The 54,009-nt window shown below is 65.1% G+C and carries 58 protein-coding genes and 1 tRNA gene (1 of these 59 cut by a window edge); 32 read left to right on the top strand and 27 right to left on the bottom strand.

From position 1 onward, the window contains the following. Positions 1–1,001, top strand: the 3' portion of a protein-coding gene (locus ACFDR6_RS15120) for a carboxylesterase family protein (RefSeq protein WP_375858753.1). The gene continues 70 nt to the left of window position 1, outside the view; only the last 1,001 of its 1,071 coding nucleotides appear in the window; the start codon falls outside the window, past its left edge; the stop codon is at positions 999–1,001. Between the two features lie 80 nt (positions 1,002–1,081). Then, the gene (locus ACFDR6_RS15115; protein ID WP_212079760.1) at positions 1,082–1,288 is read left to right on the top strand and encodes a hypothetical protein; all 207 of its coding nucleotides are present in this window, start codon (positions 1,082–1,084) and stop codon (positions 1,286–1,288) included. A 77-nt stretch (positions 1,289–1,365) separates the two neighbouring features. On the opposite strand, the gene ACFDR6_RS15110 is transcribed toward ACFDR6_RS15115, so the two are convergent. From ACFDR6_RS15110 to ACFDR6_RS15100, 3 genes are all read right to left on the bottom strand, one after another. Next, positions 1,366–2,025, bottom strand: coding sequence for a DsbA family protein (locus tag ACFDR6_RS15110; RefSeq protein ID WP_375858752.1), 660 nt, complete (start codon positions 2,023–2,025; stop codon positions 1,366–1,368). Between the two features lie 98 nt (positions 2,026–2,123). Then, on the bottom strand, positions 2,124–2,567 hold the full coding sequence (locus ACFDR6_RS15105; RefSeq protein ID WP_212079758.1) for a PaaI family thioesterase: 444 nt from the start codon (positions 2,565–2,567) through the stop codon (positions 2,124–2,126). A 3-nt stretch (positions 2,568–2,570) separates the two neighbouring features. After that, complete coding sequence (locus ACFDR6_RS15100) at positions 2,571–2,726, bottom strand: hypothetical protein (RefSeq protein ID WP_317242165.1); 156 nt, start codon at positions 2,724–2,726, stop codon at positions 2,571–2,573. A 114-nt stretch (positions 2,727–2,840) separates the two neighbouring features. Between ACFDR6_RS15100 and ACFDR6_RS15095 the strand changes: the two genes are divergently transcribed. Continuing rightward, on the top strand, positions 2,841–3,389 hold the full coding sequence (locus tag ACFDR6_RS15095) for a TetR/AcrR family transcriptional regulator (RefSeq protein ID WP_375858751.1): 549 nt from the start codon (positions 2,841–2,843) through the stop codon (positions 3,387–3,389). A 67-nt stretch (positions 3,390–3,456) separates the two neighbouring features. On the opposite strand, the gene ACFDR6_RS15090 is transcribed toward ACFDR6_RS15095, so the two are convergent. After that, on the bottom strand, positions 3,457–3,948 hold the full coding sequence (locus ACFDR6_RS15090; RefSeq protein ID WP_212079755.1) for a hypothetical protein: 492 nt from the start codon (positions 3,946–3,948) through the stop codon (positions 3,457–3,459). A 201-nt stretch (positions 3,949–4,149) separates the two neighbouring features. Here ACFDR6_RS15090 and ACFDR6_RS15085 point away from each other — a divergent pair, with 201 nt between their 5' ends. Together ACFDR6_RS15085 and ACFDR6_RS15080 are read left to right on the top strand one after the other, a co-directional pair. After that, positions 4,150–4,458, top strand: a complete 309-nt coding sequence (locus ACFDR6_RS15085) for a PsiF family protein (RefSeq protein WP_317242163.1) — start codon at positions 4,150–4,152, stop codon at positions 4,456–4,458. Between the two features lie 99 nt (positions 4,459–4,557). Continuing rightward, positions 4,558–5,646: an AbrB family transcriptional regulator gene (locus ACFDR6_RS15080; RefSeq protein WP_375858750.1), complete on the top strand. Its 1,089-nt coding sequence runs from the start codon at positions 4,558–4,560 to the stop codon at positions 5,644–5,646. A gap of 63 nt (positions 5,647–5,709) precedes the next feature. On the opposite strand, the gene ACFDR6_RS15075 is transcribed toward ACFDR6_RS15080, so the two are convergent. Further along, positions 5,710–6,252, bottom strand: coding sequence for a disulfide bond formation protein B (locus ACFDR6_RS15075; RefSeq protein WP_212079752.1), 543 nt, complete (start codon positions 6,250–6,252; stop codon positions 5,710–5,712). Between the two features lie 157 nt (positions 6,253–6,409). On the opposite strand from ACFDR6_RS15075, the gene ACFDR6_RS15070 reads away from it, so the two are divergent. After that, positions 6,410–6,494: transfer RNA gene (locus ACFDR6_RS15070), tRNA-Leu, on the top strand. Positions 6,495–7,168: 674 nt separating this feature from the next. Here ACFDR6_RS15070 and ACFDR6_RS15065 read toward each other — a convergent pair. Together ACFDR6_RS15065 and ACFDR6_RS15060 are read right to left on the bottom strand one after the other, a co-directional pair. Beyond that, positions 7,169–8,095, bottom strand: coding sequence for an arginase family protein (locus ACFDR6_RS15065; protein WP_375859119.1), 927 nt, complete (start codon positions 8,093–8,095; stop codon positions 7,169–7,171). Between the two features lie 19 nt (positions 8,096–8,114). Then, on the bottom strand, positions 8,115–8,639 hold the full coding sequence (locus ACFDR6_RS15060) for a VOC family protein (protein WP_375858749.1): 525 nt from the start codon (positions 8,637–8,639) through the stop codon (positions 8,115–8,117). On the opposite strand from ACFDR6_RS15060, the gene ACFDR6_RS15055 reads away from it, so the two are divergent. From ACFDR6_RS15055 to ACFDR6_RS15035, 5 genes are all read left to right on the top strand, one after another. Further along, entirely contained in the window at positions 8,638–9,504 is an 867-nt protein-coding gene (locus tag ACFDR6_RS15055; RefSeq protein ID WP_375858748.1) for an alpha/beta fold hydrolase, read from the top strand. The two genes, ACFDR6_RS15060 and ACFDR6_RS15055, sit on opposite strands and share 2 nt — an antisense overlap. A 129-nt stretch (positions 9,505–9,633) precedes the next feature. Next, positions 9,634–9,867: a hypothetical protein gene (locus ACFDR6_RS15050; protein ID WP_375858747.1), complete on the top strand. Its 234-nt coding sequence runs from the start codon at positions 9,634–9,636 to the stop codon at positions 9,865–9,867. Positions 9,868–10,251: 384 nt separating this feature from the next. Further along, complete coding sequence (locus tag ACFDR6_RS15045; RefSeq protein ID WP_375858746.1) at positions 10,252–10,734, top strand: SgcJ/EcaC family oxidoreductase; 483 nt, start codon at positions 10,252–10,254, stop codon at positions 10,732–10,734. Positions 10,735–11,043: 309 nt separating this feature from the next. Beyond that, positions 11,044–11,727: a response regulator gene (locus ACFDR6_RS15040; RefSeq protein WP_212080762.1), complete on the top strand. Its 684-nt coding sequence runs from the start codon at positions 11,044–11,046 to the stop codon at positions 11,725–11,727. Next, entirely contained in the window at positions 11,724–13,670 is a 1,947-nt protein-coding gene (locus ACFDR6_RS15035; protein ID WP_375858745.1) for a sensor histidine kinase, read from the top strand. The genes ACFDR6_RS15040 and ACFDR6_RS15035 overlap by 4 nt, the downstream gene beginning before the upstream one ends. Before the next feature lie 135 nt (positions 13,671–13,805). Here ACFDR6_RS15035 and ACFDR6_RS15030 read toward each other — a convergent pair whose 3' ends face one another. Further along, on the bottom strand, positions 13,806–14,087 hold the full coding sequence (locus ACFDR6_RS15030; protein ID WP_212079746.1) for a hypothetical protein: 282 nt from the start codon (positions 14,085–14,087) through the stop codon (positions 13,806–13,808). A 236-nt stretch (positions 14,088–14,323) separates the two neighbouring features. Here ACFDR6_RS15030 and ACFDR6_RS15025 point away from each other — a divergent pair, with 236 nt between their 5' ends. Next, entirely contained in the window at positions 14,324–14,548 is a 225-nt protein-coding gene (locus tag ACFDR6_RS15025) for a cysteine rich repeat-containing protein (RefSeq protein WP_375858744.1), read from the top strand. Between the two features lie 175 nt (positions 14,549–14,723). Here ACFDR6_RS15025 and mddA read toward each other — a convergent pair whose 3' ends face one another. Continuing rightward, positions 14,724–15,509, bottom strand: a complete 786-nt coding sequence (mddA, locus tag ACFDR6_RS15020) for a methanethiol S-methyltransferase (RefSeq protein ID WP_375858743.1) — start codon at positions 15,507–15,509, stop codon at positions 14,724–14,726. Between the two features lie 435 nt (positions 15,510–15,944). Continuing rightward, complete coding sequence (irr, locus tag ACFDR6_RS15015; RefSeq protein ID WP_375858742.1) at positions 15,945–16,448, bottom strand: Fur family transcriptional regulator Irr; 504 nt, start codon at positions 16,446–16,448, stop codon at positions 15,945–15,947. Between the two features lie 179 nt (positions 16,449–16,627). On the opposite strand from irr, the gene ACFDR6_RS15010 reads away from it, so the two are divergent. Further along, a complete protein-coding gene (locus ACFDR6_RS15010; protein ID WP_212079743.1) occupies positions 16,628–16,939 on the top strand; it encodes a hypothetical protein in 312 nt (103 codons plus the stop codon). Positions 16,940–16,942: 3 nt separating this feature from the next. On the opposite strand, the gene ACFDR6_RS15005 is transcribed toward ACFDR6_RS15010, so the two are convergent. The 3 genes from ACFDR6_RS15005 to ACFDR6_RS14995 form a co-directional block, all read right to left on the bottom strand. Then, on the bottom strand, positions 16,943–17,512 hold the full coding sequence (locus ACFDR6_RS15005; RefSeq protein ID WP_375858741.1) for a DUF2147 domain-containing protein: 570 nt from the start codon (positions 17,510–17,512) through the stop codon (positions 16,943–16,945). Between the two features lie 33 nt (positions 17,513–17,545). Then, complete coding sequence (locus ACFDR6_RS15000; protein ID WP_375858740.1) at positions 17,546–18,208, bottom strand: DUF3313 domain-containing protein; 663 nt, start codon at positions 18,206–18,208, stop codon at positions 17,546–17,548. A gap of 250 nt (positions 18,209–18,458) precedes the next feature. Beyond that, the gene (locus ACFDR6_RS14995) at positions 18,459–19,097 is read right to left on the bottom strand and encodes a TetR/AcrR family transcriptional regulator (protein WP_375858739.1); all 639 of its coding nucleotides are present in this window, start codon (positions 19,095–19,097) and stop codon (positions 18,459–18,461) included. 216 nt (positions 19,098–19,313) lie between these two features. On the opposite strand from ACFDR6_RS14995, the gene ACFDR6_RS14990 reads away from it, so the two are divergent. The 6 genes from ACFDR6_RS14990 to ACFDR6_RS14965 all read left to right on the top strand — a co-directional run bounded on the left by ACFDR6_RS14990 (position 19,314) and on the right by ACFDR6_RS14965 (position 25,281). Further along, entirely contained in the window at positions 19,314–20,864 is a 1,551-nt protein-coding gene (locus ACFDR6_RS14990) for an ABC transporter substrate-binding protein (protein WP_212079739.1), read from the top strand. A 270-nt stretch (positions 20,865–21,134) separates the two neighbouring features. Further along, positions 21,135–22,106, top strand: coding sequence for an ABC transporter permease (locus ACFDR6_RS14985; protein ID WP_212079738.1), 972 nt, complete (start codon positions 21,135–21,137; stop codon positions 22,104–22,106). Then, positions 22,103–22,942, top strand: coding sequence for an ABC transporter permease (locus ACFDR6_RS14980; protein ID WP_317242151.1), 840 nt, complete (start codon positions 22,103–22,105; stop codon positions 22,940–22,942). The genes ACFDR6_RS14985 and ACFDR6_RS14980 overlap by 4 nt, the downstream gene beginning before the upstream one ends. A 2-nt stretch (positions 22,943–22,944) precedes the next feature. Further along, the gene (locus tag ACFDR6_RS14975) at positions 22,945–24,564 is read left to right on the top strand and encodes an ABC transporter ATP-binding protein (RefSeq protein WP_375858738.1); all 1,620 of its coding nucleotides are present in this window, start codon (positions 22,945–22,947) and stop codon (positions 24,562–24,564) included. Between the two features lie 337 nt (positions 24,565–24,901). Then, the gene (locus ACFDR6_RS14970) at positions 24,902–25,075 is read left to right on the top strand and encodes a hypothetical protein (RefSeq protein WP_212079735.1); all 174 of its coding nucleotides are present in this window, start codon (positions 24,902–24,904) and stop codon (positions 25,073–25,075) included. After that, positions 25,072–25,281, top strand: a complete 210-nt coding sequence (locus ACFDR6_RS14965) for a hypothetical protein (protein WP_212079734.1) — start codon at positions 25,072–25,074, stop codon at positions 25,279–25,281. The genes ACFDR6_RS14970 and ACFDR6_RS14965 overlap by 4 nt, the downstream gene beginning before the upstream one ends. Positions 25,282–25,380: 99 nt before the next feature. Here ACFDR6_RS14965 and ACFDR6_RS14960 read toward each other — a convergent pair whose 3' ends face one another. Together ACFDR6_RS14960 and ACFDR6_RS14955 are read right to left on the bottom strand one after the other, a co-directional pair. Then, the gene (locus ACFDR6_RS14960; RefSeq protein WP_375858737.1) at positions 25,381–25,665 is read right to left on the bottom strand and encodes a hypothetical protein; all 285 of its coding nucleotides are present in this window, start codon (positions 25,663–25,665) and stop codon (positions 25,381–25,383) included. Positions 25,666–25,786: 121 nt separating this feature from the next. After that, entirely contained in the window at positions 25,787–26,128 is a 342-nt protein-coding gene (locus ACFDR6_RS14955; protein ID WP_375858736.1) for a hypothetical protein, read from the bottom strand. A gap of 120 nt (positions 26,129–26,248) precedes the next feature. Here ACFDR6_RS14955 and ACFDR6_RS14950 point away from each other — a divergent pair, with 120 nt between their 5' ends. The 6 genes from ACFDR6_RS14950 to ACFDR6_RS14925 all read left to right on the top strand — a co-directional run bounded on the left by ACFDR6_RS14950 (position 26,249) and on the right by ACFDR6_RS14925 (position 36,307). Then, positions 26,249–26,569, top strand: a complete 321-nt coding sequence (locus ACFDR6_RS14950; protein WP_212079731.1) for a helix-turn-helix domain-containing protein — start codon at positions 26,249–26,251, stop codon at positions 26,567–26,569. Between the two features lie 225 nt (positions 26,570–26,794). Continuing rightward, positions 26,795–27,520: an outer membrane protein gene (locus ACFDR6_RS14945; RefSeq protein ID WP_212079730.1), complete on the top strand. Its 726-nt coding sequence runs from the start codon at positions 26,795–26,797 to the stop codon at positions 27,518–27,520. A gap of 163 nt (positions 27,521–27,683) precedes the next feature. After that, the gene (locus ACFDR6_RS14940; protein ID WP_212079729.1) at positions 27,684–29,837 is read left to right on the top strand and encodes a methyl-accepting chemotaxis protein; all 2,154 of its coding nucleotides are present in this window, start codon (positions 27,684–27,686) and stop codon (positions 29,835–29,837) included. 230 nt (positions 29,838–30,067) lie between these two features. Beyond that, positions 30,068–31,129, top strand: a complete 1,062-nt coding sequence (locus ACFDR6_RS14935; protein WP_375858735.1) for an MBL fold metallo-hydrolase — start codon at positions 30,068–30,070, stop codon at positions 31,127–31,129. Between the two features lie 251 nt (positions 31,130–31,380). Beyond that, positions 31,381–32,610: a 5-aminolevulinate synthase gene (gene hemA / locus ACFDR6_RS14930; protein ID WP_212080760.1), complete on the top strand. Its 1,230-nt coding sequence runs from the start codon at positions 31,381–31,383 to the stop codon at positions 32,608–32,610. Between the two features lie 187 nt (positions 32,611–32,797). Next, positions 32,798–36,307: a PAS domain-containing hybrid sensor histidine kinase/response regulator gene (locus ACFDR6_RS14925; protein ID WP_212079727.1), complete on the top strand. Its 3,510-nt coding sequence runs from the start codon at positions 32,798–32,800 to the stop codon at positions 36,305–36,307. A 10-nt stretch (positions 36,308–36,317) separates the two neighbouring features. On the opposite strand, the gene ACFDR6_RS14920 is transcribed toward ACFDR6_RS14925, so the two are convergent. The 4 genes from ACFDR6_RS14920 to ACFDR6_RS14905 form a co-directional block, all read right to left on the bottom strand. Next, positions 36,318–37,139 carry an SDR family NAD(P)-dependent oxidoreductase gene (locus ACFDR6_RS14920; RefSeq protein ID WP_375858734.1) on the bottom strand — a complete coding sequence of 274 codons (822 nt, stop codon included), beginning with the start codon at positions 37,137–37,139 and terminating at the stop codon, positions 36,318–36,320. Positions 37,140–37,157: 18 nt separating this feature from the next. Next, a complete protein-coding gene (locus tag ACFDR6_RS14915) occupies positions 37,158–37,721 on the bottom strand; it encodes a cytochrome P460 family protein (protein ID WP_375858733.1) in 564 nt (187 codons plus the stop codon). 72 nt (positions 37,722–37,793) lie between these two features. Continuing rightward, complete coding sequence (locus ACFDR6_RS14910) at positions 37,794–38,822, bottom strand: alpha/beta fold hydrolase (RefSeq protein ID WP_375858732.1); 1,029 nt, start codon at positions 38,820–38,822, stop codon at positions 37,794–37,796. Positions 38,823–38,857: 35 nt separating this feature from the next. Further along, a complete protein-coding gene (locus tag ACFDR6_RS14905; protein WP_212079723.1) occupies positions 38,858–39,277 on the bottom strand; it encodes an organic hydroperoxide resistance protein in 420 nt (139 codons plus the stop codon). A gap of 199 nt (positions 39,278–39,476) precedes the next feature. On the opposite strand from ACFDR6_RS14905, the gene ACFDR6_RS14900 reads away from it, so the two are divergent. After that, entirely contained in the window at positions 39,477–42,320 is a 2,844-nt protein-coding gene (locus ACFDR6_RS14900; protein WP_375858731.1) for an ATP-binding protein, read from the top strand. 7 nt (positions 42,321–42,327) lie between these two features. Here ACFDR6_RS14900 and ACFDR6_RS14895 read toward each other — a convergent pair whose 3' ends face one another. Next, positions 42,328–42,999 carry a response regulator gene (locus ACFDR6_RS14895; RefSeq protein WP_212079721.1) on the bottom strand — a complete coding sequence of 224 codons (672 nt, stop codon included), beginning with the start codon at positions 42,997–42,999 and terminating at the stop codon, positions 42,328–42,330. A 337-nt stretch (positions 43,000–43,336) separates the two neighbouring features. On the opposite strand from ACFDR6_RS14895, the gene ACFDR6_RS14890 reads away from it, so the two are divergent. Continuing rightward, positions 43,337–44,962 carry an MFS transporter gene (locus ACFDR6_RS14890; RefSeq protein WP_212079720.1) on the top strand — a complete coding sequence of 542 codons (1,626 nt, stop codon included), beginning with the start codon at positions 43,337–43,339 and terminating at the stop codon, positions 44,960–44,962. A 125-nt stretch (positions 44,963–45,087) separates the two neighbouring features. Here the strand turns inward: ACFDR6_RS14890 and ACFDR6_RS14885 are convergent, their stop codons facing one another. The 3 genes from ACFDR6_RS14885 to ACFDR6_RS14875 form a co-directional block, all read right to left on the bottom strand. Continuing rightward, positions 45,088–45,561 (bottom strand): secondary thiamine-phosphate synthase enzyme YjbQ, encoded by a 474-nt coding sequence (locus ACFDR6_RS14885; protein WP_375858730.1) that lies wholly within the window; start codon positions 45,559–45,561, stop codon positions 45,088–45,090. A 126-nt stretch (positions 45,562–45,687) separates the two neighbouring features. After that, positions 45,688–46,239, bottom strand: a complete 552-nt coding sequence (locus ACFDR6_RS14880) for a hypothetical protein (protein WP_375858729.1) — start codon at positions 46,237–46,239, stop codon at positions 45,688–45,690. Between the two features lie 42 nt (positions 46,240–46,281). Then, positions 46,282–46,524: a hypothetical protein gene (locus ACFDR6_RS14875; RefSeq protein ID WP_317242142.1), complete on the bottom strand. Its 243-nt coding sequence runs from the start codon at positions 46,522–46,524 to the stop codon at positions 46,282–46,284. 75 nt (positions 46,525–46,599) lie between these two features. Between ACFDR6_RS14875 and ACFDR6_RS14870 the strand changes: the two genes are divergently transcribed. The 5 genes from ACFDR6_RS14870 (at position 46,600) to ACFDR6_RS14850 (ending at position 49,243) form a co-directional block, all read left to right on the top strand. Further along, positions 46,600–46,998, top strand: a complete 399-nt coding sequence (locus ACFDR6_RS14870) for an AtpZ/AtpI family protein (protein ID WP_375858728.1) — start codon at positions 46,600–46,602, stop codon at positions 46,996–46,998. Between the two features lie 87 nt (positions 46,999–47,085). Further along, positions 47,086–47,835, top strand: coding sequence for a F0F1 ATP synthase subunit A (locus ACFDR6_RS14865; protein ID WP_212079715.1), 750 nt, complete (start codon positions 47,086–47,088; stop codon positions 47,833–47,835). A gap of 53 nt (positions 47,836–47,888) precedes the next feature. After that, complete coding sequence (locus ACFDR6_RS14860; RefSeq protein WP_007599451.1) at positions 47,889–48,119, top strand: F0F1 ATP synthase subunit C; 231 nt, start codon at positions 47,889–47,891, stop codon at positions 48,117–48,119. A gap of 66 nt (positions 48,120–48,185) precedes the next feature. Continuing rightward, the gene (locus ACFDR6_RS14855) at positions 48,186–48,752 is read left to right on the top strand and encodes a F0F1 ATP synthase subunit B family protein (RefSeq protein WP_212079714.1); all 567 of its coding nucleotides are present in this window, start codon (positions 48,186–48,188) and stop codon (positions 48,750–48,752) included. 5 nt (positions 48,753–48,757) lie between these two features. Next, positions 48,758–49,243 (top strand): F0F1 ATP synthase subunit B family protein, encoded by a 486-nt coding sequence (locus ACFDR6_RS14850; RefSeq protein WP_212079713.1) that lies wholly within the window; start codon positions 48,758–48,760, stop codon positions 49,241–49,243. A 176-nt stretch (positions 49,244–49,419) separates the two neighbouring features. Here ACFDR6_RS14850 and ACFDR6_RS14845 read toward each other — a convergent pair whose 3' ends face one another. The 4 genes from ACFDR6_RS14845 to thrC all read right to left on the bottom strand — a co-directional run bounded on the left by ACFDR6_RS14845 (position 49,420) and on the right by thrC (position 53,537). Beyond that, positions 49,420–50,070, bottom strand: a complete 651-nt coding sequence (locus ACFDR6_RS14845; protein WP_212079712.1) for a hypothetical protein — start codon at positions 50,068–50,070, stop codon at positions 49,420–49,422. Positions 50,071–50,203: 133 nt separating this feature from the next. Beyond that, the gene (locus ACFDR6_RS14840) at positions 50,204–50,791 is read right to left on the bottom strand and encodes a GNAT family N-acetyltransferase (protein WP_212079711.1); all 588 of its coding nucleotides are present in this window, start codon (positions 50,789–50,791) and stop codon (positions 50,204–50,206) included. 41 nt (positions 50,792–50,832) lie between these two features. After that, entirely contained in the window at positions 50,833–52,122 is a 1,290-nt protein-coding gene (locus ACFDR6_RS14835) for a M16 family metallopeptidase (protein ID WP_317242140.1), read from the bottom strand. Continuing rightward, the gene (thrC, locus tag ACFDR6_RS14830) at positions 52,119–53,537 is read right to left on the bottom strand and encodes a threonine synthase (protein WP_212079709.1); all 1,419 of its coding nucleotides are present in this window, start codon (positions 53,535–53,537) and stop codon (positions 52,119–52,121) included. The genes ACFDR6_RS14835 and thrC overlap by 4 nt, the downstream gene beginning before the upstream one ends. Between the last annotated feature and the right edge of the window lie 472 nt (positions 53,538–54,009).

Below are 54,009 nucleotides of genomic sequence, written 5' to 3'. Positions count from 1 at the left end.
GATTTTTCCAAAGGCAATTGCATCCGCCGGCCTTTGCCTCCGTCATGAACGCAATCGGCGCGCCGGACGAGGCACTGCGAGCCGCACGCACTGCGATCGGAGATTGGCCGGAGCAGTTCGCCGGCCTGCGCGAGCGACTGGATCGGGCCTGCGATGAGACGCTCGCCGCCTTTGCCGGCATCCGCGAGGTCGAGCGCGGCAATGGCGATCTCGTCGCGGTCTTCCGCGCGCTGCGCCACCTGCCGCGCGCACAGGAGGCGCTCTATCCGCTGGCGCCGCAGTTTCCGCCGGTGAGCAGCTTCTTTCTCAACCTTGCCAATCGCGAAAATGCGGACCTGTTGTCGCGGCTGGAAGTCGGTGCAGGCGAGCAGGCAGGCATCTTCCACGATCACAACGAGCCCGGCAGCCGCGGCGGCTTCTCGGTCTATGTGCCCGAATACTACACGCCAGGTCGCGCCATGCCGCTGGTGATGGCGCTGCATGGCGGCAGCGGCAACGGACGCGGCTTTCTGTGGAGCTGGCTGCGCGATGCCCGCAGCCTCGGCGCGATCCTGGTGGCGCCGACCGCGACCGGCCCGACCTGGGCGCTGATGGGTGATGATGCCGACACGCCCAATCTCATGCGTATCCTCGAGACCGTGCGCAGCCGCTGGGCCGTCGACGCCTCGCGCATGTTGCTGACCGGCATGAGCGACGGCGGCACCTTCTGTTACGTCAGCGGGCTCGACGGCGCCTCGCCCTTCACCCATCTCGCGCCGGTGTCCGCAACCTTCCATCCGCTGATGGCGGAGATGGCCGACGCCACGCGCCTGCAGGGGCTGCCTGTCTTCATCACCCACGGCAAGCTGGACTGGATGTTTCCCGTGCAGACCGCGCGCCAGACGCAGGCGGCGCTCGCAGCGGCCGGCGTTAATGTCAGCTATCGCGAGATCGACGACCTCAGCCACACCTATCCGCGGGAGATCAATGCGGAGCTGATGCAGTGGCTGAATGCGGGATGAACAACTCCTCCTTATCGGCGCCGCACTGCCGGGGAACCATCATATCGCGCCGACGTTATTGCCGGTCACCGGAGGTTACCATGCGGACTTTTTTCGGAATGATCCTAGGCGCGCTGCTGCTTGCGGGCGGCGTCTACGTCTATGATTCCATGCAGACGTCATCGGTCGCCAAGGGCGAGGTGGCGGCCGCCAACCGCACCATCGTGAACTGGGACGTGGCAAAGGCGGATTGGGATGCGCTGCGCGATCGCGCGCACAAGGACTGGGTCCGGATCTCGTCGAAGTAACGAGGCCGTATCATGAATGAGGCGCCGTCGCGGATCCGCGGCGGCGCCTTTGCGTTGGCTACGACCAACGCTGCGCGTCAGTTCATCTTGGCCTTGCGGGCATCGGCGATGACCTGCTCGAACTCGGTCATGCTGAGCACGCCGGGGACGCGGTACTTGCCGACGATGAAGGATGGGGTGCCGCTGAAACCGAAGGCTTCGGCCTGTTCGTTGTTGCGCTTGAGCAGGGCGTCGATGTCGCTGCCACGGCCGGCAAGATCGCGTTTCAGGCGATCCATGTCGACGCCGGCGGCCGCGAGGAGCTCGTTGATGCGCGGCTCGGTCAGGCGTGAGCTGACGCCTATCAAGGCGTCATGGGCCGGGTGGTACTTGTCCTGGAATTTCGCAGCGAGCGCGCTCCTCGCGGCCGTGACCGAGACCGGCCCGAGGATCGGCCAGTCTTTCATCACCAACCGCACCTTGCCGTCGTCCTGGACGACCTGGCGCAGCTCGGGCTCGAGCTTGCGGCAATAGGGGCAATTGTAGTCGGACCATTCGACGATGGTGATGTTACCATTCGGATTGCCGGCGACCGGCGTATCAGGGTCGCGCAGCACCTTGGCTTCGGTCAGCACCTCGTCATTTTCGGCGGCTGCCCGTGCCGAGGTGATGCGGCCTACCGCCAGGACGGCCGCCCCGATCAGTGTCAGCGCCGCGCGCCGCGTCGGCACCAGGCCCTTATTCCCAGATTCAGCCATATCTCGTCCCGTTTCGGTCCCATCTTTCGCAAATACGGTTCGGGACCGGGAGTTGTTACCGTTCATATAGAGTGTCGCGGGCACGATGTCATCGCGTGCTAGGCGCGGGGCACCATCGCCATCAGCGTCCCGGTCATGGTGGCGATCAGCGCGGTCTTGCCCTCGTGCTCGGCAAAGGCCTTGGCCTCGCAGAAGGTCAGCGTGCGGCCGGGCTTGACCACCTCGGCCTTGAAGACGAAGCGTTCGCCGCGGGCGGGCGCAAGCAGCGTGGTCTTGAACTCGACGGTGAGGATATCCGCCTCTGATGGCATCAGGGTGAATGCGGCAACACCGCAGGCATTATCCAGGCCTGCCGTGATGATGCCGGCATGGACGAACCCGTTCTGTTGCGTGAAGGCCGGCGAATGCAGCATTGCCAATTCGACCTCGCCCGGCGCAAGGCGGACGATCACGATGCCGAGCGTGCGCATCGCCGGTTGACCGTCGAACAAGGCAATGGCAGCCGCGCGATACCCCGGATTCTTCGGCTCGAACGCGGCCATGGCCTACACCCCAACCACTTCGGCAAGGTGCCGCAACGCAATTTCGCGGATGGCATCGACGAACGGTGTGGAGCTGCGCTGGCTGCGATCCATGTGCAAGCCGGCAATATCGCTTTGCCACGGATAGACCGTGCCGCGATAGGGCGCCTCTCGCTCCATCGCAATTCCTCCCGCTCTGTTCTGCCCTTTGGCGGCTTCTTGATACGGTAGCGTATCAGGGCGCCGCCGCGCTAGCAATACGGCACCGTATCAAGAATTGGCGAGGCTTCCTTCATGAGCGACGGCAAGGGCGATGTCTGGGTCGAGGCGGGGTTTGCCGAGCTCGCCCGCTCGGGGGTCGAGGGTGTCAGGGTCGAGGTGCTCGCCAAGAGGCTTGGCGTCACCAAGGGCGGCTTCTACCGCCGCTTCGCCGACCGCGCCGCGCTGCTCGATGCCATGCTGCAACGCTGGCGCGAGGGGCGCGCAGCCTCGATTGCACAACAGACTCGCCTCGACGGCCAGGAGCCCCGCGAACGGCTGAAGGCGGTAATCCAGCTCTATTCGGAGCGGCTCAACCCGGAAGCCATGGCGATCGAGCTCGCGATCCGGCAATGGGCTCGTTCGGACGAGAACGCTGCGGCCGCGGTGGCAGGCGTGGATGCCGCGCGGCTCAAGCACGTCGCCGAACTCTATCGCGCGACCGGGCTTGCAGCCGAGGAGGCCGAGGCGCAGGCCTTCCTGTTCTACTGCTTCATCTTCGGCCAGAGCCTCTTGTTCGTCGAGCGCGGCCCGCGAAAGCGGGCGCAACTGGTGGCGAAGTCGGCTGAAAAGCTGCTCGACTAGGCGATTGGCTTGCGAGAAATGGCCGGAGCTCGACTCCGGCCATCGCATTGTCGCGTTGGACCCCAGCTCAGGCGGCGCCCTTCAGCTTCTTGGTGCATTCGCTGTAATAGCCGCCGCCCTTCTGGATCCACTTCAAGCCGCCATTGGCGTTGGTGGTCTTGTTGGCGTTGTACTGGTCGACGCAGGTGTGCAGGCGGGCCTTGCCGGCGGTCTCCTTGGCATATTTCGGATCGACCGCGTTCGGATAGATCGCCGGACCAGCCGGCAGCGCCGGTGCGGCGGCGGGCGCGGCCTCCTTCTTCGCCTGCTTCGGCTCGGCGGGAGCCGCGGGCGCGGCCGGAGCCGCCGCGGCAGGCGCAGCCGCAGGCGTTGCGTCGGCACCGCACTGAGCTTTGCGGAAATCATTCCACTTCATGGTGCCGAGCGAGCCGTCCTTCTTGGCCGCCTGATATTTCGCGCTGCATTCCTGCGATGTCAGCGCCTGCGCCGGCGCGCTCGCCATGAATGCGACAACGCCCGACGCTGCGATCACACACAACAGTTTCGATTGAACGGTCATCCCTGGTTCTCCTCCTTGGCCTTCCTCGACGGAAGTGAAACGAACATTGCTATCCTAGCGTGCCGGCCGCTTGCGACAAGGATGCGATGCATTAGGCCGGCAAAATATAGTGATCGAGTTGTTCTCATCATTCATGTCGCGTTCAGCAACGCGAGCCGACGTTCGCAGCCCTTCGTAATTCTCGCAAGCAGAGTGCAACACATGACCTTCACGTCCCGCCTCGCCGCCGTCGCTCTCGCCTCCCTCCTCGCCAGCGGCGCCGCCTTCGCGCAGACCGCCGCGCCGGCAACCAAGCCCGATGCAGCCGCCATTGCCGACAGGAAGGCGCCGAAGGAACGCTCGGCGGAATCGCTCGAATGCTCCAGGCAGGCGGACGCCAAGGGATTGAAGGGCAAGGAGCGCAAGAAATTCCGCCGCGAGTGCAAGAAGCAGGCGAGGGCCGGCACCGCGGCGCCTGCCGCGCCCGCCGCCCCTGCCGCGCCTGCCGCGCCTGCCGCCGACAAGAAGTAAGTCACGCGCGATCCTCCACGAACATCAGGGCGAGGCGCGCGCATTGCGGCATGACGAGCCTGCAATTGTGCGCCTCTCGCCGATTTGCAATAAGGCGGCGTGAAGCAGATCACCGCCTCCCTGCCGTTCAAATGGCCGAGCCGCGCCAGTATCTTGAGCGCGGCGGAGACGCTCGTCATCGGCACCGCCGGCGGCCTGGTGTTTCTGTTTGCCGGCCTTCCCGGCGGGCTGATCTCGGGTTCGATGATCGCGGTCGCCATCGCCGCAATCGCCGGCCGCCAATTGTCGCTGCCACCGCTGCTGACCCAGACCGTGCTGGTGCTGCTCGGCATTTCGCTGGGCTCGGTGGTCTCGCGCCATCTGCTTCAGCAGGTCGGCGCCTATCCCCTCACCATCGGCCTGCTTGCGCTCGCAACCTTCTGCTCGACCTTCGGCTCGAGCTATTACCTCCAACGTATCCATGGCTGGGACCGCACCTCGGCCTTCCTTGCCGGCAGCCCCGGCGCGCTGTCGCAGATCACGATCCTGGCGGTCGAGCGCGGCGCCGACCTGCCGGGCATCGCGGTGGTGCAGACCATGCGCGTCATCATCCTCACCGCGGCACTGCCGGTGGTGCTCGCGCTCGCAGGCGTGGCCCCCTCTGCCGCGCCGTCGCCGATGGCGACGACGATTGCCTCGCCGCTCGACATCGTGGAGCTGGTCGCGGCCTCGCTGGCCCTGGCGCTTCTGCTGCGGCTGATCAGGTTTCCGGCGAGCTGGATGTTCGGCGCCATGATCGCCTCCAGCGTGCTGCATGGCGCCGGCTGGATCGAGGGTGGCCTGCCGGACTGGGGCCGCGGCGCGGCTCTGGTCGGGATCGGCGCGCTGATCGGCAGCCGTTTCGCGCGGATGCGGATCAAGACGCTCGCCGGCCACATCAACGCGGCGCTGGGCTCGTTTACCGTGGCGATCGCCGTCTCCGCCATTTTCGTCGGCATCGTCGCACTCACCACGCAGGTCAAATTCTCCGACGTCGTCGTCGCCTTCGCGCCCGGGGCGATGGACGCCATGCTGGCCCTGGCGCTGACGTTGCACATCGACCCGATCTTCGTCGGCGCCCATCATCTGTCGCGCTTCGTGTTCGTGACGATCGCGACGCCGGGGATCGTGCATCTGTTCGGACGCACCCAGGACGACGTGGACGATTAGCAGAGCGCCACTCTCGTCGGGCGCGCGAAGAGCGCGCCTTTGACCCTAGGGCACCTACGGCAGCTAGGCACGCTTCGCCGTCGCCACGAATCCCCATGCGGCGATCGCGGCCATCGCGAGCGAGATCAGCACGTTGAAGCCGGCGAGCGAGAGGCCGAGGAAGCGCCACTGCACCTCGTCGCAGCGCACCACCTTCACGGTGTCGAGCCTCGAAAAAAGATCGCCGGCATTGCCGAGGTTGACGACGGGACCGGAGCAATCGGTCGGCCCCTTCCAGAACCCCCATTCGACGCCGGAATGGTAGGCGCCGAGACCGGCATTGGCGAGCGTCGCCAGCGCGAGGATGGCGAGCCCCGCCAGCAGCAACGGCCGCGGCGCGCCGCTTCGCGCCGCAATCGCCGTGAGCGCACCGAGCGGAATCGCGAGATAATAGGCGTAGCGCTGCTCGAGGCAGAGCGGACAGGGCAAGATCTCCAGCACGAGCTGGAAGAACCAGGCGCCCGCGATGGTCGCGGCCGCGATCAGCGTGACGAGCAGCGAGGCCGCCAGCGCGGCGCCGCCGGCGGCCGGCTTGAACGCAGGTATCGCGGCACTCTGGATCGTCACGGCAGCCTCTTTCCGGTGGGTCGCGCCCCCAAGCCTCTAACTCCGGTCCATGCGGCTGTCGAGAACGCTGGGCATCACTTTGGCGCGGGTTGACCCCGCTTTGTCCATGGCTATAGTCCGCCGGCTTCGCGACGCTCCCTTCAAGGGCCGACCGAGGGCCCCTGTGGCGGAACTGGTAGACGCGCTCGACTCAAAATCGAGTTCCGCAAGGAGTGCTGGTTCGATTCCGGCCAGGGGCACCACGCTTCGCCCTTTGGGTTTCGCGTGGCGCGGCCATGCCAGACCGAAGACACCCCGCTACGAAGACACGCCCCTACAGCCTCGCGGCGCATGACGCCCGAGTCCTGTGCTTCTCTTGACGCCCCTTCCTTGGAAAGGGCGCAGGGAAGGCCGGGCGCCGGCTGGCACCCGCGGTCCGCTGTGCGCAAATTGCGCGAAGATAGATGCACAGCGGCATACAGGGCAGCCTGGACATCCCGGCCTTTCCCTGCGCAGTGGTTTGACGGCTTATGGCGTGCTCTCCCCGGGGAGCGATGCACTATTGCCCCCGTCGCCTTGCGGATGACTGATGCGCACGCCCGGTCGGGCAGCGACATCACCGCAAGCCTTGACGCACAGACCCCGGGCGTCAGGACGACACGCTTTTGCCGTACGCGGACCGCACCGGTCGTGTGCGCGCTGCTCAACCGCTCACGGGCAAAGCCCGCCCTGCGATTGCTGGCGCGCCGATGCGCTCCACGTCCACCGCCACCCCGCCCGCGTATCGTGACGATCGCGAAACGCCCCTTATCCATGGGCCGGGATGGCGACGCATATACGATATTTCCGAATTTCGGTCAACCAGAATCTTTTGGACCAACCTCCGGTCCCGCGTGGCCGGCCCGGCAGACATCCCACGCTGTCGTTCGGAGTCCGCTCAGCTGCGCCGGCGAGCGCTGGTTGGTCGCCGTGTCGGTGCTGCTGTTCCGAGCGTGGCTGCGAGCAAATCGGCGAGGCCGCGCCCGGCGCTGCCGTCTGCATCCAGGTGCGGATTGTAGATGGTGATCTCGAGGCCGACCGCCTTGCCGCTCGCCAGGGCAACGCGGAGCGCGGTCGACAACTCGTGCCACGACAACCCGCCCGGCACGCGAAAATCGACAGCCGGCATGACGGCGTCGTCGAGACAGTCGGCGTCGAGATGGATGAAGAAGCCGTCCAGTTCGGCTCGCGTCAGGTGATCGACCGCCTCGCACGCAGCGGCCGCGATACCCCTTGCGCGCACTGCGGGGAGGTCCAGCGCCTTGAGCACTTCGGGAAGCGGCTGACTTCCGTACTCCTCCTGATCCCGGTGATCGCGATACGCGAACGCGACAGCATCTTCAGGGCGGACCAGAGGGCCGCGACCCTCGATGTCGGTCAGGAGCGGCGGACTGTGGCCAGTCACGAGGGCAAGGTCCATCGAAGCGCCCTCACCATTGGGCTCCGCCTCGGGCTGGAAGAAATCGGCGTGGCCGTCGATAAAGAACAGGCCGTAGCGGCCGCGCCGTCGTAACGCGAGCATCGCGCCCAACAGGATCGTGCAATCGCCGCCCAGCACCACCGGAAACTCGCCCATGTCGAGCACCGCTTCCACCGCATCGGCGAGCTCGGGTGACCATGCTGCAATGGCCCTGGCGTTCAATATGCCGGTCTCGGGATCGGGCGCCGGGTCCTTCGGCGGCACCGCCAGCCGCGCGGCGCGTCGCGCGCCGATGCGCTCCGCAAGCCCAAGGTCCAGGAGTTGCTCGGGCAAGCGCTCCACACCGTCGGTCGCCAGGCCCAGCGTGGAAGGAGCTTCGATGATGGCGTAGGGAATGGTCGACAGGGGCGCCTCCCGCTCGCAACTATTTCGCTGAATAGGTCACGGCCTCGATCTTGTGACCGTCCGGATCGCGGACGAACGCCCCATAGTAGTTGGGATCGTAATTCGGCCGCAGCCCCGGAGCGCCATCGTCGCTGCCGCCGTGCTTCAGTGCTGCTGCGTAAAATCGATCGACCATCGAACGGTTCTCGACGGCGAAGGCGATATGCGAGCCGTTGCCGACGGTCGCAGGCTGTCCGTCGATCGGTACTTGAACGCTGAAGTGAAACGTGCCGCTTCCATACCCCAGTCCACCCTCGTCCTCGGCCATCGGAACAATGCCGAGGATGGGCAAGACGGCATCGTAGAAGCGCTTCGAGCGTTCGACATCATTCGTGCCGACCGAGACATGGTGAATCAAGACCACCTCCCCGTTCCAATGTCGTTCGTAACGGTCGCTTGCGATCGTTGTTCCGTCCGAACCCGCGTGTTCTACCCGGCGCGAACAGATGGAATGCCGGGGAACCCCTTCCGCAAAGGGCGCTTTATGTACAAAGGAAGCGAACATGGACACACGCGTCAGACATCGCAGGGTTCAGATCGGATCGGTGGACACTTTTTACCGCGAAGCAGGACCAGAACGCGCGCCCGTCGTTCTCCTGCCGCACGGCTATCCCTGCTCATCCTACGAATTCCGCAATCTGATGCCGAGACTGGCCGACAAATGGCGACTGATCGCTCCTGACTATCCCGCGTTCGGCTATAGCGGGACACCCGATGACTTCGACTATGGCTTCGACGGCTATGCCAGCTGGCTCGACCAGTTCGTGACGGAGCTGAAGATCGAGCGCTTCGTGATCTACCTTCATGATTTCGGCTCACCGGTCGGAGCCAGGTTGGCGATCATGCGGCCCGAGAGGGTGGTGGCCCAGATCATTCAGAACGGTGACATCCCTTACGAAGATGCGCTGGGCCCGAAATATGCCGACATCGAGAAGTCCTGGTCGCTGCCCGATGAGGAATTGCGTGCCGCGATGCGGGCGGCTGTCACTGAGGAAAATTTCCGCGACGAATTCCTCAACGACGTCCGTTCAGATCTGGCGGGCCTCATCGCACCGGACCTCTGGCAATTGCACTGGTCGTTGATGACCGAGCGGCGAAAGAACGCCGCGGCCGACGTTCTGTTCGACCTCAAGGCGAACCGCCAATGGTTTCCCGAGCACCGCCGCTATCTTCAGCAGCACAAGCCGCCGACATTGATCGTGTGGGGGCCGCAAGATCATTACATGCCCGAACAGTCTGCGCGAGCCTATCTGCGTGACCTGCCGGATGCCGAGCTGCACCTCCTGGATGGCGGCCATTGGCTGCTTGAAACCAACCTCGATGAGGTCGTCTCGCTGACGCGGTCATTCCTGGAACGGATCGGATCCTGACGGGCAACGGCAGCCATGCCGCTCGCCGGCACCCGCGGCCAACTTCCTTCATCCCGCATGGCGTTCGACTTCGCCCGGATATTCCCTATATCGTGCGGCAATGATTGTTGGTGCAGCGGGACAGCTTCGATGGCCAGGAGACGCACGACGGAAGCCGACACCGACGACCTTCCCCGCTATTTCGTCTGGGTGCGGGGCCTCGAAGGCCCCGAGCCGCAGAAATGGACGGCGATGGATTTCGGCGTCGGCGATTGGAAGCGGCCGCTCGTGCTGGCCTATCTGGAGCTGCCGCAAGACGAACGGCGTCTGCCGCTGTCGGTGCTGGCCCGGCGCTATCCGCCGCCGCGGGGTGATCTTTCCTGAGCCGGGCTGGGGTGCGCGCTCCTAACGTCGAGTCCGCAAAGCAAAGCGGAAGTTACCCCGCGTGATCGTGATCGGCGACTTATGACCCCAAGCGGACATGTTGAGTGCAATTTTTGACTTGAAGCGGACATTTTGGTTGGCCAACTTGGCCTGAAGACCTTGCCCCCCAGTCCGACCTTCGTACAGAATGGGGGAGAGGATTGCGTTTCGCCACAGCGGCAGATAGGTGGTGCTCGGTTCAGATAGCTAGATACCGAACACTACGACAGCTACGACGACCGACCGCAATCCTGATTTTTCGCCAGAGCAATTTCGTATTTGAAGTGACAACGTCATTGCGACGCTCTTGACGGCTCTGCTCCTCCCGGCGCTGAGGTGTTGATCATGTTGAAAAATCGCCTTGTTCTGATCTTGGTGACTACTGTGATTTCGCATTCCGCAAACGCACAAAATGGTGCTGGGGAAGCGGCTATACGCGCCATTGTTGCAGAGCAAGTGTCCGCATGGAACGACGGCGATGGATCCCGCTTTTGCCAATCGGCGGCACTGGACATCTCGGCGTTCAATACATCGGGAACTGATATGTCTGGCAAAGAGGTTTTCTGCCAACGACAGGTTCAAATCTTGGCGGGCATCTTCAAAGGAACGACAAAAAAACAAGACATTCGACGGCTTCGTTTCATCACGGGCGACGTAGCCATCGTGGATATCGATAACGAGATACACGGCCTCAAGGACACACCCAGCGGCGCTGCTCTATCAGGTGATGGCGTAAGCAGAACGCAGCTTATGGAAGTTTTTGTGCGGCGAGATGGTCACTGGTTAATGGAAGCGTTTTACAACATCGATGTTAAGCCTCCGAAGTAGAGGCAGAGATCGAAGGCTACATAGGGCGGATAGCGCTGGGACATTGGCGACTCAAGTCCGCTTCTGGCCCAACTCGGACGTTCGATGAGCTGCCACAACGGCCCGGTATCTGGGGCAGAGCAGACCTCATAAGCCGCGAGTGCAGCGCGAACGACGAGGACGCGCGCTCGCCCAGGCGCAACCAACCCTCCACGCCTGACCCCGGACTGAGTTATCGCCGCCCCCATGATTATGGGTGTCCCCTCATCCCCGGTCCGGCTAAACTTGCTCTTGCACCGCGGGGGACACGCGGGTCGCGGGGCCATGATCATGACCGAACAGGGCGAGACGGGTGACACCATCACCATCCTCCTCGTCGAGGACGACGCGCCGACCTGCTGGCGGCTGCAGGATGCGCTGGTGAAGGCCGGCTACGAGGTGCGCAGCGCCGGCACGCTTGGTGAAGCCCGGTCTGCGCTTGCCGGCGGCGCGCCGCGCGTGCTGCTGACCGATCTGCGGCTGCCCGACGGCCACGGCATCGAGCTGATTCGCGAAACGCGACAGCGCTTTCCCGACACCGAGATCATGGTGATCTCGGCGCTGGGGGACGAGGAGAGCGTGATCTCCGCGATCACGGTCGGCGCCACCGGTTATCTGCTCAAGGACGCCTTCCCAACCGACATCGCCACCACCGTGCGCGATCTCGTCGCCGGCCATTCGCCGATCTCGGCCTCGATCGCGCGCTTCATCGTGCGCAGGACGCAAGGTGCGGCGCAGAGCTCGGCAGAGCCGCCGCCCGGCCCCGCGCTGAACACGGCGAGGCTGACGCCGCGCGAGATCGACATCCTCTGGGGCATCGCCAAAGGCTTCAGCTATGCCGAGATCGCCAGCCATCTCGGCCTGTCCAAGCAGACCGTGCCCGGCCACATCAAGAACATCTATCGCAAGCTCGAGGTGCACACGCGCAGCGAAGCGGTGTTCGAGGCGGTGCAGCAAGGCCTGATCAAGCTGTGAGCGAGATCGCGGCCAAGGCGTCCTCGAAGGCACCTGCAAAGGCACCCACGCGACCGCGGCGCCGACTGATCACCTCGCGCCTCGTGCCCTATCTGCTGCTGCAGGCCCTGATCGTGATCGCCACCGTTCTGGGGCTGCGGCTGCTGCAGCCGAGCGATCCCGACGATTTCGCGCTAAGCGGGTTTTCGCTGCGGGAAGAGGGCGTGACGCTGCCCGTGACGCTGCCGCATTTCACGGCGTCGCGCCATTCGCTGGCCGATCCGCCGCTCTACACCGGCGCCTTCACGTTCCGTAGCGGCGACGCGGCGTCGGGATGGTCGGTGTACCTGCCGCGCTTCAGCAACGCGGTGGAGGTCGCCGTCGGCGGCGTCGTCGTGCTCGACTCCCGGCGCGATGCCAATGCCAACCGGCCCGACCGCAACACGCCGCAGATCGCAGCGATCCCCGCATCGCTGTTGCGCGAGGGCAGCAACGAGATCACGGTGCGGCTGTTCGTATGGGGACCGCTCAAGGGCTTTCTCGACACGGTCTATGTCGGACCGGACGCGGCCTTGCGCCCGGCCTATGAGACGCGCACGCTGCTGTTCGTCACGCTCCCTGTGGTGTTCTCGGCCTGGCAGTCGATCCTGGCCGTCATCCTCGCGATCATGTGGCTGATGCGGCGCCATGAGCCGGTCTACGGCGTGCTGGCTGCCGCGATGGTGCTCGGCGTGGTGCAGGCCTTCGCGCCGCCGCCGGTGCCGCCGGCCGCCGTGTCCCGGCTGGCCGCAGTGCTACTGGCGTCCGCGCCGACCGAGAGCGCGCTGATCGTCATGTTCGCCGTGCTGTTCTTCGGCTGGCGCTGGCCGCGCTACGCCATGCTGCTGTTCGTGCCTGGAATCGTCGTGTTCGTGGTCGGGCTGATCGGGGGCCCGCCGCTGCCGCGCATCCTCTTTCTGGTGCTCGGCATCCCCACCGTCGGGCTCTGCCTGGTCCTGATGGCCTGCGTCACGGCAACCGCGGTGGTGCGGCGGCAGGACGCGGCGAGCTTCACGATCGGCTGTGCCGTGACCATCGTGCTGGTCTGCTGGATCCAGGACATGCTCACCGTGCTCGAGATCGTGAGCAACGATCGCATCTTCGTCTCGCGCCTGTCCTATTCGGCGATGCTGGTCGCGATCGGCGCCGGGTTGACCTGGCGCTTTGCCCGCGCGTTGAACCAGGTCGACAGCTTTGCCGGCCAGCTCGTGACGCGGGTGCGCGAGGCCGAAGAGCGGCTGAAGGCGAGCTTTGCCCGCGAGGAGGAGCGCGCGCGCGCCGCCGCACTCGCCAACGAGCGCACGCGCCTGATGCGCGACCTGCATGACGGCCTCGGCGGCCAGCTCGTCAGCATCGTCGCGCTGTCCGAGCGCGGCCATGAGGGCGCGACCATCACCGACGCCGCCCGTGCCGCGCTGAAGGATCTGCGTCTCGTCATCGATTCCATGGACGACATCGGCGGCGACCTGATGCTCGCCCTCGGCTCCTGGCGCGAACGCGCGAGCGCGCAATTGCGGCCGCACGACATCACGCTCGACTGGCGCGTGGCGACGCCGCAGGGCCTGCCGCTGCATCCCGAGCTCAGGCCCTGGCATGTCATCCAGATCGTGCGCATCCTCGACGAGGCCGTGACCAATGCGGTGAAGCACGCAGAGGCTCGCCGCATCGCGGTCACCATCGACACGCTCGACGGGGACCAGGGGCCATACGGCGTGATCAGCGTGACCGACGACGGCCATGGTTTCGCGCCGGGCGGCCATGGCGAGGCCGCCAGCGCGGGCCAAACCGCGCGCGGCTTGCGCAACATGAGAAGCCGCGCCGCGCGCTGCGGTGCGGTGCTCGATCTGAGCTCCGATGCGTCCGGCACGCGCGTGCGGCTGCAATTGCCGCAGCGCTTTCCCGACAGCGACGCGGCCGCGGGCTGAAAGGCCCCCTCTCCGAACGTGTGGGGCACGCGGAGAGAGGGAACGGGCCGGATGATTTGCCTGCGGAGGACGGGGGGCGTTCGTCCGCAAGGCCCTGGCCCGAAGCGATGCAATCAATTCAATCGAATGGAAACATCAGCGCACGCCGACGCGATTGACCGGGCCGCCGCGGTTCATCGGCGTTCCCGCCCGCACGCCGACACCGGGCGCACCGACGCCGGGGGTTGCGACCGCGGCCCTCGCGACCGGGGCTCCGACCACCACCGCAGTCGGCCGCACCACGCAGCCCTTGGGCACGCCGACGGTCTTGCAATAGACCACCGCCTGCGCCGGGCTCGTGCCCAGCGACACCATCGCCGCGCCGGCCAGCGCCATGGCCGTCAACCCCGCGCTCAGCGTTCCAGCTTTCTTCGACATCCTTCGCTCTCCTGCTTCCGTTCGGCGTTCCGATGCAATCACCGGATTTCGCAGCCGAGGTGCAGCCTGAATGGCAAAAGTCGGCGCGCGGATACATGCCATGAAGATGGGGGATGCCGTGACCGCACGGCGGCGCCGATGCCATGAACATGGCATGGACCCGTGAGCGGCCTTCGCGGAATGGTCCGGGCCGATTGATCCCGGTCGGGACCAACGCCGATCCAAAGAGGTGCTTCATGAAGATTTCAGTTCTTGCCGCGCTGCTGCTGACTGCCGCCGTCCTGCCCGCTGCCGCGCAATCCGGTCCATCGGTCCAGGAGCAAATGGCCTGCCGCGGTGATGCCGGAAAGTTCTGCGCCGAACATGTCGGCAAGCCGCCGCAGATGAACGCCTGTCTGCGCGAGAACAAGTCGAAGCTCTCGGACTCCTGCCGCAAGGTCGTCGAATCGCGCGGCGGCTGATCCGTTGTTCTGCCTTGAAGAAAGGAGAGGGCGGCGTATTGCCGCCCTCTCGATATGATGCAGAAGCCGCGCTTTGGAGAGCGCCGAGCGCACGCCTCGTCCTTCGCGACGGCGCTAACGCCTGAATAAGGCTGATCTTCGTCGGCCCGTTGAAGCTGCTGCCGCTAGGCCGAGATTAGACTGACCTGCGCCAGGGAATGAGCATGGAGACCCGTTGCTTGTACTGCCGGTACTCGTCACCGAAGAGAGCGACGAGGTCGCGCTCCTCCAGCGCGATGCCGACGAAGATGTAGAGCGTGGTGACGGCCGCGAACAGCAGATGACCCGCGGTCATGGTCGGCGCCGCCCAGAACGCGATGATGAATCCGAGATAGATCGGATGGCGCACGAACTTGTAGAGCAGCGGCGTCTTGAAGCGCGGCGGCGTCATCTCCTTCCCGGCCAGGTGGTTGGTCACCTGATGCAATCCGAACAATTCGAAATGATTGATGATGAAGGTCGAGGTGAACACCACCACCCAGCCGGCGAAGGACAGCGTGACCAGTGTCACCGCAAGATCCGGATTCTCGACGTTCCATACCACCGACGGCAAGGGACGCCACTGCCAGAACAGGAGCAGCAATGACAGGCTCGCCGCCAGCACATAGGTGCTTCGCTCGACCGGCTTGGGGACGAACTGCGTCCACCACGCCTTGAACCGCTGGCGCGCCATCACGCTGTGCTGAATGGCGAACAGCGACATCAAGAGCAGATTGACGATGACGGCTTCAACCGGCGGAGTCTGCGTTCCTGTGTCGATGGTCTTGGGTACCATCACCCCCATGACGAAGCCGATGGCATAGAGAATGGTGACGAAGAACACGAGATAAGCCGCAATTCCGTACAGAAAGGCGGCGACCTTGAAAATACGTGAGCCCGCAATCGCTGGGCCGATCGAATGAATCTGATCAATCTGAGACATGGAAAACTCCGTTGTGCCAAAGCGCCGGCACTTCGTTGGTCACCACACCATGCATCCCGGACGGGCCCGGAGCTTTCGCGAACGATTGATTTTCGCCTGAGGCGACTTTGATTTTTGCTTGAGACGACGAAAACGTGCGTTTTCGCGTTGAAAACGACGTGCGCGACGGCGTTTCTGCGGGAACTCACCTGCGGCAGGGCCGCCGTGCCGCTTGCGGCAGCAAGTGTTCGATCGCCTGCTCTATCTCGTCGCGCAACGCGCGCGTGTGGTCAGCAAGGGTGACCTGATCGGCCGGATCTGGAGCAATCGAGTCGTCTCGAATTCCGCGCTGAACAGCGGGATCAATGCCGCGCGCAAGACCCAGCGGCCGGTCAAGGCGATCGCCGTGCACGCCTTCGAGAACATGAGTGGCGATGCCGCACAGGATTATTTCGGCTATGGGATCAGCGAGGACGTCGTGCGCTTGCGGCGCAAATGGACGATGACGTCGAGCCGCGCGATCTCGTGCCCGGGAAGCGCCTCGGGGATCTTGGTGAAGGCGAGGCCGTCGGCGACGTCGACCAGCATATCCTCGCCTTCGAGATAGAAGTGCGGATGCACCGACGTGTCGGTGTCGAAGAACGACTTGATGCCGTCGGCCGCGATCCGGCGGAGCAGGCCCGCCTCGGTGAACTGGTTCAGCGTGTTGTAGACGGTCGCGAGCGACAGAAACGCGTTCGCCGCCATCGCCTCTTCATAGAGGCTCTCAGCGGTGACATGACGATGGCCGCCCAGGAACAGCAATTGACCGAGCGCGAGGCGCTGACGCGTCGGGCGCAGGCCGGCATTGCCCAGCAATTGCAGGCAATGCTGCACGCCCGCGTCCGGCGGGTGCTCATGGCCGGCGACATCAGGTCCGCACTCGTGATCCACGGCAACAGTCGCGGCTTGGATGTCCATCGATCGTCTCACGGCTGAAGGGAGCTGGACACGCAGTTCCGGATCCAGCCAGTTGCCATTCGATCGCAAAAGCGGCAACCCGGCTTTGATCCGGATCAAATCCGAACGCCGTCTCTGACCTATCGCAAGGCAGCCCGGTTCATTCCCGGTCAGAAGTGACTGATATCGACGAGGTTCAGATGTCCAGGCCGGTTCCCGACAAGGCAGAGGTCGCGCTCGAATATCCCGACAAATTCTATGTCGGCACCTTCGAGCATTCATCGCGGTTCGAGGCGCGGCTCGACGGCAGCGGTGTCGCGCTGGTGCTGCAACATCCCGGCGCGGCCGACGAGCGAAAATCGGTGCACCTCCACCTCAATTTCGGCCTCCTCGCCGGCATCCTCCGTGAGCTCGCCGTCAGCGTCGCCGCCCTCCCCAAGGACGACATCGCACACCGCGAGCAGCTCGCGGATGCGCTCGACGAATTGCGCCAGGCGCTGCGGAGCTCCTGAAGGCTACTTGGCTTTCGCCTGGATCGGCCTCGGGGCCGGCAGCGCCGCCCATTCCCTGTCGGCACGGGGGCCGTTGAGATCGCCGGTCAGGCCGACGAGCTGGCCGGGCAGCACATCGAGGGTCTGCTGCCAGGTCTGGGTCTGGCAAAGGAACTTGATGAGGCAACCCTTGAGCTTGAGGCGGTCCGGAGATTCGCGCCAGATCGACACCGAATAGGACTTGCCGTCCTCGGCGTTGTAGATATCGCCGACGAAGCGCCCCTCGGGCGTCGCCTGCAGGCCCATGATGAGCTGGTGGCCGAGGAGTACGCGGGCGCGCTTGTCGGGATCGGGATTCTGGCTGTCGCGGTAAGGCTGGCCGCGCTTGTCGACCGGCTCCTTCATCCAGACGATGAAGCCGCAGAGACGGTCGCGCGAGGGGCCGCAGCGCTCGAGGCGAATGCGGGCGCGGCCGTCCTCGACCAGCCAGGTGCCGCTCGGATCTGCCGGTGTGGTGGCGCCGGCGCGGCCGCCAAACGCCAGCATCGCGATCGTGATCGCGATACGCAGCACGAAGCGAAAGAGAATGTTCATCGGCAGCACCTTTCGTTGAATGGATCTCGGGCGTCAGCGCAGTTGCGCCATCAGCGCGTCGGCCCCCTTGTCGAGACCGGCCGTGGCAGCCGCGAGCGCGCCGGCGGTGGCCTTGATGTCGTAGGCAGCCGGATATTGCTTGGTGACGTAGGCCGAGAGCAGCCGCGAGGTCGTCGCGTCGAAGATCTCGACGCCGTAGATGACCGAGCCGGTCATCGTCCCCTCGCCGTCGCGCGCGGCCTGCACGCCGTTGTAGATCGCGCCGGCCATGTCGAAGCGCGAGAGCGTGCCGAGCACCGGCGTGTTGGCGACGGCGCCGGTGAGCGTCAGCCTGACCCGCAGCGTGCTCGGTCCGCGCTCGCGCACCAGCGCGAAGCGACCGCGCAGCCGGTCGGCGAAGCAGTTCTGCATGTAGGCAGCGAGCGTCGCCTTGTCCCTGTCGGACATGTCGCCGAACCGGTGATCCCGCCCGCGATAGACCACGACGGGATCGAGGATCACCTTGTCATAGGCGCGCCAGTCGACCGGCGTGGAATAGCGGTAGGGCACGCGGCCGGAGGCATCCGACTTGTCCGGGGCCAGATAGGCCGAGGACGCCATCTCCGAATAGGGCACCGGCGCAACCGAGGCACAGCCGGCCACGCCCGCGCAAAGCACCAGCGTTCCCAGACCGCGCAGCGCGATCGAGCGATCCATTCCAGACTCCTCTTGGCACTGCTGAGTGCGTTGGCGACCGCAGCCGCGTCAGGGACCAGACACGGCTGCGGCGCTCACCATTGCCAACTCTCGGCTTCGTTGGGGGCCATCTCGGAAGCTTCGGGTTGCCTCAGTGCCAGGATTTATAAAACCGACCAGACGGTTTGTAAAGTCCGAAATTGAAGACCTGGCGCATTTGGCCGCAGGCGCGGCTTTGTGCAGGTCATCATTGGGTTTCGTTAACGGTGAATCAGGCGCGCTTGGGCCGGCTTGCAGCCTTGGCGGCCGCTGCCGTTCCGGACTTGGCGGCGCCCGTTGCGGCCGGCTGAGTGAGATTGGCCCATTGCGAATCGTCGAGCAAGCGCGCGAACAGCCGCTGATGCTCGTTCTTGCTAAGCGGCGACATGCCGAACAACGAGCTCAGCAGCAGACCCATCGCTCCGGCCCAGCGCAGCATCGCAAGATCGGGATCCGTGGCCTCGTCCTTGATCGCCGCCATCCGTTCCGCCTCGCGCTCGCGCGGCAGCGCCATCAGGCGAGGATTTTCCACCATCACCGCAACCAGCGCCAGCGCGGCGGAATTCGGCGAGCTGGCCGCTTCCCTGATCGTGGCGAGCTGGGTCGCCAGATGGGGATTTGCCGAGGTCGCACTGACCTTCGCCATATAGCGAGTCGAGAACTCCTCGAAATGCGCCAGTTGCCGCTCGAGCAACGCCTTCAGCACCGCCTCCTTGGTGCGGAACTGATGCATCACGCCGCCCTTGCTGAGGCCGCTCTCGCGCGCGATCGCATCGAGCGTCAACCGGCCCGGCCCGTCGCGTGCGACGATCGCGATGGCCGCCTCGAGCGCAGCGTTGCGGGATCGTTCGGAGCGGCTGGCGTTGTCCATGACCGACTTGTCCCCATGACACGACGATGAATCAAGTGGAAACAAGACGCGCTGTACATTTTTTGTGCGAACACTGTCGCGACTTTCATCTTGCAGCGCCGAACGAGACTATGTGAGCCTTGATGCCGGATGGGGACTGGGATGGGTCGGCCGTCGCTTTGCGCGCGAGGACGTTGCAAAGCGTTCACGGCTGGTCTCGCTTGAGAAAGATACGACATGCCAAAACGAGTGTTGCTTGGTCTCCTCCTGGCTTGCGGCCTCACGGCCCCGGCGCTGGCGCAAGAGCCGAAAACGGGGGGCGTGATCAACGCCGTGATCCAGCCCGAGCCGCCTGGCCTGATGCTCGCCATCGTCCAGAACGGTCCGACCCAGATGGTGTCGGGCAACATCTTCGAGGGACTGTTGCGCTACAGCCCCAAGCTCGAACCGCAGCCGGAGCTCGCCGAGAGCTGGAGCGTGAGCGAGGACGCCAAGACCTACACCTTCAAGCTCAGGAAGGGTGTGACCTGGCATGACGGCAAGCCCTTCACTGCGGCCGACGTGCTGTTCTCGGTCGAGATGCTGAAGCAGACGCATGCGCGTGCCCGCACCAACCTCGCCCAGGTCGACAAGATCGAGGCGCCGGACGACCATACGGTCGTCTTCACGCTGAAGCAGCCGTTCGGCCCGTTCCTCGGCATCTTCGAGGTCGGCTCGATGCCGATGGTGCCGAAGCATCTCTATGAAGGCACCGACTTCAAGACCAATCCCTACAACAACGCGCCCATCGGCACCGGACCCTTCATGTTCAGGGAATGGCAGAAGGGTTCGTTCATCCGCCTGGTCAAGAACCCGAACTATTACGAGAAGGGCAAGCCCTATATCGACGAGATCTACTGGCAGATCATTCCCGACGCCGCCGCGCGCTCGGTGGCGTATGAGACCGGCAAGGTCGACGTGCTGCCCGGCGGCTCGGTCGAGAACTTCGACGTGCCGCGCCTGTCCAAGCTCAAAGACACTTGCGTCACGGGCGCCGGCTGGGAGTTCTTCTCGCCGCTCTCCTGGCTGTGGCTCAACAACCGCCAGGGTCCGCTCGCCGACAAGCGGGTGCGGCAGGCGGTCATGTATGCGATCGACCGCGACTTCGCCAAGGACGTGATCTGGAACGGGCTCGGCAAGGTCGCCACGGGGCCGTCCGCCTCGACCATCAAATACTACACCGACGATGTGAAGAAATATCCGTACGACCCCGCGAAGGCCAAGGCGCTTCTGAAGGAGGCCGGTTACAAGGGCGAGAAGATCCGCCTGTTGCCGCTCGCCTATGGCGAGACCTGGCAGCGCTGGGGTGAAGCCGTGAAGCAGAACCTGATGGACGTCGGCATCAACATCGAGACCATCGCCACCGACGTTGCCGGCGGCAACCAGAAGATCGGCGACTGGGATTACGACATCGCCTTCACTTATCTCTACCAATACGGCGATCCCGCACTCGGCGTCGGCCGCAACTACATCTCCAGCAACATCGCCAAGGGCCAGGTCTTCAACAATGTCGAGGGTTACTCCAACCCGGAGATCGACAAGCTGTTCGCAGACGGCGCGGTCGCGACCCCGGACTCCAAGCGCAAGGAGATCTACGAGAAGGCGCAGAAGATCCTGGTCGAGGACGTGCCCGTGGCCTGGATGCTCGAGCTGCAATTCCCGACGATCACACGGTGCAAGGTCAAGAACCTGATCACCACGGGCATCGGGGTCAATGACGGCTTCAAGGACGCGTGGCTCGACAAGTGAGGGACGCCTCGCGTCTGATCTCTCGTGCTGTAGCTTTCGCCGAATGATGACTGTCCGAGCCACGGAAAAGGTGCACCTCTCCCGCTTGCGGGGGAGGTCGACGCGCGCCGGGCGATGCGAACCATCGTCCCAAGCGCGGCGGGTGGAGGCGCTCTCCACGCGAAGACTTCCACTGCGGAAACACCTCCACCCCAACCCTGCCCCGCAAGCGGGAGAGGGGGCGCACCGTCGCTGCGGCGACCCTCTCGTCAAACAAGCGTCGCTCTAACTATGCTCTCCTTCATCGCTCAGCGTGTCCTGAAGGGCGTGATCGTCCTGCTCGCGATCGTCGTCCTCAATTTCTTCCTGATCCGGCTCGCGCCCGGCGACCCCGCGGTCGTGATGGCGGGCGAGGCCGGGGCCAGTGACCAGGTCTTCGTCAAGCAGCTCCGGGAAAAATTCGGCCTCGACAAGCCGCTGCCCGAGCAGCTCTTCATCTACGTCAAGGGCGTGGTCACGCTCGACCTCGGATTCTCCTTCCGCCAGCAGGCGCCGGTGGCCAAGCTGATCGGCGAACGGCTGCCGGCGACGCTGCTGCTGACGCTGACGGCATTCGCGATCTCGCTCATGCTCGGCATTCTGTTCGGCACCTTCGCCGCGCGCTTTGCCGGAACCTTCCTCGACACGGCCATCACCGTGTTCGCGCTGATCTTCTACGCCATGCCGCTTTTCTGGGTGGCGCTGATGGGAATCCTGCTGTTCTCGGTCACCATGGATTGGCTGCCGAGCTTCGGTTACGAGACGGTCGGCGCCAATCTCACCGGGCTCGCCCATGCGGTCGACGTCGCAAAGCACCTGATCATGCCGGCGATGACGCTCGGCCTGTTCTTCATGGCGACCTACACCCGCATGACGCGCGCCTCGATGCTGGAGGTGAAGCGGCTCGACTTCGTCAAGACGGCGCGGGCCAAGGGCCTGTCCGACGCCGTGATCCAGCGCCGCCACGTGCTGCGCAACGCGCTGCTGCCGGTCGTGACGCTCGCCGGCGTGCATTCCGGCACGCTGATCGGCGGTGCCGTCATCACCGAGACCGTGTTCGCCTGGCCCGGCATCGGGCGCCTGATGTACGACGCCCTGCTCCAGCGCGACTACAATCTGCTGCTCGGCGTCTTCGTGATCTGCTCCGCCATGGTGCTGATCTTCAACCTCATCACCGACCTGGTCTATCGCTTGGTCGATCCACGCATCGAATTCGCCGCATGAAGCAGTTCTGGAAATCGATGTTGCGCAGCCCGAGCGGCGTCATCGGGCTCGTCATTCTCGTGCTCGCGATCTCGGTCGCATTGTTCGGGCCGATGCTGTTCCCGAACTCGCCCTGGCGCATGGTGCAGCGGCCGTTCCTGCCGCCCTTCACGCTCTCGACGGTGCCGCTCGGCACCGACGCGCTCGGCCGCGACGTGTTCGCCGGCATGATCTTTGGCGCCCGCGTCTCGCTGCTGGTCGGTCTCGTCTCCACACTGGTGGCACTCGTCGTCGGCGTTCCCATCGGCGCCATGTCCGGCTATTTCGGCGGCAAGGTCGACGACGCCCTGATGCGCTTCACCGAGTTCTTCCAGACCATTCCAAGCTTCGCGCTTGCGATCGTGCTGGTCGCGATCCTGCAACCCTCCATCTATTCGATCGTGGCCTCGATCGCACTGGTGAGCTGGCCGCCGGTGGCCCGCCTCGTGCGCGGGGAAGTGCTGTCGCTGCGCACGCGCGAATATGTCCAGGCCGCCGTGGTCACCGGGCAGAGCAACAGCTGGATCATCCTGCGCGAGATTTTGCCCAACGCGCTGTCGCCGGTGATCGTGCTGGCTTCGCTGATGGTGGCGACCGCGATCCTGCTGGAATCCTCGCTGTCCTTCCTCGGTCTCGGCGATCCCAACCTGATCTCCTGGGGCTACATGGTCGGCGCCGGCCGCACCGTGATCCGCCAAGCCTGGTGGATCACCGTGTTCCCCGGTGTCGCCATCCTGATCTCCGTGCTCGGGCTGAACCTGATCGGCGAAGGCCTCAACGACGCGCTCAATCCGCGCCTGTCGCGGGAGGGACGCTGACGATGACCGCGCCGCCCGCCGTCTCCATCAAGAACCTCAGGATCGCGCTGCCGAAAGGCGCCGAGCGGCCCTTCGCCGTCGACGGCGTCTCGCTGGATTTGCGGCCCGGCAAGATCGTCTGCGTCGTCGGCGAGTCCGGCTCCGGCAAGTCGATGTGCGCGCATGCGCTGATGGGCCTGTTGCCGGATACGGTGTCCATCGCCTCCGGCGAGATCCAGTTCGAAGGCCGCGACCTGCTCAAGCTCGATGACGACGGCTGGCGCGATCTGCGCGGCCGCAGGCTGGCGATGATCTTTCAGGAGCCGATGACCGCGCTCAATCCGTTGATGCGGATCGGCGACCAGATGGCGGAGATGTTCGAGGCGCACGGCCTGCTGACGCCCAGGGAGCGGCGCGCGCGAGCGCTGGCGCTGGCGCGCGAGGTCGGCCTGCCCGACCCCGAGCGCATCGTCCGCGCCTACCCGCACCAGCTCTCGGGCGGCCAGCGCCAGCGCGCCATGATCGCGATGGCGCTCGCGCTCGAGCCGGCCGTGCTGGTCGCGGATGAGCCGACCACCGCGCTCGACGTCACCACGCAGGCGCAGATCCTCAAGCTGATCCGTAACCTCCAGCGCAACCGCAACATGGCGGTGATGTTCATCACCCATGATTTCGGCGTGGTCGCCGACATCGCCGACCAGGTCGTGGTGCTCAGGCATGGCAAGGTCGTCGAGGAAGGCCCGGCCGCGACCGTCTTCAACGAGCCGCAGCACGACTACACCAAGGCGCTGCTCGCAGCGGTCCCCTCGATGGATCCGCCGGCGCGAAAGCCGCTCGACGATCAGGCCAGGGCGGTCGAGGTGATCGGGCTGGACAAGACCTACGTGACATCGGGCGGCTGGTTTCGCGAAGATCGCCGCGTCGATGCGGCGCGCGCGGTCAATTTTGATATCTTCAAGGGCGAGACGCTTGGCCTCGTCGGCGAATCCGGTTCCGGAAAATCGTCGGTGGCGCGGCTCGTGATGCGGCTGATCGAGGCCGACCGGGGCACGGTGCGGATCGGCGACACCGATCTCACCTCGCTCGCTGGCAAGGCGCTGCGCACCGAGCGCCATCGCATCCAGATGATCTTCCAGGATCCGTTCGCCTCGCTGAATCCGCGGCGCAAGGTCGGCCACATCATCGCCGACGGCCCGATCGCGGCCGGCATCGATCCGAAGGTCGCGTTCGACCGCGCCCGCGATCTTCTCAAGATGGTGGGCCTGGATGCCGGCGCACTCGAACGCTATCCGCATGAATTCTCGGGCGGCCAGCGCCAGCGTATCGGCATTGCGCGGGCGCTCGCGCTCGAGCCTGAAATCATCGTCGCGGACGAGGCCGTCTCCGCGCTCGACGTCTCCGTGCAGGCGCAAGTCCTGAGGCTGCTCGAAGACCTCAAGGCGCGCCTCGGCCTGTCGATGCTGTTCATCACCCACGATTTGCGCGTCGCGGCCCAAATCTGCGACCGCATTGCGGTGATGCAGCGCGGCGCCATCGTCGAGCTGAAGCCGACGGCACAGCTCTTCGCAGCCCCGGAGCATCTCTATACGCGGGAGTTGCTTGCAGCGGTGCCGGGACGCAAGGACCGCGCGCCGGCCGCCTGAGCGAAACGCGTGCGGCCCCGAATTCGGGAATGTTCCAAAACTTGCCCGCCGCACAGCGAGAAACATATTCGATCGAGCGGCATTTGCCTGGCGAGTTGTCCTTGCTGGCGGCAGCAAGGGGTAAGTTGGCACCGGCACTCGCGCGTATGAGGCGGTGCGCGGCTTCGCAATTCAAGCGAGAGAACAACCGGGACGTCGGACCGCCGGAGTGCCATCACGCGCATTTGTTCTGACGTGACCGGCTGTGCCGTTTCGAAGTCGAAACGACGTCATAGATCTGGGTGGAATGATCACCGTCATCTGATGACGGATTTGCCAACTGATATTCGGAGCCACCATGGGCGAAGTCATCCAATTTGTTTCGAAGTCCGAGCGCGAGCGAGTTCGTCTCATTCAGGAGGCACGCGCCATCTACGACAGCATCTTCCCGCCGGCTGATCCCGCCAGCGAGAGACAGGACAAGGCGACGGGCCGCGCGCTTGGCCGCGCCGACGGGAGTCACCTCGCATGATCAAGATCATCGCCGTGCTCTGCAGCCTCGCCTCTCCGAGCAATTGTCACGAGCAGGTCGTGACCACCTCCGACTTCGCCGAGATCTCGGTACAATCCTGCCTGATGGGCGCACCGCAGCTCGCCGACTGGATGAACCAGCATCCGGCCGAGCGCCTCGCTGCATGGCGCTGCGTGATCGGGAAGCAGAGCGGCAGGGGAATCTAGCAACGAAGCTTCTTCCGACCGATCAAGCCACGCGAGTGTGGACAATCCGCCGCCCGCGGATTCATTGCCCGCGCTTCCGGCACGCTGATCGGCATCGCTCTATCGGGTGGTGTTGCTCCAGGTCGGAGCGGAATTGGTCACACCGACCGAAGGCCAATTGTACGATCCGATCGACGGCGCCGTGACCGTGCCGACCGACTGTCCGGACGACCCGTAGGACGCTCTCGGCTGCGCTGCCGGCGCTCCGGCGCCGCCATAGGTCGGCGCCGCCACACCGGTGCTGGAATGTCTGCTCGACCGGAGCTTCTTCGCCTCAGCCGCGAACGGCGCGACGAAAAGTCCGGCAGAGACGAGTGCGGCAATTGCGAATTTGATGCCTGTCATGGCTGATCCCTGCGTCGTTGAGGCCCCTTTCGCCATCTGGTCGTTCGCCGGACGATTTCCAGAGGCACAAGTTCATAACTCCGTGCGCGCGCGAAGGTGCCGGGCACGATAGCGCAGCACGTCAGCGCCGCGTCGGCCGGCAGGCATGACGGTCGTGCCGCTCCTTCACAGCCGCGATCGAATGCATCAGTTCCTTGAAGACGGTGATCGCCTCATCTTCAACCGGCGCGCAATCGGTGCGGCTTTCGAGATGCTCGATCACGGCCAGCAGCGCGTCGGCGACCTGCCCGATCTGCTTGCCGTAGCTGCCGACATCCGACAACAGGTCCTTCTCGACATCAGGCGCCGAGGACTGTCCGACCGTGATGTTGACGAGGCCGAACTGGCCGCCGGTAGGGTTGAAGAACGACGGATAGATGGACTGGACGACATCCCCCGACAAGGGCAGCTTGAACACGGGCATGGCAATTCCCTCGCTGACATTCGACCGGCGCGGAAAACACTATCACGATCATGCGCGCCTTCGGATGGACCCGAATCAGCGTTAGTGCATTGCGTTCAGTCTCCCCTGGACGCGAGCAGCATGACCGGCGCCGAACTGAAGCAACTCCGCAATGACCTCTCTGACGCGCTCGAGCGCAAGCTCACGGCGGCGGACATGGCAAAGCTGTGCGGATTACCGGAGAAGGGCGGCGCTGACACCATCCGGCGCTGGGAGGTCAGCGGCCCGACGCCCTCCGCGACCAAAGTGCTGCGCGTGCTCGCGATGGCGAGCGAGCGCTATCCGATCCTGGAGAAGTTCGACATCTTCGATCGCCATGACGTGCGCGTAGAGGACCGACCCGCAAAGCGCGCGGCGTTCCGCGAACAGATGCGGGATGAGGCGCGACGGCGTCTTGGTTAACGAAGCACGCGCCAGAGGTTACCGGGCAGAGCCGAAATTAGGTCTTTCTTCAGCACTTCTTAAGCCGACATTAAGCACGAAAATCATTTGCAGCCCAATAAGTTAGGTTGGCTGCCCTTGTGCCATGCATGTGACAGCATTTTCGTCAAAAGCGAGCTATCTGCAAAACCAACGCGGCGCGGACAGCGCGCCTGCCGGGGACATTGAGTGCTGGAGTTCAAGACGATGAAGAAGATTCTGTTTGCGACCGTTGCGCTGCTCGTGGTGGGCGCTGCTGCGCCGGCCGTCGGTGCCGATCTCGGCAACCGCAATTATTACAAGACGCCGGCGCCGGCCTATGCCGCGCCGATCTACAACTGGACCGGCTTCTACGTCGGCGGCCATATCGGCGGCGCCTTCTCCAGCGACAACAATTTCAACGGCCTCTCCACCGGCAACAACGGCAACGGCCGTTTCCTCGGCGGCGTGCAGGTCGGTGGTGACTGGCAGTTCCATCCGAATTTCTTGGTCGGCGTCGAGGGCCAGTATTCCTGGCTATCCGGCAGCGTCGGCGCGGTGTTTCCGGGCGGCATCGCCTACACCAACGACCAGCGCGGCCTCGGCTCGATCACCGGCCGCGTCGGCTACACCTGGGGCCCCGGTCTGATCTACGTGAAGGGCGGCTATGCCTACTCGGACAACAACGAGAAGGTGACCGTCGGCGGCGTGCCGACCGCCTTCGTGATCACTGGCGATCACCGCAACGGCTACACCGTCGGCGCTGGTCTCGAATACATGTTCGCCCCGAACTGGTCGGCCAAGGCCGAGTACCAGTACTACAATTTCGGCGACGCGAGCTTCACCGCCGGTCCGCTCGTAGGTACCGGCAGCTTCACCACCGACGACCACACCATCAAGGCGGGCGTCAACTACCGCTTCAACTGGGCAGCCCCGACTGTGGCGCGCTACTGATCGGTTACCAGAACCTTACCAATACCAAGGGCCGGCGATGTCGCCGGCCCTTCTTTTTTCGCTGTGCGGAACACGCCAACCGTTTGCGCAGATTGCGATTTTTTAACTCGCCGTGCGGATACTGCCCACCACAACCAGAAGCAAGAACGTTGGGGGAATTTCGATGGCGATCCGTCTCAGCCTTAGCGGCTCACTTGGCCGAATGCGGCCCCGTTTAAAAATGCCGACCTGGGGCGTGCGTGGCAGCCTGTTCGCGGCCTTCGCGGTGATCGCGGGCATGGGCCTCGTGATCTCGGCCGGCGCGGGCCTCGTGCTGCAAAATCTCGGCGGGCGCATGAACGAGCTGAGCGGGCGGGACATTCCGCGCCTCGCCGCCAGTCTGCAATTATCGGCACTGAGCGCGAGCCTTGCGGCACAGGGGCCGGCCCTGCTTGCGGCTCAGACCGAGGAAGCCCTGAAGGAGCGCACCGCGAAGCTCAAGGAGTTGCAGGAGCAGACGCAGAAGAAGCTCAACGAGATCATCGAGCTCGGCGGCGACAAGACCGTCGTCTCCGGACTCAGCGAGACGATGAAGAGCATCAACGAGGCGGCCCAGAGCCTGGCCAAGGCCGCCCGCGAGCGGCTGGACATCGCCGCCCTTCACGACAAGCAGTATGACGCGCTGCGCAGCGCGCAGGGCGCCTTCGTCGGCGCGGCCAGCCCGGCGATGCTCGACGCGCAAACCCGGGTCAACGCCATTCTCGGCTCGGCCGATTTGTCCGCCGCGGACGCCTCCGACGCCGCGCAGACCGTCGGCCAACTCGGCAACGTCGTCGCCAGCGGCAATCTCGCAGCCGCCAACATGAGCGCGGCGCTGTCGGCCAACACCAGCGACAAGCTCGACGACATCCAGAAGGAATTCAAGACGGCACAGGGCCGCCTGCGCTCCAACCTCGATCTGTTGCCGGACAATCAGGGCAACAAGATGCTGCGCGAAACGGCGGAGAAGCTGCTCGCGCTCGGCACCGGCAAGACCGGCGTGTTCAATCTGCGCGAGAAGGAGCTCGATTCCGTCGACTACGGCCAGACCATCCTGGACGAGACCCGCAAGCTCAATGTCGGCCTCGGCATCAGCGTGCAGCAGCTCGTCGAAGGCGTGCAGAAAGAGACCAACGCCTCGACCTTCCAGGCACAACAGGAGATCTCGCTCGCGACGACCGCGATGCTGGCCCTTGGGGCCATGATGCTGGTCGGCTCGGCGTTGTTCGTCTGGCTCTATGTCGGCCGCAACATCCTGCGCCGGATCACCGGCCTGCAGCGCGCCATGCAGCGGCTCTCGGCCGGCGATCTCGACACGGAGATCCCGCGCGCCAGGCAAAATGACGAGATCGGCGCGATGACCGACACGTTGACAGTGTTCCGCGACAGCATGATCGAAGCCCGCGCGCTCGCCGCCGAGCAGGACAAGGACCGAATCGCCAAGGCCGAGCGGGCCGCGCGCATGGAAGCGAAGATCGCCGAATTCGAGAATACGGTGCGCTCCGCGCTCGACAATCTGGCGCAGTCGGCCAATTCCATGCAATCGACGGCTCAGAGCATGTCGACCACCGCCGACCAGTCCAACGCACTGGTCAACGCGGTCGCCTCCGCCGCCGAGGAGACCTCGGTCAACGTGCAGACCGTATCGTCGGGCACCGAGCAGCTGTCGTCCTCGATCGAGGAGATCAGCAGGCAGGTCGTCACTTCGGCTGCGATCGCCAAGAAGGCGGTCGACGAGGCCGGCGCCACCGACGCAACGGTGCAGAGCCTTGCCGACAGCGCAAGCCGCATCAGCGTCGTGGTCGATCTGATCCAGACCATCGCCTCACAGACCAACCTGCTCGCGCTCAACGCCACCATCGAGGCGGCGCGTGCCGGCGAGGCCGGCCGCGGCTTTGCAGTGGTCGCCTCCGAGGTGAAGAGTCTCGCGAGCCAGACCGCCAAGGCGACGGAGGAAATCCGCAGCCAGATCGCCAGCATGCAGAACATCACGACATCGGCGGTCGGCGCCATCCAGGGCATCGGCCGGATCATCGGCGAGATCGACGGCGTGACCACGACGATCGCGGCCGCGGTCGAGGAGCAGGGCGCCGCCACCCGCGAGATCGCGCGCAACATCCAGCATGCGGCCGGCGGCACCAGCGAAGTCTCCAGCAACATCGTCGGCGTCTCCACCGCCTCGGCCGAAGCCGGCGCCGCCGCGAACGAAGTGCTGGGCGCCTCCGACGCGCTGCGGCGCGAAGCCGACCTGCTGCGCGGAGAGATCGACGCTTTCCTCAACAACATGCGCGCGGCCTGATCGTCATTCCGGGGCGGCGCGCAGCGCCGAACCCTCGCGCTACAATCTCGAGACTCCCCGGGTGCGCAACCGCGCACCTGGGTTCGCGCTCACGCGCGTCCCGGAATGACTGCGTTTTTCGACGACGCCATCCGGGCTGCGGAAAAAGCACCCGGTATGACCGCCATGCGGACACCGCGCCCGTCCTTTTTCGGCTGGCGCACCGCCCGCGGCGGGTTTAAGTCGGTAGCATGAGTTCAAAAACCGACACCGTGCAGTCCTCCGCCGAGGCCCTGCGCTACCCCTGGGACCAGCACCCCGGTCCCGACGAGATCGTCGAGGTCCGGCCCGGCGTGTTGTGGGCACGGCTCAAGCTGCCGTTCCGCCTCAACCACGTGAACATCTACCTGCTCGCCGATGGCGACGGCTATGCGATGGTGGATACCGGCTTCGGCAACGAGGAGACGATCGAAGCCTGGACGAAGCTGTTCGACGGACCGCTGAAGGGCATCACCATCACGCGCCTGATCGTCACCCATTCCCATCCCGACCATGTCGGACTTGCGGGCTGGGTCGTCGAGCGGTTCAACTGCCCGCTGGTGATGTCGCAGGTCGAATATCTGCAGTCGGTCTATCACCAGAACCGCGGCACCGCCGAGCGGCAGGAAGCGCAGCGGCTGTTCTTCCGCCGCCATGGCATGGACGAGTCGCTCACCGAAAAGCTGCTGGGACGCGGCCAGGATTATCTCAAGCGCGTCTCTGTGCTGCCGCCCTCCTACCGCCGCATCTCCCACGGCGACGACGTCGTGATCGGCACGCGCCGCTTCAAGGTGATCACCGGCGGCGGCCATGCGCTCGACCAGGTGATGCTGTATTGCGCCGACGACAAGCTGTTCCTCTCCGCCGACCAGGTGCTGAGCAAGATCTCGCCCAATGTCAGCGTCTGGGCGGTCGAGCCGGACCAGAACTCGCTCGGCGAATATCTGGCCTCGCTTGCCAGCCTCACCACGACGCTCCCTTACGACGTGCTTGTGCTGCCCGGTCACGGCGTGCCGTTCTACGGACTGAAGACCCGCATCAAGCAGCTCGCCGACCACCATGAAGAGCGCTGCCGCCTGATCGCGGAAGCCTGCCGAGAGGTGCCGCAGACCTCGCGCGCCCTGGTGCCCGTCGTGTTCAACAAGCACGTGCTCGACGAGCACCAGATGGGGTTCGCCGCCGGCGAGCTGGTCGCGCACGTCAACTACATGATCGTCGAGGGCCGGCTGACGGCGGAGACGAAGGACGGCGTGCTGCAGTTCCGGACGACGTGAGTGGACGGAGCGCGCGCCTTGGACAAAATGTCCATGGCACCTGCCAGGGTCCCTGCCTTTCCCTGGAGCCTCGGTCCCGCGCGCAGGCCCGTATTAGGCGTTTGATCCACATCAACTATCGCCGGCGATAGGCCGCTATCAATACACCCGCGCGCCTCGCTACAAATGTGAGCTGGCGCATAGACATTGGAGCTGGAAAAGCTCTAAAAATGAGCGGCCGCCGTGGCCGGGTTCCGTTGCAGGTCTTGCCGATGGATTACAACCAGTTCTTCGATTCCGCCCTCGATCGTCTCCACGCCGAGCGGCGCTACCGCGTGTTCGCGGACCTCGAGCGCACGGCCGGCCGATTCCCGCACGCGAGCTGGCACTCGCCCAAGGGCAAGCGCGACGTCGTGATCTGGTGCTCCAACGATTATCTCGGCATGGGCCAACACCCGAAGGTGGTCGGTGCCATGGTCGAGACCGCAACCCGCGTCGGCACCGGTGCTGGCGGGACCCGCAACATCGCCGGCACGCATCATCCGCTGGTCCAGCTCGAGGCCGAACTCGCCGATCTCCACGGCAAGGAAGCCGCGCTGCTGTTCACCTCGGGCTATGTCTCGAACCAGACCGGCATCCCAACCATCGCAAAGCTCATTCCGAACTGCCTCATTCTGTCGGACGAGCTCAACCACAATTCGATGATCGAGGGCATCCGCCAGTCGGGCTGCGAGCGGGTCGTGTTCCGCCACAACGATGTTGCGCATCTCGAGGCGCTGTTGAAAGCGGCCGACCCGAACCGGCCGAAACTGATCGTCTGCGAGAGCCTCTATTCCATGGACGGCGACGTCGCCCCGCTCGCCAAGATCTGCGATCTCGCCGAGAAGTACAAAGCGATGACCTATGTCGACGAGGTCCACGCGGTCGGCATGTACGGCCCGCGTGGCGGCGGCATCGCCGAACGTGACGGCGTCATGCACCGCATCGACATTCTGGAAGGCACGCTGGCGAAAGCGTTCGGCTGCCTCGGCGGCTACATCGCCGCCAACGGCCAGATCATCGATGCCGTGCGCTCCTACGCGCCGGGCTTCATCTTCACGACCGCGCTGCCGCCGGCGATCTGCTCGGCCGCGACCGCCGCGATCAAGCATCTGAAGACCTCAAGCTGGGAGCGCGAGCGCCACCAGGATCGTGCCGCCCGCGTCAAGGCGATCCTCGACGCCGCCGGCCTGCCTGTGATGTCGAGCGACACCCACATCGTGCCGCTGTTCGTCGGCGATCCCGAGAAGTGCAAGCAGGCCTCCGACCTCCTGCTCGAAGAGCACGGCATCTACATCCAGCCGATCAACTATCCGACGGTCGCCAAGGGCAGCGAGCGGTTGCGCATCACGCCCTCGCCCTATCACGACGACGGCCTGATCGATCAGCTCGCCGAAGCCCTGCTGCAGGTGTGGGACCGCCTCGGCCTGCCGCTGCGCGCGAAGTCGATGGCGGCGGAGTAGAGCTTCTTCCTTCGCCTCTCCCCGCTTGCGGGGGGAGGGAGCGCTGACAGGGCGCCTCCCTTAACGACGAGCCCAGTTCCCGCCCTCGCCCGGCATTTGGCTGTCGCCTCCACCGGCCCAACGCGCTAGGTTCGCAGGGAAAATAAGCTCGGGCGCCGCCAGCGCCCAGGGAGAGAGCCCCCGACCCATGCTGCACGATTGGGGCGTGATCGCCGCCGCCTTCGGCTATATCGGCTTCCTGTTCCTGGTGGCGAGCCATGGCGATCGCCGCTCGCCGGCCGGGCGCGGTCGTGCCTCCGGGCTGATCTATCCGCTGTCGCTGGCGATCTACTGCACCTCCTGGACCTTCTTCGGCTCGGTCGGCTTCGCCACCCGCACCTCGACCGACTTCCTCGCGATCTATCTCGGCCCGATCCTGATGATCGGGCTCGGCGCGGGCGTCCTGCGCCGCGTGATCCAGCTCGCGAAAGCCCACAACATCACCTCGATCGCCGATTTCATCGGAGCCCGCTACGGCAAGAGCCAGGCGGTGGCGGCGACGGTGGCGCTGATCGCGATCATCGGCTCGGTGCCCTACATCGCGCTCCAGCTCAAGGCGGTCGCCTCCTCGCTCGCGACGATCCTGAGCGAGGATCAGGCCTTCTCCCACATCCCGATTCTCGGCGACATGGCGCTGATGGTGACGCTGACGATGGCGGCCTTCGCGGTGCTGTTCGGCACGCGGCAGACCGACGCCACCGAGCACCAGCACGGATTGATGCTGGCGGTCGCGACCGAATCCATCATCAAGCTGGTCGCCTTCCTCGCCGCCGGCATCTTCGTCACCTTCTGGATGTTCTCGCCGCAGGAACTGATCGAGCGCGCGATGAAGACGCCGGAGGCGGTGCGCGCCATCAACTATTCGCCGTCGATCGGCAACTTCCTCACCATGACGCTGCTGTCGCTATGCGCGATCATGTTGCTGCCGCGCCAGTTCCACGTCAGCGTGGTCGAGAACTCCTCCGATGCCGAAGTCGGCCGCGCGCGCTGGCTGTTCCCGCTCTACCTCATCGCCATCAATCTGTTCGTGATCCCGATCGCGCTCGCCGGCCTCGTCAGCTTCCCGTTCGGTACGGCCGACCCGGATATGTATGTGCTGGCGTTGCCGATGGAGGGCGGTGCGGACCTGCTCAGCGTCGCCATTTTCGTCGGCGGCCTGTCGGCGGCAACCGCGATGGTGATCGTCGAATGCGTCGCGCTCTCGATCATGGTCTCGAACGACCTCGTGGTGCCCCTGGTGCTGCAGCGACGACCTGAGGGGCGCGCCGGCGGCGCCGATTTCAGCGACTTCCTGCTGCGCTCGCGGCGGCTCGCCATCTTCGCCATCATGGTGATGGCCTATTTCTACTACCGAGCGCTCGGCAGTACCCAGCTCGCGGCGATCGGCCTGCTCTCCTTTGCCGCCATCGCCCAGCTCGCGCCGAGCTTCTTCGGCGGGCTGCTGTGGCGGCGTGCGACCGCGCGCGGCGCGATCGGCGGGATGCTGGTCGGCTTCGTGGTGTGGCTCTATACGCTGTTCATTCCGAGCTTCATGGACACCTCGAGCACCGGAATCCTGCTGCTCCAGCATGGACCGTTCGGAATCGAGGCGCTGCGGCCGCAGGCGCTGTTCGGCGCCGATTTGCCGCCGCTGATGCACGGCGTCATCTGGTCGCTGTCGCTCAACATCCTGACCTATGTGCTGCTGTCGCTGGCGCGAAGGCCGTCGTCGATCGAGCTGTTGCAGGCCGACCTGTTCGTGCCCGACACGCTCGCGCCGATCTCTCCGGGTTTCCGCCGCTGGCGCACCACCGTCACCGTGCAGGACATCCAGACCACCGTCGCGCAATATCTCGGGCCCGACCGCGCGCGGCATTCCTTTGAGGCGTTCTCTGCGCAGCGCAATTTGCGGCTGGAGCCCGGGGCCCCCGCCGATTTCGAGCTGTTGCAGCATGCCGAACACCTGATCGCCTCCTCGATCGGCGCGGCCTCCTCGCGGCTGGTGATGTCACTGCTGCTGCGCAAACGGACGGTGTCGGCGAAGGCCGCACTCAAGCTGCTCGATGACTCGCACGCGGCCCTGCATTTCAACCGCGAGATCCTCCAGACCGCACTCAACCACGTACGCCAGGGCATCGCGGTGTTCGATGCCGACCTGCAACTGATCTGCTCGAACCGGCAGTTCGGCGATCTCCTCAACGTCCCCCTGCACATCCTCCAATTCGGCACCCCCCTGCGCGAGATCCTGGAGTTCATCGGCGTGGCCGGTCCGGACGATCCGGTCGAGCGCGAAGCCATGCTGGAGCGGCGCCTGGCCGCCTACACCACCGACAGCGAGCCCTATCTCGAGCGCCTGCCGGACCGCCACATGGTGATCGAGGTGCTCACCAACCGCATGCCCGGCGGCGGTTTCGTCATCACCTTCACCGACGTCACGCCCAGCTTCGAGGCGGCCGAAGCGCTGGAGCGCGCCAACGCGACCCTGGAAAAGCGCGTGCGCGACCGCACCGAGGAATTGACGCGGCTGAACTCCGAACTGGCCCTGGCCAAGAGCGCGGCCGAAGACGCCAGCATCTCCAAGACGCGCTTCCTCGCCGCCGCCAGCCACGACATCCTCCAGCCGCTGAACGCGGCGCGGCTCTATGTCACGAGCCTGGTCGAGCGCCAGCACAGCGGCGAGGAGACCCGGCTGGTCGAGAACATCGACGAATCCCTGCAGGCGATCGAAGAGATTCTCGGTGCGCTGCTCGACATCTCCCGCCTCGACGCCGGAGCGATGACGACCTCGATCTCGAGCTTCAAGATGGCCGACCTGATGCGCTCGCTGGAGATCGAGTTCGCACCGATCGCGCGCGCCAAGGGCCTGGAGCTCGCTTTCGTGCCCTGCTCGCTGCCGGTCGAGTCGGACCGCCTCCTGCTGCGGCGCCTGCTCCAGAACCTGATCTCCAACGCGATCAAATACACCCCGCGTGGCCGCGTGCTGGTCGGCTGCCGCCGCCAAGGCGCCGCGCTCAAGATCTGCGTCTACGACACCGGCGTCGGCATCCCGCCGGTCAAGCGCGGCGAGATCTTCAAGGAATTCCATCGCCTGGAGCAGGGCGCGCGGATCGCGCGCGGGCTGGGGCTCGGCCTTTCCATCGTCGAGCGCCTCGCGCGGGTGCTCAAGCACGGCATCGCCATCGACGGCAACAAGAGCGGCGGCTCGGTGTTCTCCGTGACGGTGCCGACGGCCAAGGCGATCACCCACACCGCCGCCGTGACCAGTGCGACGCCGCTGGCGCGCACGCCGATCTCGGGCGCGTTGATCGTGTGCATCGAGAACGACGCGGCGATCCTCGACGGCATGCGCACGCTGCTGAAGGCCTGGGACGCCGAGGTGATCGCGGTCGCCGATCCGGAAGGCGCGATCGCCGCCATCGAGGCCGCCGGCAGACGCGTCACCGGCCTCTTGGTCGACTATCATCTCGACCGCGGCAACGGCATCGCCGCGATCCGCGACATTCGCCGTCGCTTCGGCGACACCATCCCCGCGATCCTGATCACCGCCGACCGCAGCCCCGCCGTGCAAATCGCCGCGCGCGACGAGAAGGTCGCGGTGCTCAACAAACCGGTGAAACCAGCCTCACTCCGCGCCTTGCTCGGCCAGTGGCGCACGCAGCAGCTGGTCGCGGCGGAGTAGGACGCGTCGGTCAATAATCGGTCGAGACACTGAGCGTGCGCCACTTCTCCAGCTCTTCGAGACGGAGCCGATCCGTCACGGCGATGGCGTCGACGGCGTCGCTGCCGAGTGCGATCCGCAGAGGCGGACGATCCATGTCCGCAAGCTTCAACACGACGGCTGCGGCCTTGGCTGGGTCGCCGGGCTGGCGGCCATCGTAGTCGCGCTGCATCCTAACCGCAGCGCCGACGACCGCGTCGTAATCCGGGTGTCCTTCGCCCGCCGCATGCGCGGCCCGGGCAAAGCCGGTGCGGAAGCCGCCGGGTTCGACGATCGTCACGTGCACGCCGATCAACGTCATCTCGCGTGCCAGCGACTCCGAAAAGCCCTCGATCCCCCATTTCGCGGCCGAATAGGCCGCGCGTGCCGGAGCGCCGATGCGGCCTCCGACGGATGACACCTGCACGATGTGCCCGCGGTGCTGCCGGCGCAGCACGGGGATCGCCGCCTTGGTGACGATGATGGTGCCAATCAGGTTCGCCTCGATCTGCCGACGGAACGAATCAAGGCTGGTGTCCTCCACCGATCCGAGCTCGCCGTAACCGGCATTATTCACCACCACATCGAGGTTGCCAAACGTCGCTACGGCAAGGCCGATGGCCGCATGCGCCGCCGCCTCGTCGGTGACGTCCAGCGTTGCAAGCTGGAGCCGTTCGCCGAAGGGGCCGAGCAGGGGCTCGAGCGGCGTTGGGTCCCGAGCCGAGGCGAGCACGCGATCTCCCGCCTCGAGTGCGGCCTCCACGATGGCACGACCAAGTCCACGCGAGGCGCCGCTCACGAACCAAGTCTTCATGGCGATCTCCAGATGGCCTTAAGGCGCGAGCCGCGTGAAGACGAAATCGCGACTCTTGGCCCGTGCTTCATGGCACGCAAAGCAGGTGCGGTGCTGGGCTTCGTCGACCGGCTTGCCGTTGACGAAGCGGCCAAACCCCCAGCCGCCGGTGGCGGCGTACTTCCTGGAATCCTTGACCATCACCTGAACCGTGGTGGCGGCGCCGGGAATCGTCGCGGACGCAAACTCCGGGGACTGTTTCCGCTTCCAGGCGCGCTTGACCAGAATGGTACCGTCCGGGAACGGAAGCTTGCCGGCTTGATACGCGTCGATGGCGGTCTGGTTGCCGATGACGGCACGAAGCTCGTCGAGCGGCGCGGCCTCTTCGGCCGGTGCGATCAGTTCCCACTGCTTGTAGCCGGGCGGAATGGTGACGCCGAAGATTGGCGAAGCGTCGGCTCCGCTGCCTTGCGCCGGCCCCTCGGCAAGAGCGATCGTGACGAGATACGGCAGGCAAGTCAGGAGCACGACAAGTAAGAGCGCGGCCAGGGTGAGAGCCATGGCATAGGAGTGCTTTTTCGTTTTGGATTCGATGGGCGTCATGATGTTTCATCAAGCTGGGATCGACGGGCGAACCTCGGTGCAGCCTGGCTGGACCGAGGTCTTGACGGATCTTCAAGCGCCGTCGGCGTCGATGACGGCCTTGGCAAAGGCTTGCGGCGCTTCCTGCGGCAGGTTGTGACCGATGCCGCCGGTGATCAGGCGAAACTCGTATCGGCCTGAAAACTTCCTGGCATAGGCACTGGGATCCGGGTGCGGCGCGCCATTGGCATCGCCCTCCATCGTGATCGTCGGCACCTCGATCACGGGAGCCGCCGCGAGCTTCTTTTCGAGATGCTCGTATTTCGCCTCCCCCTGGGCGAGGCCGAGTCGCCAGCGGTAGTTGTGGATTGTGATCGCGACATGATCCTTGTTGTCCAGCGCCGCCGCGCTGCGGGCGAAGGTGGCGGCGTCGAATTTCCACTGCGGCGAGGCGAGCTTCCAGATCAGCTTGGCAAAATCATGCGTGTACTTCTCGTATCCGACCCGGCCGCGCTCGGTCGCGAAGTAGAACTGATACCACCATTGCAGTTCGGCCGATGGCGGCAGCGGCGCATTGCCCGCGGCCTGGCTCGAGATCAGATAGCCGCTGACCGACACCAGCGCGCGGCAGCGCTCCGGCCACAGCGCGGCGATGATGTCGGCGGTGCGCGCGCCCCAGTCGAAGCCGGCGACGACCGCCTTCTTGATATCGAGCTTGTCCATCAGCGCGATGATGTCGGCGGCCATCGCAGCCGGCTCGCCGTTACGCGGGGTCTCGCTGGCGAGGAAGTGCGTCGAGCCGTAGCCGCGCAAATGCGGGATGATCACGCGATAGCCGGCTTTTGCCAGGATCGGCGCGACGTCGACGAAGGCGTGAATGTCGTAAGGCCAGCCGTGCAGCAGGATCGCCACGGGACCGTTCGAAGGGCCTGCCTCGGCATAGCCGACATTGAGAACGCCGGCATCGATCTGCTTGATCGCGCCGAAGGACGCGGTCGATGCCTGGGAACGCGACGTTTCCGTTTCGGCGCGCGCGAGGTCGATCACGCCGAGGCCGACGGCGACGGTTCCGGCGGCGACGCCGAAGAACTGGCGACGATGCTGGTCGATGATCTGTTTCATGGTCGTGCTACCTTTTGATGGTGGGTGATGGCGCGTCAGATCAGTGCGACCGTGACGTCGATATTGCCGCGAACGGCCTTGGAATAGGGACAGGTCCGATGCGCATCGTCGATGATGCCGCGCGCGATCTCAGGGGCGAGGCCTGGCAGGCTGACATTGAGGCGTGCCCGCAGCGAATAAGCGCCCTCGTCGAGCACGAGATCGATCTCGGCATCGACGGCACATTTCCTGGGAAGCTCGATGCTGCGCTTGCGGGCCGCGATCTCCATAGCGCCCTCGAAGCAGGCCGACCAGCCGGCCGCAAACAATTGCTCGGGATTGGTGCCGGTGCCTGTGGCGCCCGGCGGCGACAGCTTGACGTCCAGCCGACCGTCAGAGCTGCGCGATATGCCGTCGTGCCGCCCGCCGCTGGTGTGGGTCCTGGCCGTGTAGAGCGTCTTTGCCGCCTGCGTCATAGTGGTCTCCTTGCCGTCGCGCCATTGACTAGCAGCGGCCGCGGCAGCACACCCGTTTGGACTTGTGAGAAGTTGTGAGGTCTGACCTTACGCGCCTCACAAGGCCTGCATCCGCGGTCTGATGCCGATGCAGGGAGGTGCCTTGCGGGATCGCGATCATCTGGCTATCCGGTCCTGTCGAAAGGACCAAGATTCCGCCATGACCGAGCCGGCCGGCACCGCGACGGGAACATTGTCGTTCGGGCCATTCTCCGTGACGCCGCATGAAAGGCTCGTGATGCGCGACGGCGTCGCGTTGCCGCTCGGCGCGAAAGCCTTCGACACGCTGATTGCCCTGATGTCGCGGCCGAACGAGGCCGTCAGCAAATGGGAGCTGATGGCGCTGGTGTGGCCCGGCGTCACCGTCGAAGAGGCCAATCTGCGCTTTCACGTCGCAGCGCTTCGCAAGGCGCTCGGCGACGGCAAGGATGGCGCCCGCTACATCACGACGCTCCCCGGCCGCGGCTATTGCTTCGTGGCGCCGATTTCACGAACGGACGTTGCGGCAGCACAGCGCCCCGCCCCGCGGCTGGAATTGCCGCCAGTGAAATTGCCGAACCGGTTGCAGCGGATGGTCGGGCGCGACGATGCGATCGCCGCCGTCTCCGACAAGCTCATCGCCTCGCGCTTCGTCACGATTGCCGGCCCCGGCGGCGTCGGCAAAACCGCGGTCGCCGTGGCGATCGCGCACGAGCTGCTCGAAACATTCTCCGATGCCGCGCACTTCGTGGACCTTGCCGCGCTCAGCGATCCCGATCTCGTGATCACATCGATCCTGCTGATGCTCGGCCTGCCGGCAGAGGCCGACGACCCCCTGCCTGCTCTGCTCGCGCATCTCCGCGACAAGCGGATGCTGCTGATCCTCGACAATTGCGAGCATGTGATCGCGACAGCTGCACCGCTGGCGGCAGACATCTTCCAAGCGGCACCGCATGTCCATATCCTCGCGACCAGCCGCGAGGCCCTGCGCGTCGAGGGCGAGCAGGTCTATCGATTGGCTCCGCTCGCCGTTCCGCCCGACGACGGCACCTCGCTGACGCTCGCCGCAGCCCGGACCTATCCCGCGCTTCAACTGTTCCTCGAACGTGCCACCGCCGGCGGCGCGCAGATCACGCTCGATGACGCCAATGCGACCATCATCGCGGGGATCTGCCGCAAGCTCGACGGCATGGCGCTGGCGATCGAGCTCGCCGCCGGCCGGGTCGAAGCCTACGGCCTGGAGCAGACGGCCGCATTGCTCGACGAGCGCCTCAATCTGCTCTGGCACGGCCAGCGAACGGCGCCACCCCGGCAGAAGACATTGCAGGCCACGCTCGACTGGAGCTACGGCCTGCTGTCGGATCTCGAACGCCTCGTGCTGCGCAGGCTCGCGGTCTTCGCCGGGCATTTCACCATCGATGCAGCGCTCCAGGTCGTTCCGGACGAGCGCGTCGACCACGCCCGCCTGTTCGACGCCGTCGACAGCCTCGTGGCCAAATCGATGGTCGCGCCGCGGCCGATCGGCGCCATGATGCGCTACCGTCTGCTCGACACGACGCGCGCCTATCTGCTCGAGGTCGAACCCGGCGACGCGGCTCTCGCCGTCCGCCACGCGACTTACTACCGGCGATGGCTGGAGCAGGCCGGCATGGCATGGGCCGCGGTGCCGAGCGCCGACGAGCGGGCGGCTCATTTCTCCGCGCTTCACAATGTGCGCGCCGCGCTCGACTGGTGCTTCGGCGCGGACGGCGACCTCGACATCGGTATTGCGCTCACCGCCGCCGCGGCGCCGATTTTCCTGGCGATGTCACTGTTGATCGAATGCCGGCGCTGGTCGGAACGTGCGCTACTGGCAATCGCTCCCGCCTCGCGCGGCAGCGCCGAGGAGATGCACATCCAGGCCGCCCTCGGACTGACCTTGATGTTCACCCGCGGCGGCAGCGAGGCGGCGCGTAGCGCCCTGAGCAGGAGCCTTGCGATCGCCGAAGCGCGCAGCGACGACATCAACCAGCTCCAGCTGCTCGGCCGCATGCATATCTTTCACGAGCGGATGGGAGAGTTCGACGCCGCACTCGGCTACGCGCAGCGGAGCCTCAACGTCGCGAGGTCGCTGGGCGACCCCGCCTCGATCGCCCTCGCCCATTCCCTCCTCGGCGTCTCGCTGCATCTGGCCGGCGATCATCGCGACGCGCTGAAGATGCTGGAGGTCGCCTGGCAGGGACCCGGCACGGAACGAATCAGCACCGTGCATGGCTTCGATCATCGCAACCGGGCCGGCATCACGCTGGCCCGCGAACTCTGGTTGCAGGGCCGGCCCGCAGATGCGCTGCAACTGGCGCGGCAGACGGTCACCGAGGCCGCGCAGATGGATCACCCGATCACGCTCTGCATCGCGTTGATCTGGGCGGTCTCGATCGACCTCTGGAGCGGAGACCTCGACAATGCGGAGGAGAACATCGACCGTTTCATCGCGCATGCCAATGCGCGCTCGATGGGGCCTTATCTCGCCGTCGGCCGGGGCGTCAAAGGCGAGCTGGCAATCCGGCGCGGCGACGCCGCGGCTGGCGTCGAGACGATCAGGGCTTGCCTGCGCGAGCTCCACGATGCGGGCTACGAGCTGCTCACCACCACGTTCAACATCGCGCTGGTTCAGGGCTTGCTGGCGCTCGGGCAGATCGAGCAAAGCGCAGAACTGATCGAGGATGCGATCCGCCTTGTCGAGCAAGGCGGCGATCACCTCTACATGCCCGAGCTGCTGCGCATGAAGGGCCTGGCGCTGCTGTCTCTTCCCGAACCCAACCGAGGGGACGCGGAGGCCGCTCTCCTGCAGTCGCTGGAGCTCAGCCGCGACAAGGGAGCGAAGGCGTGGGAGCTTCGCACGGCAATCGATCTTGCGCAGTTTCTTGCCGGACGGAGCGGCCGCAAGGATGCAAGACTATTGCTCCAATCGGCACTCGCAGGTTTCGTTGCAGGTTCCGAGACGGCGGACGTCAGGGCCGCCGATGCTCTCCTGAAGACGCTTTAGCAGAAGCTCACCCCGTCGGGGTGCCCTGCTTCCACTGGCCCCCGGCGATCTTGGCCGCCGCGATCACCGCCTGGGTGCGGCTCTCGACGCCGAGCTTTTGCAGGATCGCCGAGACATGTGCCTTGATGGTGGCCTCGGAGACCCCGAGCTCGTAGGCGATCTGCTTGTTGAGGAGCCCCTCCGACAGCATCATCAGGACCCGGACCTGCTGCGGCGTCAGCGTCACCAGGCGGTCGCGCAGGCGCGTCATGTCCGGATCGGCCGCAGCCGACAAATCGGTGTCGGCGGGAATCCAGACGTCGCCTTCCATCACCTTGAGGATGGCGTCGCGCAAGGTCTCGACGCCGAAACGCTTCGGAATGAAGCCGGAGGCGCCGAAATCGAGCGAGCGGCGGATCGTGGCGCTGTCGTCGGAAGCCGAAACGATCACCACCGGAATCGCCGGATATTGCGCGCGCAGATAGATCAGGCCGGAAAAGCCCGAAATCCCGGGCATCGAGAGGTCGAGCAGGATCAAGTCGACGTCCGAGGCCTGTTCCAGCAGCTTGGTCAGATCCTCGAACGATCCGGCCTCGTCGATTCTGGCCGAGGTCAGGACCCCGGCCACCGCCTGTCGCAGTGCGTCCCGGAAAAGCGGATGGTCATCGGCGATGACGAGATGGGTCGAGGGAGCGTTCATCGTTCTCTTGCTGTCGTTCGCGGGCCGGCGGACAGATTCCCGGGTGCGTCAATTCTTCCCCGAGCGGCCGTGGCATGCAAGTGCACATTATCCCTTTGCTGCAAAGGGGTTAATCCAAAAGCCGCCGCGACCGCAGGCCAGCGCCTGATACCGGCGCCAGCTCCACGCCAGTGCGCAAGGCCGAAAGTCGTATTGGGGCTGCTTTCACGCCGATGTTACCTTGCGGGCAAGACCTGGGTTGATCCGGCATGTCCGGACGTCTGGGCCGCGAGGAAACATTTTCGGGGAGCGACTCAACATGTCGACAATGGCCGTATCTCAAACAAGCGCGGGAGGGATGACGAAGGACGAACGGTTCGTCATTCTCGCCTCCTCGCTCGGTACCGTCTTCGAGTGGTACGATTTCTACCTCTACGGTTCGCTCGCCGGCATCATCGGCGCCCAGTTCTTCTCGGCCTATCCGCCGGCAACCCGCGACATCTTCGCGCTGCTGGCGTTCGCAGCCGGCTTCCTGGTCCGTCCGTTCGGCGCGATCGTGTTCGGCCGCGTCGGCGACATCGTCGGCCGCAAATACACCTTCCTCGTCACCATCCTGATCATGGGCCTGTCGACCTTCATCGTCGGCCTGCTGCCCAACGCAGCCACCATCGGCATCGCGGCTCCGATCATCCTGATCGTGCTGCGCCTCGCCCAGGGCCTGGCGCTCGGCGGCGAATATGGCGGGGCGGCGACCTACGTCGCGGAGCATGCGCCGAACGGCAAGCGCGGTTACTACACCTCATTCATCCAGACCACGGCGACGCTCGGCCTGTTCCTATCGCTGCTGGTGATCCTGTTTACCCGTTCCGCGCTCGGCGAAGCCGACTTCGCGGCGTGGGGCTGGCGCATTCCGTTCCTGGTCTCGGTGCTGCTGCTCGGCATCTCGGTCTGGATCCGGCTCCGCCTCAATGAATCGCCGATCTTCCAGAAGATGAAGGACGAGGGGAAGGGTTCGAAGGCGCCGCTGACGGAAGCCTTCGGCAACTGGCAGAACGGCAAGCTCGTGCTGCTCGCCCTGCTCGGCGGCGTGATGGGCCAGGGCGTGGTCTGGTACACCGGCCAGTTCTACGCGCTGTTCTTCCTGCAATCGATCCTGAAGGTCGACGGCTACACCGCCAACCTCCTGATCGCCTGGTCGCTGCTGCTCGGCACCGGCTTCTTCATCGTGTTCGGCATGCTCTCCGACAAGATCGGCCGCAAGCCGATCATCCTCGGCGGCTGCCTGATCGCGGCACTGACCTTCTTCCCGATCTTCAAGATGATCACCAGCAACGCCAACCCGGCGCTGGAAAAGGCCATCGAGCAGGTCAAGGTCGAGGTGGTGGCCGATCCCGCGGGCTGCGGCGACCTGTTCAACCCGGTCGGCACCCGCGTCTTCACCGCGCCTTGCGACACCGCACGTGCCTACCTGTCCCAGTCGTCGGTCAAATACTCGACGACACCGGGTCCGGCCGGCTCCGGCGTGAAGGTGACGGTCAACGGCAAGGAAGTGCCCTACACCAACGCGAAGGACAGCAACCCGGCCGTCCTCGCGGCGGTGCAGGCGGCGGGCTATCCGAAGCCAGGCGACACCGGCATCGTGAAAATGTCGCATCCGTTCGACATCTTCCGTGCGCAGCCGGCGGCAATCATCGGACTGCTGTTCGTCCTGGTGCTGTTCGTCACCATGGTGTACGGCCCGATCGCTGCGATGCTGGTCGAATTGTTCCCAACCCGCATCCGCTACACCTCGATGTCGCTGCCCTACCACATTGGTAACGGCTGGTTCGGTGGCCTCCTCCCCGCAACCGCCTTCGCCATCGTGGCCTCGACCGGCGATATCTATGCGGGCCTCTGGTACCCGATCATCTTCGCCTCGATTACCGTGGTGATCGGCACGCTGTTCCTGCCCGAAACCAAGGACGTCGACATCAAGGCGACCTGATCGACGGCAGCCTACCTCAATCGATACGAACCGGCCGCGGTCTCCGCGGCCGGTTTGTTTTGTGGGAGCTTTGTTCTGACGCGTTTTCTCTATGCGAACCGGCACCCGCTTCGCTCGAAAACGCTCTATTGATTGCCGCCTATGAATTGCAACACGATTTCACGCCGGTGCGGACGAGCACGATGCTCGATCAGATAGATCGCCTGCCAGGTGCCCAGCGCGAGCTTGCCGTTCAGGACCGGGACCTGAAGCGATGTGTGCGTCAGCATTGTCTTGATGTGCCCGGGCATGTCATCCGGGCCTTCGCTGTCATGCGTCCATCCAGCGTTCTCCGGCGCGAGCCGGGACAACGCCGTAGTGAGGTCGACGAGCACGGAAGGATCGGCGTTCTCCTGAATCGTCAGCGAGGCCGAGGTATGGCGGATGAACAGCGTCAACGCGCCGTCGCGCGCGTGAGCCTCGGCGACGAATTTTGCGGCTTCGCCGGTGAGATCCGTGAAGCCGCGGCCCGACGTCTGCACGCTCAGCAATGACGAAGCGATTGTGGTGGCTTGCACCGACGATGCTGCCGAGCGCGTGACGGATTTGGCTGACGTCATGAAAGGTCTCTCAAGTCGGGAAGCTGCCGTCGGGTGGGCAAAGGCGCGTGTGTGCCGTGGCCACGATCTTTCCCGATTATCAAAGGTGGTGGGCCCGCTTCGCTTTGCCCACTCGAGGGCGGCTCATCAAATCCTCCCCGCGACGTCCTTCTGAACGCGGTTGGCCATGTCGATCAGCCGTCGCCAGGCCTTTTCCAGAAACGACATCACGCGATCGACGTCCTGATCGCTCGGCAACGGGATCTCGATCTTGCGCTCGCCCTCGGCGGCCCGGGGCTCGGCATTCTTGGGCTCGGCGTTCCTGGGCTCGGATTTCTTCAGCGGGTCGGATTTCGGCAGTGCCTCGCCGATCTTGCCCGACACCGTCGGCCCCGCCGCGAGCTGCTCCTTCAGCCTTTCAACCTCGGCCTGGAGCCTGCCGATCTCGGCGTCGAGCGCGGTCCGCTCATCGGGCACCGCGTAGCAGGCCCAGCCGGCACCGTTCTTCGTGCAGGTCGATACCGTGCCGGTGCGCGTGTCGAGCCGCAGCACGCCTTCGGGGATCGGGGTCATGCTGTAGCGGCCGTTTTCGCCGTCGGGCGCGGCTTGCGCGGCCTCGAGGTCGCCGCCGATAGCCATCGCGGCGGCGAAGGCCGCCACCGCAAGCCAGGATGTTGTGGATGACGTCACGGGTCTCATCGCGCTCTCCGCCACGACGTGCAGGTGGCAATCCGACAAATTCTACACCCCGCCGAGACGATCCGCCGCCCCAAAACGCGCCTTGAGATCAACGATCGCCGCGGTGTCTTTGATCCCGGCGGCGCGGCGAAAGGGCGACCGCATTCGCCGATCATGAGACGAGCTGCTGCGGTGCGGCGTCACGCTGTGTGCAGCGCTGCCGTGCAGGCCGATATCATCAAATAAATCAGTTACATAAGCGAAAGCGACGCAATCGTGACTTGGCTTGACTTGATTATGGGCCATCAGTATGGTCCGCGCGGCTTTTGAGGGTGGCGGGCGTAATTTCCATTCAGCCGCGGCGTTTCGGGTCTTCGTTGCATGACACAGGGCACGGGACACGGCGGGAATGGAGATCGCGATAAATCGTCCGAGGAAGCTGCGCTTTCCGAACGGCTCGGAAGTCTTGATCAGAGGTTGTCCGAGTTTCGCGACCGCCGGATCAAGACCGAGCAACCCGCAGGTGACGGTGGAGACGGAGCGGCCAGAGCCTCGGCGATGGCGCTTGGTTTCCGGTTATCCTCGGAGTTGATCGCCGGCGTCGTTGTCGGAGCGGGGATTGGCTGGGGGTTCGACCGCTTGCTGTCGACGTCGCCTTTCGGGTTCATCGTGTTCCTGTTGCTGGGCTTCGTCGCCGGCGTAGTGAATGTGGTGAGAACGGCGGGCGCAGGTCAAAACAGGCGCGGTGGTTCGCAAGCCGTTCCACCAGGAGAGGAATGATCGTGCCGGCTTCGCCGGTACGGGCCGGCCCGGCCGGCAGACCGAGACCCGCCGGCATTGCCCGGCAGACCAAGAGATGCCGCGCTGATGAAAATCGACCCGATCCACCAGTTCAACATCGAGCCTCTCTTCACCCTGGGCCATATCGGCAATCACACGATCGCCTTCACCAATTCGTCGCTCTACATGCTGGTGACGATCGCGATCATCTCGATCCTGATGCTTGCCAGCGGCTCGCAGCTGGTTCCCGGGCGCCTGCAGTCGGTCGCCGAGATCTCCTACGAATTCGTTGCCTCGACCATCCGTTCGACGGCCGGCGCGGAAGGCATGAAGTTCTTCCCGCTGATCTTCTCGCTGTTCATGTTCATCTGCGTCTCGAACCTGGTCGGCATCATCCCCTACACCTTCACGGTGTCGAGCCACCTGATCGTGACCGCAGCGCTCGCGCTCTTGGTGTTCTTCACGGTCTTGATCTACGGCGTTGCCAAGAACGGCCTGAAGTTCTTCTCGATCTTCGTGCCCCACGGCGTCCCCGGCTACATCCTGCCGCTGGTGATGTTCATCGAGATCCTGTCGTTCTTCCTGCGGCCGGTCTCCCACAGCGTCCGTCTGTTCGCCAACATGCTGGCCGGCCACATCGCGCTGAAGGTGTTCGCGGGCTTCGTCGCCATGCTCGGCTTCTCGCTCGGCGCCCTCGGCTGGGTCGGCGGCGTGCTGCCGCTGGCCCTCACGGTCGCGCTGTACGCGCTCGAGATTCTGGTCGCGTTCCTGCAAGCCTATGTGTTTGCGATCCTGACCTGCATCTACCTCAACGACGCCATTCATCCGGGACACTGAGCGGTCCGGGGAATTTCCACCCACAACCCAATCTTTCTTCCAAGGAGTCTAAAATGGATCCGGCAGCAGCAAAACTTATCGGCGCGGGCATCGCATGCATCGGCATGGGCGGCGCGGGCGTCGGCGTCGGCGTGATCTTCGGCAACTACCTCGCCGCAGCCGTTCGCAACCCCTCGGCCGCTCAGGGCCAGTTCGGCAACCTGATCTTCGGCTTCGCGGTGACCGAAGCGCTCGGCATTTTCTCGCTGCTGATCGCGCTGCTGCTGCTGTTCGTTCCGCTCTGAGGACGACGTTTTTCGCGCCGTTCCATCCCGATGGGACGGCGCGTGTGACAGCAACAGGAGAACTCCGTGGCTGAAAGTCATGGCGGCGCAAAAGGTCCGGCGGCAGGCGCCCACACCGGGGCTGACGGTGGTCACCACGGTGGCGGGTTTCCGCCGTTCGAGAGCAGCAACTACGCTTCACAGCTGGTGTCGCTCGCGATCTTCTTCGTCCTGCTTTACGTGATCGTGTCCAAGCTCGCCCTGCCGAAGGTCGGCGGTGCGATCGAAGCACGTCAGAACAAGATCGAGGGTGACCTCGCCGAAGCGCAGAAGCTGAAGGACCAGTCCGAGGCGGCGCTGAAGGCCTATGAGAGCGAGCTCGCTTCGGCGCGCACGCGGGCACAGGCGATCGGCAATGAATCCCGCGACAAGGCGAATGCGCAGGCAGACGCCGAGCGCAAGACGCTGGAAGAGCAATTGGCGGCCAAGCTCGCCGGGGCGGAGAAGACCATCGCCTCGACCCGCGCAGCCGCCATGAGCAACGTCCGCGGCATCGCGGCCGATGCGGCAGGCCAGATCGTGCAGCAGCTCACCGGCGTCGTTCCGGATGCGGCTTCTGTCGGTGCTGCCGTTGACGCATCCATGAAGGGCTAGTCGAGATGTTCTACGATCCTGAAACCTGGGTCGCCATCGCCTTCGTGATCCTGATGGTCGTGTTCGGCTATTTCGGGGTCTTCAAGTCGGCGATGACCGCGCTCGATCACCGCGCCGATCGCATCAAGGCCGAACTCGACGACGCCGCGCGCCTCAAGCAGGAGGCGGCCAAGGTGCTCGCCGACTACAAGGCGCGCAGCGCGACGGCCGAGCGCGAGGCGGCTGATATCATCGCCAATGCCAAGGCCGAAGCCGAGCGCATCGCAGCCGACGCCAAAGCGAAGATGGAAGACTTCGTCGCCCGCCGAACCAAGACCGCGGAGAGCAAGATCGCGCTCGCCGAGGCCCAGGCACTGGCTGATGTCCGCGCCGCGGCCGCGGAAGCCGCCGTTCAGGCCGCCTCGACGATCCTGTCGCAGTCGGTCAAAGGCTCGGTCGCCGACGACCTGCTCGCCAAGGGCATCACCGAAGTCAGGCAGAAGCTGAACTGAGGGTTTTGGCCTCACCAGTCAAAAAGCCGGCGCGATGAGCGCCGGCTTTTTTGTTTGTCGAGATGCTTCCTCGTCGTCCTGCCCGGGCTTGTCCCGGGCATCCACGTCTTGGTCGCCACAAGCAAGGAACGTCGAAGGCCGGGACAAGCCCGGCCACGACGGCTCAGTTTCGAGCCCTACTTCTTCTTCCGCCCCTTCGGCTCGGGCGAGAGCGCCTGCGGGTCGAAGCCGACATAGAAAATGTAGTTTTCGGCGACCGAGGCTGGCGGCACCGGATAGGACATATCCTCCGCGACGAAGGTGAAGGGCACGCTGCCGCCCGCGGTCATATCGACCGTGGTCCGGTAGGCCTTCGAGGCAATCACCTTCTCGCCGACGCCGCCCTGCACGACGGCGATGCGCAGGGGCACCTCGACGGAGGCCGGCGCACCGGCAGGACCGGCGATGACGCGGCCCTGGATGCCGATCCGCGCCGTGATGCCGGCGCCGCCGCGCGCACATTCGCGTGCCATCTTGGTGATCGAGGCCTGGAAGCGGATTTCATTGCCAACGGCCGGCTTGCCGGTGGCCCCAACCGCGTAGGTCGAAGCCCCCGCGCGTACGGTCACCTGCGGGCAATCGATATCGTCGTCGGCCGGCTGGCCCGGCGCAGGCGCCGGCTTGGGCTCGGCCGGTTCGTCCGACTTGCCGCCGAACAGGCTCTTGAAGCGATCGGTGAATGACTGCGCCGCAGCCGGCGAAACCGCCGCGAACGACACCGACAATGCCAGCGCGATCGCCGGAATCCGCCGCAGCGTATTCCGCGATGACCGAAGCTGCTTCCCCATCAAAGCCCGTACTCCATGACAAAATCCCCGGCCGATCGCCGGCAGGCCTGCGCGTTATATCGTCAAAATCGGCGAACCCAAGGCCGCAAACGAGGCGGGACCAAAGAGACTTTGGTCACATGAATGAACGGGCTCAGCCGCGGAAATCCTCGTGCAAGAGACCAAACAGCAAATGATCCTGCCAGATCCCGTTGATGCAGAGATAGCGGCGCGCCAGCCCCTCACGGGAGAAGCCGCACTTCTCCAGCACCCGGATCGACGGCGCATTGGTCGGAATGCAGGCTGCCTCGACGCGGTGCAGGTTGAGCTCGCCGAACAGCGTCGGCAGGAGGACCCGCAGCGCAGCCGTCATGTAGCCGCGATGGGCATGGGGTTGCCCGACCCAATAGCCGATGGTGCCGGCCTGCACGATACCCCGCCGTACGTTGGCCAGCGTGATTCCCCCGACCATGGCCCCGTCGAGCTCGCGGAAGATCAGAAAGGGGTATGAACGGTCCGCGGCGATGTCTTCGGAATAGCGGCGCAGACGGCGGCGGAAGCCGGAGCGGGTGAGATCGTCCGATGGCCAGATCGGCTCCCAGGGCGTCAGGTAGTCGCGGCTGGACTCACGCAGATGTGCCCATTGCAGGAAATCCGACATCTGCGGCGCGCGCAATAACAGCCCGTTGCCGCGCGGTGCGAGGGCGGCGGGTCCACTGGATGGCAGGCGAAAGAGGGCCATGGTGATGCTCCCCTGGGCAGATCGGGCCCCGCGCGCGGCTCCTAATGCAGCCGCGCCTTGGCCCGCGCCCGGGTCAATCCTTCCGCAAAAGACACCGCCGTGTCCAGACCCCTGCCACTGCCCAATGCGACGACGGCGGGCCGGCTCCGCGACAACAGCGCACGCGCCGCGTCCCGGGTGGATTCGACGCTGACCGCCTCGATCCGGCCGACCAGCTCCTCGACCGTCTGCGGCCGGCCATAGGCCAGCACATGCCGGGCGAGCTGCTCGGCGCGGGAAGAGCAGCTCTCCAGCGCCATCAGCAGGCCAGCCTTCATCTGTGCCTTGGCCCGCGCAATCTCGGCCTCGGTCAGCGTCTCCACCGAATCATTCATGATGTCGACCACGACCTCCATCATCTCCGGCGCATCGGCCGGATCGGTGCCGGTGTAGAGGCCGAAGAAGCCGGTATCGGTATAAGGCGCGTGGAACGAATAGATGGAGTAGCAGAGGCCGCGCTTCTCGCGCACCTCCTGGAACAGACGCGACGACATTCCGCCGCCGAGGATGTTGGTGAAGACCTGAAGAGAGAACAGCGACAAGTCGCTCTGCGGCACGCCTTCCAGCGCCAGCGTCAGATGCGCCTGCTCCAGCTCGCGATGCACCACCTTGGCACCGCCCTTGCCGAACTGGGCGGTTTGCGGCTTCGGGCCCGGCGTCCCCTCGAAACTGGCAAAGCGCTTCTCGGCCTCGGCGACCACCTGGCTGTGATCGACCGCGCCGGCCGCCGCCACGACCATGTCGGGGCCGCGATAATGCGTCGAGAGGTAGCCGCGCAGCATGTCGCGGTTGAAGGCGCGCAGCGTCTTGGCCGTGCCGAGCAGCGAGCGGCCCATCGGCTGGTCGGGATAGCAGAGCTCGTTGAGATGCTCGAACACGACGTCGTCGGGCGTATCCTGCGCGGCCCCGATCTCCTGCACGATGACGTTCTTCTCGCGCTCCAGCTCGTCGGCCTCGAAGGCGGGGTTGGCGAGGATGTCGGCGAGCACGTCGAGCGCGAGCGGCACGTCGGCCTTGAGCACCCGCGCATAATAGGATGTGGTCTCGGTCGAGGTGCCGGCATTGAGGTCGCCGCCGACCGCTTCGATCTCCTCGACGATCTCGCGCGAGGAGCGCTTGGTCGTGCCCTTGAACGCCATGTGCTCGAGCAGATGCGAAATGCCGTGCTCGTTCGGCTTCTCGTCGCGTCCGCCGACGCCGGCCCAGACGCCGAGCGCCGCAGTCTCGAGATGGGGCATCTTGTCGGTGACGACGGTGAGGCCGGAGGCAAGCTTGGAAATCTCGACGCTCATCCGGCAACTCCTTGCTTTGCGGCGCGGCTGACCGACAGCACGAACCGCTCGATCTCGGCCTGATCGTTCTTCATCACCTTCATGTGTTCTGATTTGGTCATCAATCCGTCGAGCCAGGCGGGCAATTGCGGCCGCTGGCCGCAGGCCGCCTCGACAGCGTCGGGGAATTTGGCCGGATGGGCGGTGGAGAGCACGATGCTCGGCACCCTCGTGTCGGTGGTGTCGCGGTCGGCGACCGCAAGAGCCACCGCCGTATGGGGATCGACCAGTTCGCCTGCCTCGCGCCAGCCGGCGCGGATCGCGGCCGCGGTCTCGGTCTCATCGGCACGCCCGGCGTCGAACTCCTCGCGGATTGCGGCCAGCGTCGCATCGGGCAGCACGAAACGTCCTGACTGCTTCAGCGAATCCATCAGACGGCGTACGCCCGCCGCATCGCGCCGGCCGGCCTCGAACAGCAGCCGCTCGAAATTCGACGAGATCTGGATGTCCATCGACGGCGATGCCGTCGCATGCACCTCGCGCACCTCGTAGATCCCCGTCTTCAGCGTGCGGGCCAGGATGTCGTTGACGTTGGCGGCGATGCGAAGGGTACGCACCGGCAAGCCCATGCGCTTGGCGACATAGCCGGCAAAGATGTCGCCGAAATTGCCGGTCGGCACGACGAAATCCACCGCGCGCGCCGGCGCGCCGACGGCAACGGCCGAGGTGAAATAGTAGACCACCTGGGCGACGATGCGCGCCCAGTTGATGGAATTGACGCCGGACAGCGAGGTCGCATCGCGGAAGCGATGGTTGTTGAACATTCCCTTCACGAGCGCCTGGCAGTCGTCGAAATTGCCTTCAACCGCGAGCGCATGGACATTGGCCGCGCCCGTCGAGGTCATCATCCGCCGCTGCACTTCGGAAATGCGGCCGTGCGGAAACAACACGATGAGATCCACATTCTCGAGGCCGGCGAAGGCTTCGACCGCCGCGCCGCCGGTATCGCCGGAGGTGGCAACCACGATGGTGGTGCGTTGGCCGCGCTTGGCGAGCACGTGGTCCATCAGCCGCGAGATCAGCTGCATCGCCACGTCCTTGAAGGCGAGCGTCGGACCGTGGAACAGCTCCAGCACGAACTGATGCGGCGACATCTGGCGCAACGGCACCACCGCCGGATGACGGAAGGTCGCATAGGCCTCGTTTGCCATGCGGCCGAGCTCGGCGTCGCTGATCTCCCCGCCTGCGAAGGGACGAATCACATCGACCGCGACCTCCCAATAGGGACGGCCGAAAAAGCCGGCGATCGTCTCGGTGGAGAGTTGCGGCCAGGTGGTCGGCACATACAGGCCGCCATCCCTGGCGAGCCCGGTCAGCATCACGTCGCAGAAGCCGAGTTCGGGGGCTTCGCCCCGGGTCGAGATATAGCGAGTCAAACTGCCCTCCAAAGGCCGACCAGGCTTTTGCGCGATCTGTAAGCCTTTGATTTTACAAAATTACTTGTTACCAGCCAGAGGCTTTGGGCCACCTTAAAGTGTTTTGCGGCATCAGGAAACCGCTTCCCGTCTGCACCCGTCCCAAGCGAAAAGGGCTGCGGCGATGCCGCAGCCCTCTCTTGGAAGGTCTGTCGTTGACATGTGCAGACCGGTTTGCCTCTTTCGGGGTGGCGTCCCCGCTGAAACTTCGTCCGCCAAGCTTTCGTCGCCCGTCACGAAATCGTCAAGAGCGAAACGACGGGCGCGGGACGATGTTCCTATTTTTCCCGATAAGCTTGCGTCTCTCTTGAGCGAGCTTGAGCGCATTTGCTCCGTCGATTGCCGTCTTATCCCGACAGCACCGGAACGATTGCCGGCTCGGCTCATTGTTTCCGCGGATGGGTGTCGGCGGTGTCCATGCATTGCCCGGCTG

Origin of the sequence: Bradyrhizobium tunisiense, from assembly GCF_042263385.1 — a bacterium.
Classification (GTDB): domain Bacteria; phylum Pseudomonadota; class Alphaproteobacteria; order Rhizobiales; family Xanthobacteraceae; genus Bradyrhizobium; species Bradyrhizobium tunisiense.
The sequence above is the reverse complement of the archived record's forward strand: the minus strand, read 5'-3'. Positions and strand labels throughout refer to the sequence as shown.

Coding starts and splice junctions, on each gene's coding strand:
- ACFDR6_RS15115 (WP_212079760.1), top strand. CDS start 1,082: ATGCGGACTTTTTTCGGAATGATCCTAGGCGCGCTGCTGCTTGCGGGC.
- ACFDR6_RS15110 (WP_375858752.1), bottom strand. CDS start 2,025: ATGGCTGAATCTGGGAATAAGGGCCTGGTGCCGACGCGGCGCGCGGCG.
- ACFDR6_RS15105 (WP_212079758.1), bottom strand. CDS start 2,567: ATGGCCGCGTTCGAGCCGAAGAATCCGGGGTATCGCGCGGCTGCCATT.
- ACFDR6_RS15100 (WP_317242165.1), bottom strand. CDS start 2,726: ATGGAGCGAGAGGCGCCCTATCGCGGCACGGTCTATCCGTGGCAAAGC.
- ACFDR6_RS15095 (WP_375858751.1), top strand. CDS start 2,841: ATGAGCGACGGCAAGGGCGATGTCTGGGTCGAGGCGGGGTTTGCCGAG.
- ACFDR6_RS15090 (WP_212079755.1), bottom strand. CDS start 3,948: ATGACCGTTCAATCGAAACTGTTGTGTGTGATCGCAGCGTCGGGCGTT.
- ACFDR6_RS15085 (WP_317242163.1), top strand. CDS start 4,150: ATGACCTTCACGTCCCGCCTCGCCGCCGTCGCTCTCGCCTCCCTCCTC.
- ACFDR6_RS15055 (WP_375858748.1), top strand. CDS start 8,638: ATGGACACACGCGTCAGACATCGCAGGGTTCAGATCGGATCGGTGGAC.
- ACFDR6_RS15060 (WP_375858749.1), bottom strand. CDS start 8,639: ATGTTCGCTTCCTTTGTACATAAAGCGCCCTTTGCGGAAGGGGTTCCC.
- ACFDR6_RS15050 (WP_375858747.1), top strand. CDS start 9,634: ATGGCCAGGAGACGCACGACGGAAGCCGACACCGACGACCTTCCCCGC.
- ACFDR6_RS15045 (WP_375858746.1), top strand. CDS start 10,252: ATGTTGAAAAATCGCCTTGTTCTGATCTTGGTGACTACTGTGATTTCG.
- ACFDR6_RS15040 (WP_212080762.1), top strand. CDS start 11,044: ATGACCGAACAGGGCGAGACGGGTGACACCATCACCATCCTCCTCGTC.
- ACFDR6_RS15030 (WP_212079746.1), bottom strand. CDS start 14,087: ATGTCGAAGAAAGCTGGAACGCTGAGCGCGGGGTTGACGGCCATGGCG.
- ACFDR6_RS15025 (WP_375858744.1), top strand. CDS start 14,324: ATGAAGATTTCAGTTCTTGCCGCGCTGCTGCTGACTGCCGCCGTCCTG.
- mddA (WP_375858743.1), bottom strand. CDS start 15,509: ATGTCTCAGATTGATCAGATTCATTCGATCGGCCCAGCGATTGCGGGC.
- irr (WP_375858742.1), bottom strand. CDS start 16,448: ATGGACATCCAAGCCGCGACTGTTGCCGTGGATCACGAGTGCGGACCT.
- ACFDR6_RS15010 (WP_212079743.1), top strand. CDS start 16,628: ATGTCCAGGCCGGTTCCCGACAAGGCAGAGGTCGCGCTCGAATATCCC.
- ACFDR6_RS15005 (WP_375858741.1), bottom strand. CDS start 17,512: ATGAACATTCTCTTTCGCTTCGTGCTGCGTATCGCGATCACGATCGCG.
- ACFDR6_RS15000 (WP_375858740.1), bottom strand. CDS start 18,208: ATGGATCGCTCGATCGCGCTGCGCGGTCTGGGAACGCTGGTGCTTTGC.
- ACFDR6_RS14995 (WP_375858739.1), bottom strand. CDS start 19,097: ATGGACAACGCCAGCCGCTCCGAACGATCCCGCAACGCTGCGCTCGAG.
- ACFDR6_RS14990 (WP_212079739.1), top strand. CDS start 19,314: ATGCCAAAACGAGTGTTGCTTGGTCTCCTCCTGGCTTGCGGCCTCACG.
- ACFDR6_RS14985 (WP_212079738.1), top strand. CDS start 21,135: ATGCTCTCCTTCATCGCTCAGCGTGTCCTGAAGGGCGTGATCGTCCTG.
- ACFDR6_RS14980 (WP_317242151.1), top strand. CDS start 22,103: ATGAAGCAGTTCTGGAAATCGATGTTGCGCAGCCCGAGCGGCGTCATC.
- ACFDR6_RS14975 (WP_375858738.1), top strand. CDS start 22,945: ATGACCGCGCCGCCCGCCGTCTCCATCAAGAACCTCAGGATCGCGCTG.
- ACFDR6_RS14970 (WP_212079735.1), top strand. CDS start 24,902: ATGGGCGAAGTCATCCAATTTGTTTCGAAGTCCGAGCGCGAGCGAGTT.
- ACFDR6_RS14965 (WP_212079734.1), top strand. CDS start 25,072: ATGATCAAGATCATCGCCGTGCTCTGCAGCCTCGCCTCTCCGAGCAAT.
- ACFDR6_RS14960 (WP_375858737.1), bottom strand. CDS start 25,665: ATGACAGGCATCAAATTCGCAATTGCCGCACTCGTCTCTGCCGGACTT.
- ACFDR6_RS14955 (WP_375858736.1), bottom strand. CDS start 26,128: ATGCCCGTGTTCAAGCTGCCCTTGTCGGGGGATGTCGTCCAGTCCATC.
- ACFDR6_RS14950 (WP_212079731.1), top strand. CDS start 26,249: ATGACCGGCGCCGAACTGAAGCAACTCCGCAATGACCTCTCTGACGCG.
- ACFDR6_RS14945 (WP_212079730.1), top strand. CDS start 26,795: ATGAAGAAGATTCTGTTTGCGACCGTTGCGCTGCTCGTGGTGGGCGCT.
- ACFDR6_RS14940 (WP_212079729.1), top strand. CDS start 27,684: ATGGCGATCCGTCTCAGCCTTAGCGGCTCACTTGGCCGAATGCGGCCC.
- ACFDR6_RS14935 (WP_375858735.1), top strand. CDS start 30,068: ATGAGTTCAAAAACCGACACCGTGCAGTCCTCCGCCGAGGCCCTGCGC.
- hemA (WP_212080760.1), top strand. CDS start 31,381: ATGGATTACAACCAGTTCTTCGATTCCGCCCTCGATCGTCTCCACGCC.
- ACFDR6_RS14925 (WP_212079727.1), top strand. CDS start 32,798: ATGCTGCACGATTGGGGCGTGATCGCCGCCGCCTTCGGCTATATCGGC.
- ACFDR6_RS14920 (WP_375858734.1), bottom strand. CDS start 37,139: ATGAAGACTTGGTTCGTGAGCGGCGCCTCGCGTGGACTTGGTCGTGCC.
- ACFDR6_RS14915 (WP_375858733.1), bottom strand. CDS start 37,721: ATGACGCCCATCGAATCCAAAACGAAAAAGCACTCCTATGCCATGGCT.
- ACFDR6_RS14910 (WP_375858732.1), bottom strand. CDS start 38,822: ATGAAACAGATCATCGACCAGCATCGTCGCCAGTTCTTCGGCGTCGCC.
- ACFDR6_RS14905 (WP_212079723.1), bottom strand. CDS start 39,277: ATGACGCAGGCGGCAAAGACGCTCTACACGGCCAGGACCCACACCAGC.
- ACFDR6_RS14900 (WP_375858731.1), top strand. CDS start 39,477: ATGACCGAGCCGGCCGGCACCGCGACGGGAACATTGTCGTTCGGGCCA.
- ACFDR6_RS14895 (WP_212079721.1), bottom strand. CDS start 42,999: ATGAACGCTCCCTCGACCCATCTCGTCATCGCCGATGACCATCCGCTT.
- ACFDR6_RS14890 (WP_212079720.1), top strand. CDS start 43,337: ATGACGAAGGACGAACGGTTCGTCATTCTCGCCTCCTCGCTCGGTACC.
- ACFDR6_RS14885 (WP_375858730.1), bottom strand. CDS start 45,561: ATGACGTCAGCCAAATCCGTCACGCGCTCGGCAGCATCGTCGGTGCAA.
- ACFDR6_RS14880 (WP_375858729.1), bottom strand. CDS start 46,239: ATGAGACCCGTGACGTCATCCACAACATCCTGGCTTGCGGTGGCGGCC.
- ACFDR6_RS14875 (WP_317242142.1), bottom strand. CDS start 46,524: ATGGCCCATAATCAAGTCAAGCCAAGTCACGATTGCGTCGCTTTCGCT.
- ACFDR6_RS14870 (WP_375858728.1), top strand. CDS start 46,600: ATGACACAGGGCACGGGACACGGCGGGAATGGAGATCGCGATAAATCG.
- ACFDR6_RS14865 (WP_212079715.1), top strand. CDS start 47,086: ATGAAAATCGACCCGATCCACCAGTTCAACATCGAGCCTCTCTTCACC.
- ACFDR6_RS14860 (WP_007599451.1), top strand. CDS start 47,889: ATGGATCCGGCAGCAGCAAAACTTATCGGCGCGGGCATCGCATGCATC.
- ACFDR6_RS14850 (WP_212079713.1), top strand. CDS start 48,758: ATGTTCTACGATCCTGAAACCTGGGTCGCCATCGCCTTCGTGATCCTG.
- ACFDR6_RS14845 (WP_212079712.1), bottom strand. CDS start 50,070: ATGGGGAAGCAGCTTCGGTCATCGCGGAATACGCTGCGGCGGATTCCG.
- ACFDR6_RS14840 (WP_212079711.1), bottom strand. CDS start 50,791: ATGGCCCTCTTTCGCCTGCCATCCAGTGGACCCGCCGCCCTCGCACCG.
- ACFDR6_RS14835 (WP_317242140.1), bottom strand. CDS start 52,122: ATGAGCGTCGAGATTTCCAAGCTTGCCTCCGGCCTCACCGTCGTCACC.